General features: G+C 73.0%; 40 protein-coding genes and 2 pseudogenes (1 of these 42 running past the window's edge). 22 read left to right on the top strand and 20 right to left on the bottom strand.

All coding sequences use genetic code 11. The features are described 5' to 3' along the window. From ACFYMP_RS08200 to ACFYMP_RS08175, 6 genes and pseudogenes are all read right to left on the bottom strand, one after another. On the bottom strand, positions 1-455 hold the 5' portion of the coding sequence (locus ACFYMP_RS08200) for a CGNR zinc finger domain-containing protein (RefSeq protein ID WP_388852445.1). 109 nt of this gene lie to the left of the window's left edge; only the first 455 of its 564 coding nucleotides appear in the window; the start codon lies at positions 453-455; its stop codon lies off the left edge, out of view. A gap of 267 nt (positions 456-722) precedes the next feature. Continuing rightward, positions 723-1,122, bottom strand: a pseudogene (locus tag ACFYMP_RS08195) (ATP-binding cassette domain-containing protein); the annotation flags it as partial. A 135-nt stretch (positions 1,123-1,257) separates the two neighbouring features. Further along, entirely contained in the window at positions 1,258-2,892 is a 1,635-nt protein-coding gene (gene abc-f, locus ACFYMP_RS08190; RefSeq protein ID WP_388852442.1) for a ribosomal protection-like ABC-F family protein, read from the bottom strand. 323 nt (positions 2,893-3,215) lie between these two features. Continuing rightward, on the bottom strand, positions 3,216-3,812 hold the full coding sequence (locus tag ACFYMP_RS08185; RefSeq protein WP_388852439.1) for a TetR/AcrR family transcriptional regulator: 597 nt from the start codon (positions 3,810-3,812) through the stop codon (positions 3,216-3,218). A 90-nt stretch (positions 3,813-3,902) separates the two neighbouring features. Beyond that, positions 3,903-4,865: a quinone oxidoreductase family protein gene (locus ACFYMP_RS08180; protein ID WP_388852436.1), complete on the bottom strand. Its 963-nt coding sequence runs from the start codon at positions 4,863-4,865 to the stop codon at positions 3,903-3,905. Positions 4,866-5,604: 739 nt separating this feature from the next. Then, positions 5,605-6,555 (bottom strand): aminoglycoside phosphotransferase family protein, encoded by a 951-nt coding sequence (locus ACFYMP_RS08175; protein ID WP_388852433.1) that lies wholly within the window; start codon positions 6,553-6,555, stop codon positions 5,605-5,607. A 317-nt stretch (positions 6,556-6,872) separates the two neighbouring features. Here ACFYMP_RS08175 and ACFYMP_RS08170 point away from each other — a divergent pair, with 317 nt between their 5' ends. The 6 genes from ACFYMP_RS08170 to ACFYMP_RS08145 all read left to right on the top strand — a co-directional run bounded on the left by ACFYMP_RS08170 (position 6,873) and on the right by ACFYMP_RS08145 (position 12,379). Next, positions 6,873-8,387: a sensor histidine kinase gene (locus ACFYMP_RS08170; protein WP_388852430.1), complete on the top strand. Its 1,515-nt coding sequence runs from the start codon at positions 6,873-6,875 to the stop codon at positions 8,385-8,387. Positions 8,388-8,484: 97 nt separating this feature from the next. Then, entirely contained in the window at positions 8,485-8,889 is a 405-nt protein-coding gene (locus ACFYMP_RS08165) for a roadblock/LC7 domain-containing protein (RefSeq protein ID WP_388852427.1), read from the top strand. Further along, positions 8,886-9,242, top strand: coding sequence for a DUF742 domain-containing protein (locus tag ACFYMP_RS08160; RefSeq protein WP_388852424.1), 357 nt, complete (start codon positions 8,886-8,888; stop codon positions 9,240-9,242). Before ACFYMP_RS08165 ends, ACFYMP_RS08160 begins: the two co-directional genes overlap by 4 nt. Continuing rightward, on the top strand, positions 9,223-9,933 hold the full coding sequence (locus tag ACFYMP_RS08155; protein ID WP_388852421.1) for an ATP/GTP-binding protein: 711 nt from the start codon (positions 9,223-9,225) through the stop codon (positions 9,931-9,933). Before ACFYMP_RS08160 ends, ACFYMP_RS08155 begins: the two co-directional genes overlap by 20 nt. Next, positions 9,930-11,153, top strand: coding sequence for a cytochrome P450 (locus ACFYMP_RS08150; protein ID WP_388852418.1), 1,224 nt, complete (start codon positions 9,930-9,932; stop codon positions 11,151-11,153). Before ACFYMP_RS08155 ends, ACFYMP_RS08150 begins: the two co-directional genes overlap by 4 nt. Then, positions 11,150-12,379 carry a cytochrome P450 gene (locus ACFYMP_RS08145; protein WP_388852415.1) on the top strand — a complete coding sequence of 410 codons (1,230 nt, stop codon included), beginning with the start codon at positions 11,150-11,152 and terminating at the stop codon, positions 12,377-12,379. Before ACFYMP_RS08150 ends, ACFYMP_RS08145 begins: the two co-directional genes overlap by 4 nt. Before the next feature lie 341 nt (positions 12,380-12,720). Here ACFYMP_RS08145 and ACFYMP_RS08140 read toward each other — a convergent pair whose 3' ends face one another. Continuing rightward, positions 12,721-13,101 (bottom strand): hypothetical protein, encoded by a 381-nt coding sequence (locus ACFYMP_RS08140; protein ID WP_388852412.1) that lies wholly within the window; start codon positions 13,099-13,101, stop codon positions 12,721-12,723. A gap of 676 nt (positions 13,102-13,777) precedes the next feature. Here ACFYMP_RS08140 and ACFYMP_RS08135 point away from each other — a divergent pair. The 6 genes from ACFYMP_RS08135 to ACFYMP_RS08110 all read left to right on the top strand — a co-directional run bounded on the left by ACFYMP_RS08135 (position 13,778) and on the right by ACFYMP_RS08110 (position 30,235). Then, positions 13,778-14,764, top strand: a complete 987-nt coding sequence (locus tag ACFYMP_RS08135) for a sterol desaturase family protein (protein WP_388852409.1) — start codon at positions 13,778-13,780, stop codon at positions 14,762-14,764. Positions 14,765-14,839: 75 nt separating this feature from the next. Then, complete coding sequence (locus ACFYMP_RS08130) at positions 14,840-24,241, top strand: amino acid adenylation domain-containing protein (RefSeq protein ID WP_388852406.1); 9,402 nt, start codon at positions 14,840-14,842, stop codon at positions 24,239-24,241. Continuing rightward, positions 24,231-25,913 (top strand): phytoene desaturase family protein, encoded by a 1,683-nt coding sequence (locus ACFYMP_RS08125; RefSeq protein ID WP_388852403.1) that lies wholly within the window; start codon positions 24,231-24,233, stop codon positions 25,911-25,913. Before ACFYMP_RS08130 ends, ACFYMP_RS08125 begins: the two co-directional genes overlap by 11 nt. A gap of 73 nt (positions 25,914-25,986) precedes the next feature. Further along, positions 25,987-27,690 (top strand): phytoene desaturase family protein, encoded by a 1,704-nt coding sequence (locus ACFYMP_RS08120; protein WP_388853276.1) that lies wholly within the window; start codon positions 25,987-25,989, stop codon positions 27,688-27,690. 158 nt (positions 27,691-27,848) lie between these two features. Next, on the top strand, positions 27,849-28,904 hold the full coding sequence (locus tag ACFYMP_RS08115) for an MDR family NADP-dependent oxidoreductase (protein WP_388852400.1): 1,056 nt from the start codon (positions 27,849-27,851) through the stop codon (positions 28,902-28,904). A 128-nt stretch (positions 28,905-29,032) separates the two neighbouring features. Then, the gene (locus tag ACFYMP_RS08110; protein ID WP_388852397.1) at positions 29,033-30,235 is read left to right on the top strand and encodes a cytochrome P450; all 1,203 of its coding nucleotides are present in this window, start codon (positions 29,033-29,035) and stop codon (positions 30,233-30,235) included. Positions 30,236-30,639: 404 nt separating this feature from the next. Here the strand turns inward: ACFYMP_RS08110 and ACFYMP_RS08105 are convergent, their stop codons facing one another. Next, a complete protein-coding gene (locus ACFYMP_RS08105; RefSeq protein ID WP_388852394.1) occupies positions 30,640-30,810 on the bottom strand; it encodes a hypothetical protein in 171 nt (56 codons plus the stop codon). A 98-nt stretch (positions 30,811-30,908) separates the two neighbouring features. Between ACFYMP_RS08105 and ACFYMP_RS08100 the strand changes: the two genes are divergently transcribed. Further along, entirely contained in the window at positions 30,909-31,367 is a 459-nt protein-coding gene (locus ACFYMP_RS08100; protein ID WP_388852391.1) for a ricin-type beta-trefoil lectin domain protein, read from the top strand. Between the two features lie 117 nt (positions 31,368-31,484). Here ACFYMP_RS08100 and ACFYMP_RS08095 read toward each other — a convergent pair whose 3' ends face one another. Beyond that, positions 31,485-33,086, bottom strand: a complete 1,602-nt coding sequence (locus ACFYMP_RS08095; RefSeq protein ID WP_388852388.1) for an LLM class flavin-dependent oxidoreductase — start codon at positions 33,084-33,086, stop codon at positions 31,485-31,487. Then, positions 33,079-34,602 carry an MFS transporter gene (locus ACFYMP_RS08090; protein ID WP_388852385.1) on the bottom strand — a complete coding sequence of 508 codons (1,524 nt, stop codon included), beginning with the start codon at positions 34,600-34,602 and terminating at the stop codon, positions 33,079-33,081. The genes ACFYMP_RS08095 and ACFYMP_RS08090 overlap by 8 nt, the downstream gene beginning before the upstream one ends. Positions 34,603-34,697: 95 nt before the next feature. On the opposite strand from ACFYMP_RS08090, the gene ACFYMP_RS08085 reads away from it, so the two are divergent. The 3 genes from ACFYMP_RS08085 (at position 34,698) to ACFYMP_RS08075 (ending at position 37,445) form a co-directional block, all read left to right on the top strand. Continuing rightward, entirely contained in the window at positions 34,698-35,201 is a 504-nt protein-coding gene (locus ACFYMP_RS08085; RefSeq protein WP_388852382.1) for a MarR family winged helix-turn-helix transcriptional regulator, read from the top strand. 316 nt (positions 35,202-35,517) lie between these two features. Beyond that, positions 35,518-36,096, top strand: coding sequence for a sigma-70 family RNA polymerase sigma factor (locus ACFYMP_RS08080; RefSeq protein WP_388852379.1), 579 nt, complete (start codon positions 35,518-35,520; stop codon positions 36,094-36,096). Positions 36,097-36,950: 854 nt separating this feature from the next. Further along, positions 36,951-37,445, top strand: coding sequence for a cupin domain-containing protein (locus ACFYMP_RS08075; protein ID WP_388852376.1), 495 nt, complete (start codon positions 36,951-36,953; stop codon positions 37,443-37,445). A gap of 101 nt (positions 37,446-37,546) precedes the next feature. On the opposite strand, the pseudogene ACFYMP_RS08070 reads toward ACFYMP_RS08075, so the two are convergent. The 3 genes and pseudogenes from ACFYMP_RS08070 to ACFYMP_RS08060 all read right to left on the bottom strand — a co-directional run. Further along, positions 37,547-37,648, bottom strand: a pseudogene (locus tag ACFYMP_RS08070) (IS5/IS1182 family transposase); the annotation flags it as partial. 117 nt (positions 37,649-37,765) lie between these two features. Then, the gene (locus ACFYMP_RS08065; protein WP_388852373.1) at positions 37,766-38,470 is read right to left on the bottom strand and encodes a hypothetical protein; all 705 of its coding nucleotides are present in this window, start codon (positions 38,468-38,470) and stop codon (positions 37,766-37,768) included. A 73-nt stretch (positions 38,471-38,543) separates the two neighbouring features. Continuing rightward, a complete protein-coding gene (locus tag ACFYMP_RS08060) occupies positions 38,544-40,007 on the bottom strand; it encodes an MDR family MFS transporter (RefSeq protein ID WP_388852370.1) in 1,464 nt (487 codons plus the stop codon). A gap of 73 nt (positions 40,008-40,080) precedes the next feature. Here ACFYMP_RS08060 and ACFYMP_RS08055 point away from each other — a divergent pair, with 73 nt between their 5' ends. Further along, on the top strand, positions 40,081-40,761 hold the full coding sequence (locus tag ACFYMP_RS08055) for a TetR/AcrR family transcriptional regulator (protein ID WP_388852367.1): 681 nt from the start codon (positions 40,081-40,083) through the stop codon (positions 40,759-40,761). Positions 40,762-41,133: 372 nt separating this feature from the next. On the opposite strand, the gene ACFYMP_RS08050 is transcribed toward ACFYMP_RS08055, so the two are convergent. The 3 genes from ACFYMP_RS08050 to ACFYMP_RS08040 form a co-directional block, all read right to left on the bottom strand. Then, positions 41,134-43,428, bottom strand: coding sequence for a BTAD domain-containing putative transcriptional regulator (locus ACFYMP_RS08050; protein ID WP_388852364.1), 2,295 nt, complete (start codon positions 43,426-43,428; stop codon positions 41,134-41,136). Positions 43,429-44,318: 890 nt separating this feature from the next. Continuing rightward, entirely contained in the window at positions 44,319-45,782 is a 1,464-nt protein-coding gene (locus ACFYMP_RS08045; protein ID WP_388852361.1) for an aldehyde dehydrogenase family protein, read from the bottom strand. Positions 45,783-45,813: 31 nt separating this feature from the next. Beyond that, complete coding sequence (locus tag ACFYMP_RS08040; protein ID WP_388852358.1) at positions 45,814-46,755, bottom strand: SAM-dependent methyltransferase; 942 nt, start codon at positions 46,753-46,755, stop codon at positions 45,814-45,816. 390 nt (positions 46,756-47,145) lie between these two features. Between ACFYMP_RS08040 and ACFYMP_RS08035 the strand changes: the two genes are divergently transcribed. The 3 genes from ACFYMP_RS08035 to ACFYMP_RS08025 all read left to right on the top strand — a co-directional run bounded on the left by ACFYMP_RS08035 (position 47,146) and on the right by ACFYMP_RS08025 (position 50,520). Beyond that, a complete protein-coding gene (locus ACFYMP_RS08035) occupies positions 47,146-47,574 on the top strand; it encodes a hypothetical protein (protein WP_388852355.1) in 429 nt (142 codons plus the stop codon). 181 nt (positions 47,575-47,755) lie between these two features. Continuing rightward, positions 47,756-48,952: a lycopene cyclase family protein gene (locus ACFYMP_RS08030; RefSeq protein WP_388853273.1), complete on the top strand. Its 1,197-nt coding sequence runs from the start codon at positions 47,756-47,758 to the stop codon at positions 48,950-48,952. A gap of 8 nt (positions 48,953-48,960) precedes the next feature. Beyond that, positions 48,961-50,520 carry an FAD-dependent oxidoreductase gene (locus tag ACFYMP_RS08025; RefSeq protein WP_388852352.1) on the top strand — a complete coding sequence of 520 codons (1,560 nt, stop codon included), beginning with the start codon at positions 48,961-48,963 and terminating at the stop codon, positions 50,518-50,520. A gap of 48 nt (positions 50,521-50,568) precedes the next feature. Here the strand turns inward: ACFYMP_RS08025 and ACFYMP_RS08020 are convergent, their stop codons facing one another. From ACFYMP_RS08020 to ACFYMP_RS08005, 4 genes are all read right to left on the bottom strand, one after another. Then, positions 50,569-51,579: a DUF5914 domain-containing protein gene (locus ACFYMP_RS08020; RefSeq protein ID WP_388852349.1), complete on the bottom strand. Its 1,011-nt coding sequence runs from the start codon at positions 51,577-51,579 to the stop codon at positions 50,569-50,571. Positions 51,580-51,698: 119 nt separating this feature from the next. Beyond that, the gene (locus tag ACFYMP_RS08015) at positions 51,699-52,724 is read right to left on the bottom strand and encodes a phytoene/squalene synthase family protein (protein WP_388852346.1); all 1,026 of its coding nucleotides are present in this window, start codon (positions 52,722-52,724) and stop codon (positions 51,699-51,701) included. Positions 52,725-52,729: 5 nt separating this feature from the next. Continuing rightward, the gene (gene crtI, locus ACFYMP_RS08010; protein ID WP_388852344.1) at positions 52,730-54,271 is read right to left on the bottom strand and encodes a phytoene desaturase family protein; all 1,542 of its coding nucleotides are present in this window, start codon (positions 54,269-54,271) and stop codon (positions 52,730-52,732) included. After that, entirely contained in the window at positions 54,268-55,557 is a 1,290-nt protein-coding gene (locus ACFYMP_RS08005; protein ID WP_388852341.1) for a polyprenyl synthetase family protein, read from the bottom strand. Before ACFYMP_RS08005 ends, crtI begins: the two co-directional genes overlap by 4 nt. A 490-nt stretch (positions 55,558-56,047) precedes the next feature. Here ACFYMP_RS08005 and ACFYMP_RS08000 point away from each other — a divergent pair, with 490 nt between their 5' ends. Beyond that, positions 56,048-57,118, top strand: coding sequence for a YihY/virulence factor BrkB family protein (locus ACFYMP_RS08000; RefSeq protein ID WP_388852338.1), 1,071 nt, complete (start codon positions 56,048-56,050; stop codon positions 57,116-57,118). A gap of 113 nt (positions 57,119-57,231) precedes the next feature. Next, positions 57,232-57,498, top strand: coding sequence for a DUF4235 domain-containing protein (locus tag ACFYMP_RS07995; RefSeq protein WP_388852335.1), 267 nt, complete (start codon positions 57,232-57,234; stop codon positions 57,496-57,498). The last annotated feature ends 173 nt before the right edge of the window (positions 57,499-57,671 follow it).

Below are 57,671 nucleotides of genomic sequence, written 5' to 3'. Positions count from 1 at the left end.
GAGCGGTCGATGTAGACCCGCGTGCACTCGGGGTTGCCGCACTCCTTGAGGAGGGGCACGTCAGGCCCGCTCAGTACCTCCACGGCCTCCCGGGCCACGGTGGCGAGAGCCTCTTCCTGAGTCGCCGCCGTCCACCGTCCCGCGCGGGTGAGCTGCGGGGCCGCGGCCGGCTTGCGCGCGGCGTCGTTCAGCGCGGCCAGGGCCGCTTCGCCGAACTCCTCGCCGAGGCGGCGCGCGGTGACCAGCTCGTACACGGCCTCCCGCACGGACGTCGCCAGCTCGACATCGCTCTGTCCGGCGGGGGAGACCGAGTCGACCACACCCGACTCCAGGTACCAGGCGTCGAGGCGGTCGGGGCTCGCGAACATCTCGAACCGCGTGGAACGGCGCGCCCTGAGGGTGGCCGCGAAGTCGAGGGCCGGGTTTCCGCAGACGAAGACATGATGCAGGTTCACGATCACCATCCTGACAGGTGACCAAAGGGCACGCAAGAGTCCGTCACCGAACCGAACGGTGACGCGCACGCTCGTGGGGGCCTCGTGTGACCGACGCGCGCACCGAACCGTCGCCGCGCTCAGTATGGCGGACGCCTCGCGGGGGCGACGGTGAAGGAGGGGGCGTGCTGTCGACGTACTCGCCCGGGAGCGACGCGCCACCGCGGGCGGCCGTCACTCCGTGCCTGAGGCGGCTCCTCGGGTCGCCTCCTCCTCTCCTACCGCGTCCTGCCCAGCGCCGCTCCCAGCGCTCCCGCTCCGCACGCTTGTGCGCCAGGTACGCGCTGTAGGCACCGCCGAAGCGCACCGGTCCGTCCACGGCCGGATCGAGATCGACGAGATCGGTGCACGCCGCGTCGAGGAAGGCCCGGTCGTGGCTGGCCACCACCACGACCCCGCGCAGGGCGCGCACCTGTTCCTCCACGAAGGCGGCGGCGCCGTCGTCGAGGTGGTTGGTCGGCTCGTCCAGCAGGAGCGCCGCGGGCCGCCGGACCAGCAGCGCCGCCAGCGCCAGACGGCCGCGCCGGCCGCCTGACAGCGAGCCCAGCGCGCGCCCCGGCTCCAGAGTCCCGAGGCCGAGCCCCTCCAGCGTGATCGCGGCCCGCCGGTCGGCGTCCCAGACCCGGCGGTCCCCGAGCGTGCGGACGAATCGCGGGCGAGCAGGGCAGCGGGCTGGGACATGGTGAACGGTCCGTCCGGCGTGATCGGTTCTGGGCCCGCCGGGCTACGAGCCTCGACGCGGGCCAGGGCACCCGCCGGCGGATCACACCTCGGGCGCCCCCGTCTCCTCCAGCCCTCCGTCGGCCAGCCGCAGCCACCGGTCGACCCCGATCCTGGCGAGGAACCGTTCGTCGTGGCTGACGACGAGGAACGCCCCCCGGTACGACCCCAGGGCGCTCTCCAGCTGACCGGCGCTGATCAGGTCCAGGTTGTTGGTCGGCTCGTCCAGGAGCAGTAGATGGGGGGCCGGTTCGGCGCACAGGACGCAGGCCAGAGTGGCCCGCAGCCGCTCCCCGCCGGACAGGACGCCCACGGGGAGGTGGGCGCGCGCACCCCGGAAGAGGAACCGCGCGAGCAGGTTCAGCCGCTCCGCCTCCGGCCGCTGTGGAGCGAAGGCCGCGAAGTTCTCGGCCACCGTACGGTCCGGATCCAGGAGGTCGAGGCGCTGGGAGAGGTAGGCGAGGCGCCCGTCGGCCCGCTTGATCTCCCCGCTGTCCGCGGGCAGGTCGCCGGTGATCAGGCGCAGCAACGTGGTCTTGCCGGAGCCGTTGGGCCCGGTCAGCGCGATGCGCTCGGGGCCGCGGATCGTCAGGCCGACACCCCCCTCGCGGAACTGCGGGCGCCCGGCGTGCCGGGCCTGGAGACCCTCGCCGAGGAACAGGTTGCGTCCCGCGGGTACGTCGGTCTCCGGGAGGTCGAGGGTGAGGCGCTGTTCGTCACGCACCGCCCGGCCGGCCTCGTCCAGCCGGGCCTTCGCCTCGCCGACCCGGGAGGAGTGCGTCTGGCCCGCGCGGCCCGCGGACTCCTGGGCGCCCCGCTTCATGTTCCCGGCGAAGATACGCGGCAGACCGGCGCTCTTCAGGTTGCGGGCGGCGTTGCTCGCGCGGCGCTCGGCCCGCTCCCGGGCCTGCTGCATCTCCCGCTTCTCCCGCTTCAGCTCCTGCTCCGCGTTGCGGACGTTCTTCTCGGCCACCTCCTGCCCGGCCCGCACCGCCTCCTGGTAGGCGGTGAAATCGCCGCCGTACAGGCGCAGTTCGCCCCGGTCGAGCTCCGCGACACGTTCCACGCGGTCCAGCAGGGCGCGGTCGTGGCTGACCAGGAGCAGAGAGCCCTTCCAGTCGTCCAGCACGGCGTAGAGCCGGTGGCGGGCGTCGGCGTCGAGGTTGTTGGTCGGTTCGTCCAGGAGCAGGATGTCGGGCTGTTTCAGCAACTGGGCGGCGAGGCCGAGCGAGACGACCTGGCCACCGCTGAGCGTCCCCAGGCTCCGGTCGAGCGCGACTTTGGCCAGACCCAGGCGGTCCAGCTGGGCGCGGGTGCGCTCCTCGACGTCCCAGTCGTCACCGATGGTCGCGAAGTGCTCCTCGCCGACGTCCCCGGACTCGACGGCGTCCAGGGCGCGGATCACCTCGGCGACCCCCAGCACCTCGGCGACGGTGAGGTCCGCGGTCAGCGGGAGGCTCTGCGGAAGGTAGCCGAGTGCGCCGGCCACCGACACGGAGCCGGCGGTGGGCCGCAGTTCACCGGCGATCAGCCTGAGCAGGGTGCTCTTGCCGGAGCCGTTGGGCGCGACGAGCCCCGTACGGCCGTCGGCCACGGTGAAGGACAGGTCCTCGAAGACAGGTGTGTCGTCGGGCCAGGAGAAGGAAAGGTTCGAGCAGACGACAGCGGCGTCGGACATGAAGACAACCTCAGGGGTACTGAGGGCACCAGCGATCCACGAGTGCCCTCAACAGACAGGCGGAAAGGGAACGACTACGTGGCCACGGGCGGCGGTGCTGTCACTGCACGCGCGCCGGTGGCCGGTCACATCCGGGTATCACCCGGAGATGTCGTCGTCACCCACCATGTCCGGTCTCCTCAACAGACGATGAAGGTCGCCAAAAGCCTACCAGTTACCAGTCCCGCGCTCCTGGTGGTCGCCCTCCGTGACGGGTGCCCGCGGTGTGCGTCCGGACGCACGGCGGCGGGGCGCCGGCCCGCCGGGCGGCCTGTCCGCGCGCCCTACGCGCGCACCCGCGTCCGGAGGTGCGCGATGCCCTCGTCCAGGGCTGCCTCCAGGTGGGTGAGGCTGCCGGTGGAGAGGAACAGCAGGACCCCGCCCTGGACGCCGGCCAGGAGGGCGGCGGCGCAGCGGTCGGCGTCCAGCGCCCGGTCCACCTCGCCGACGGACTGCATGTGCCGGATGCCGCGAGCGAGCTGGCCCTGCCACTGTCCGGTCAGGGCACCGACGACGGCGCGTACCCCGGGGGTCGCCCTGCTCAGCTGCGCCATCGCGGTGTTGAGCGGACAGTTCAGGCCCTGAGCGCGGTAGCGGGCCACCACCTTGTCCCGCCAGGCCTGCCACGCCGGCCAGGAGGTGAGCGCGCCCAGCTCCGGCTGCTGGTCGCTGAGCACCCGGTCCGCCTCAAGACGCGCGACCTCCAGGAGCAACTGCTCCTTTCCGTCGGGGAAGTAGTGGAAGAGCTGACTCTTACTGGTCGCCGTGCGGTCCATGACGTCCTCCAGTCGCACGGTGAACGTCCCGTTCTCGCGCATCTCCGCCGCGGCCCCCTCGACGATGCGCTGTCTGGTCGCCGTGCCCTTGCGGGTCAACGTCATGTGGTCCTCCTCGGTCGCACGAGCCCTCCAGTGAAGTGTGCCGCGTGCGGAGTGTGTGCCGCGGGACCGCACAAGATCAGCGGCTACGGCTCACGGAACCAGCAGCAGCTTGCCGGTGGTCGCGCGGGACTCGATGTCGGCGTGCGCCCGTGCCGCGTCCGCGAGCGGGTAGCGGCCTCCCACGCGCGGTACGAGCCGTCCCTCGCGCACCAGATCGAAGACCTCCCCGGTCCGCGCGACCAGCGCCTCCCTGGTGGGCACGTGGTGCTGCACCACGGGGTACGACAACAGGATGCTGTTCGGCAGATCGGTCACCGCGAAGGACGGGACGCCCATGAAGGGGCCGTAGTAGGCGTGCACCCCGTGCGGACGCAGGGCGAGCTGCGAGGAACGGAAGGTCGCGGAGCCGCCGCCGTCGTACACGACGTGCGCGCCCTCGCCGCCGGTCAGCTCCCGCACCCGGTCCTCGAAGCCGCCGCCCGAGGAGACCAGGACGTGATCGGCGCCCGCCTCCTCGGCGACCGCCACCTTCTCCTCGCGTGAGACCAGACCGATCACGTGCCCGCCCCGCGCCTTGATCATCTGCGTCAGCGTGAGCCCCACGCCGCCGGCCGCCGCGTGCACCACCGCGGTGTCCCCGGGCCGCACCGCGTAGGTCTCGGTGGTGAAGTGATGCGCCGTCAGGCCCTGCATCATGACGGCGGCCGCGGTCTCGTCCGGAACGTCGTCGGGCACCCGCACCACGGAGCGCGCGGGGAGGGCGAGCAGATCGGCGTAGCTGCCCGGGTGGTAGAACCAGGCCACCCGGTCGCCGACGTCCAGACCGTCCACGTCGGGGCCGAGGGCGGTCACCCGTCCCGTGCCCTCGACGCCGAGAGCGGTCGGCGCGGCCCAGCCGGGGCCGCCCACCTTGCGGGCGCCCACGTCCATGTAGTTCACCCCGGCGACCGCGAGCCGCACGAGGACCTCCCCGGGGCCCGGCGTGGGATCGGGGAACTCGGTCCAGGTCATGACCTCGGGGCCGCCGTGACGGGTGATGTGGATCGCGTGCATGGGAGACGCCTTTCCGGGACTTCGGCTCGCTCGGGCCCGGCTTCGGTCCGCCTGGCGTTGAGCCGTGATGTGCACGGTAGGGAAGAGAAAATGGACCCGCGAGTCCAAGGAAGAGGTGGCGCAGTGGCCCGAAGCGCAGGAGGGGCCTGCCCGGCGCGAGGGGGCGTTACGGAGAGTGGCCGGCGGCCAGGGGAGCGTTGTCGCGGCGACGTCAGGGGCGGTCCGGCCCGGTGGTGGGGGCTTTCGCGTCGGCGGGCCTGACCGGCCGAGCGCTTCCCCGGCCGGTCGGCCCCGGCACTTCGCCGATGGACGGGGGGTGGGGACGGCTCCCTCGTCCAGGCGTCGGACCGGGCACCGTGAGCGACGCCGTTCGTGACGGCGGGGCGGTTGCGGTTGCGGGCCCGGTGCCGGCTGTGCGGCCGGGAGGCCGGGAGCGGGGGAGTGGACGGCGGTGGCCGGAGGCCACGGGCCGTGCGCTGGTGGCGGTCAAGCGAGCACGGCAGCCGTGGTGGTCATGGCGGGCGCGGCGGCTCTCGGCGCGTACGCCTGGGGCGTGACGTGGGGTCCCGCGTCCGGGACCCGAACCGGAGGGGCTACGACGGAGCCGGTGCCCGGCCGGACGCGTCCCGCCGTCCTTCTGAGCCTGCGGCGGTCCGCGTCCTCGCTCCGGAGCCTGCGGCGGTCTGCGTCCTCGCTCCGGCACGGAGCCCCTCCCGGAACGCGGCGCGTCCGGCTCAGGTCACCGCCCCGGGCCGCGTTCGGCGAGCGAGGTGGCCAGGCTGTCGGCGAAGGCGATGATCCGGTCGAGCAGCGGTCCGCCGCGCGCCAGGCGGAACCCGTGCCGACGGGCGTGGAAGGACGCCTGGACGGCGTGCAACTGCGCCCAGCGCCGGGCACGTTCACGATCGACCCCGGCCGACTCGGTGAAGACGTCCAGGGCGCGGCGGACGGCCCGCCCCAGATCGTCCTTCTCCAGGTCCAGGAACGCCAGGGCCCGCGCCTTGAGCAGGGTCCCGCAGTCGTAGGCGGGATCACCCGCGTACCCCTTCGGGTCCACGGCCAGCCACGGCTCACGGTCGGCCCGCAGGATGTTCCGCGCGTGCACATCGCCGTGAACCATCAGGTCCGGTTGCTCGCGGCCGAGTTCGCGGACCGTCGCGAGCGCCGCGCCCACCGCCCGGGAGGACAACGCGTGCGGCAACTCCTCGGCGTCCGCGCGCAGCTCCCGTTCCCACTCCCCGGCGCGCTCCCGGAGCCTGGGCAGCCCCGGCGGGGCCGCGACGGCCAGTCGGCGACTGATGCGCCCCGCGGCCGACATCACCTCGTCGTGGTCCCCGACCTCGGCGAGGGTCGAGGACCGCGCCCACTCCAGGAGCATGGCGAAGCGCGTGTCGTCCCTCTCGTGCAGCAGAACGGCTCCCCGGCCGCTCCACACGGCGAAGGCGTCGGGTTCGTGGACGTTGCCGGGATGGGGGAAGGACACCTTCAGTACGGCGGGCTCCCCGGCCGCTCTCCGCCGGACCGGGACCACGAGTCCCACGCCGCCGTGCGTCACCTCACCGTCCGGCACGCAGCGCCAGCGCTCCAGCAACTCGTCTACCAGGAACGGAAGTTCGGTGAGCCAGGCGGAGCCGGCCGCTCCCTCGCGCCCGACGGTGGCGAGCGCGAACGCCTCCGGTGTCCTGATCATCCCGGCACCCTACGCGCAGTGGGCCCGTGGGGTGGCCGAAGGGCGGGACAGGTCCGCGTCGCCTTCGCCCGCCGTCTGATCGGCCGTCGGTGCCGGGGGCGCGCGTTCGCCGCCGGCAGGAGGACTCCCGCGGCCTTGCTGATCATGTGTAAGGCGCATCGGGCGGACAGCACGGCTGACTACACGTTAGTCTTTCGAAAAGACGCATGATCGAACTTCTTTGTGTACTCAACCCGGACTTGATTGTCGGAACTTGAGAGCAAAGTGCAAGCTTCGCACTGGACCGCCCCTCTTGTCGCGACCGAGGACTTCCCGCCATGACTGCCCCCACGCTCACCTCCTCGCGTGAACGACCCGTCTCCCGCGACATGTTGATCGTCGCGGCGCCCGTGACCCTGGTGGCCGTACTCGCCGTGGTCGCGGCCGCCGCTGCCGCCCCGGCGACCGCACGTCCCGCGGTCCTGTGGTGCTCCGGAGTGGGAGCCGTCCTGCTGATCACCGCCGTCTGCGTGGCGCGCCACGCGCTGCTGCGCGGCCGCGCCTCCCGCCTCCGCGCCGAGGAGTCCCGCGTCGAGAACGAGCGCCTGCGCGCGGAACTGGGCGCTCAGGAGCAGCGGTTGCGGCAGGAGGCGGCGCGCGAGACCGAACGGATCTCGGCAAAGGCCGAGAGCGCCGGGCGCCGTGGCGCCGCCGAACTCGCCCGCCTCACCGGCGAGAACACGCGGCTGGCCGAGACCGCCCGGCAGGCCGTCACCGAGCGGGCCGCCGCCCTCGCCGCCACCGCCAACGCCGCCGCCCGCATGCAGGCCCTGGCCAGCGGCATGCTCGCCGACCTGCGCGGGATGGAGGAGAAACACGGGGACGAGGAAGTCCTCGCCGACCTCCTCCACCTCGACCACCGTACGGCTCAGGCAGGCCGCCTGGCCGACTCCGTCGCCGTCCTCGCGGGCGCGCGCTCGGGCCGCCGCTGGGCCAGGCCCATCGGCATGGAGTCGGTGCTGCGCGGTGCGATGGGGCGCATCAGCGGCTACCAGCGGGTCCGGCTCCACTCCCTCAGCGACTCGGCCGTGGCCGGGCACGCGGCCGAGGGCGTCATGCACGTCCTGGCCGAACTCCTGGACAACGCGGCGAACTTCTCCCCGCCTACCTCCGAGGTGCACGTCTACGTGGAGGAGGTGCCAGCGGGCGTCCTCGTCTCCATCGAGGACAGCGGTCTCGTCATGGGCGAGGTCCAGCTGCGCCGGGCCGAGCGCGCCGTGGCCGGTGACGTCGGCGGGCTCGGCGGTCTCAGCGGCACCCGGCTCGGTCTCGCGGTCGTCGGACGGCTCGCGCTCAAACACGGCCTGAAGGTCTCGTTCCGGCCCTCCGCCCGCGGAGGCACCGGGGTCCTCGTCCTCGTACCGAGAGAGATCCTCGCCACGGCGACACCCGCTCAGCCGCCCGTCGGGGCGCCCGCGGTGCCCGAACGGCACGACGGCGCGGTCCGGACCCCGCAGACGGAGGCCCCGGCACGGGAAGAGGACGCGGACGACAACGCCACCGCCCGCACGGCCGCCGCGGCGGAGCCCGGCGAGCCCGCCGCACCGGCCGCGGGCGCCGCCGGTGGACTGCCGCGCCGCCGCCGGGGCCGCACCTTCGCCGCGGCCGAACGGGCCAGGGCGCAGGAGACCACGGCCGCCCGTCCCGGTCCGGCCACCAAGGACCCGGCCGCCAGAGCCAACCGGTTCAGCAGCTTCCGCGCGGCCGTACGCGGCGACCACCCCACCGCCCCGGCGCCCACCGACACCGCCGGGCGGCCCAGATCCCCCGAGCCCGGCCACGACGCCACCTAGGACCGACGTACCGCACCACCGACCCGCCCGCAGTCCCTCCCCCTGGCCCGCCACTCCCGGCCCCCGATCGCCCACACCCCGGAAGGCACTCCACCAGATGACCGGCACCACCACCGACGACCAGCTGTCCTGGCTCATTGAGGGACTGCTGGAGCGCACCCCCGGCGCCCGCCACGCCCTCGTCCTGTCCCGGGACGGGCTCAAGCTGTGCCGTACCCCGGAACTCTCGGTCGACCAGGCCGACCAGCTCGCCGCGATCGCCGCCGGCATCCAGTCCCTCTCGCACGGCGCCTCCGTCGAATTCGGCGACGGCACCGGCGGCGTCCGCTCGGCGATGGCCGAGTTCTACGGCGGGGTGCTGTTCATCGTGGAGGCCGGTGAGGGCGCGCACCTCGCCGTGGTCGCGACCGAGGAGGCCGACGCGGGGCTCGTGGGACACCACATGAACGAACTCGTGGAGCAACTCGGCGAGCACCTGCGCGCCGATCCTCGTTCGTCATGAGGCGCCCGGGGCGCGACGACGCACCCGACCGGCTCTACACCCTCACCGGAGGACGCAGCCGCAGCGGCCACGGCTCCCCGTTCGACCTCGTGACGCTCGTGGTCGCCGAGTCCGAACCGGTGCCGGGCATGCAGTCGGAGCTGGTCACGATCCTGCGGCTGGCCGAACGCCCGGTCGCCGTCGTCGAACTGGCCGCCGAACTGCGACTGCCGGTGAGCATCACCCGGGTGCTGCTCACCGACCTCCTCGACCAAGGCCGCGTCAGTGCCCGGCACCCGCGCACGGCCACGCCCGCCGGTCTCCTTGACCCGAACCTCCTGGAACAGGTGCTCGTTGGACTCCGCAATCTCTGACGCCCCCACCCCGCCCCGCACCCCCCTGGGTGCCTCCGCCGACAACGGTCTCAAGATCGTCGTCGTGGGCGGTTTCGGCGTCGGCAAGACGACCATGGTCCGTTCGGTGAGCGAGATCCGGCCGCTCAACACCGAGGAGACGATGACAAGGGCCGGAGAGTCGGTCGACGACGTTAGCGGGGTGCGCGACAAGGTCGCGACCACCGTCGCCTTCGACTTCGGCCGCATCACCCTCGACGAACACAACGTCCTCTACCTGTTCGGCGCGCCCGGACAGGAACGCTTCTGGTTCCTGTGGGACCGCCTGTTCTCCGGCACGCTCGGCGCCGTCGTCCTCGTCGACACCCGCCGCATCGACGAGTCCTGGTACGCCATCGACCGCCTGGAACACCACGGCACGCCCTTCGTCGTGGCCTGCAACGACTTCGGCGGGCCCGCCCACACCCCCGCCGAGGTCCGCGCCGCCCTCGACCTCGACCCGCGCGTGCCCCTGCTGAGCTGCGACGCACGCTCCCGCGAATCCAGCAAACAGGTACTGATCGGACTCGTCGAGCACCTCCGGGACCACCTGCGCGAACGGTCCGACCTCTCGTACCCGAGTGAGCCGCCCGGCACCGAAGCCGCCCGGGAGGCCCCCGGACTCTCGCCCCGCACCGGCCGGACCGGCCATCTGGAGGAGCTGCCCCGGTGAACACCGACCCCGTGCCCCTGAGCGGAGCCGGCTTCCAGCGCGAGCCCGCCGAACTGTACCGGCGTATGCGGCAGGACCACGGCTCCGTCGTGCCCGTCCTGCTCGACGGCGACGTCCCGGCCTGGCTGGTCGTCGGCTACCGCGAACTGCATCAGGTCACCGGCGACCCGGTGACCTTCAGCCGCGACTCCGACCTGTGGAACCAGTGGGACACGCTGCCCGACGACTGGCCGCTGCTGCCCATGATCGGCCGCAAGCAGCCGTCGATCCTGTACACCGTGGGCGAGCGCCACCGCGTACGCGCCGCCATGATCAGCGACGCCCTGGAGGCCGTCAGCGCCCACGAACTGCGCGCCCTGGCCGAGCGTTTCGCGGACGAACTCCTCGACGCGGTCTGCGGCAGGGGAGCGGCCGACCTCATCGCCCAGTACGCCATGCTGCTGCCGGTACGGGTACTGGCCCGGCTCTACGGTTTCTCCGAGGAGGAGGGCCCCGCCCTGGTCACCGCGCTCAACGACATGATCGACGGCCAGGAACGCGCGATCGCCGGGCAGCGCCACCTGGGCGTGTCGATGGCCCGGCTGCTCGCCGAACGCGCCGCCGCGCCCGCCGACGACGTGGCCTCCCGGATGCTCGCGGCCGAGGGCGGCTTCACCCACGAGGAGATCGCCCAGGACCTCATGGTCATGCTGGCGGCGGGCCACCAGCCCACCGCCGACTGGATCGGCAACTCCCTGCGGCTCATGCTGACCGACGACCGGTTCGCGGCCTCCCTGTTCGGCGGACGCGACAGCGTGGCCGCCGCCATGAACGAGGTGCTGTGGGAGGACACGCCCACCCAGAACGTCGCCGGCCGCTGGGCCACCCGCGACGTCCGCCTCGGCGGCCGGGCCCTGCGCGCCGGGGACCTCGTCCTGCTCGGGCTCCAGGGGGCCAACGACGACCCGCAGATACGTACCCACGGCTCCGCGCTCACCGGCGGCAACAACGCCCACTTCTCCTTCGGCCACGGTGAGCACCGCTGCCCCTTCCCCGCGCAGGAGATCGCCGAGGTCATCGCCCGTACCGGTATCGAGGTGGTCCTCGACCGGCTGCCCGACATCGACCTCGCGGCCCCCGCCGCCTCGCTGACCCGTCGGCCCTCGCCCTGGCTGCGCGGTCTGACGGAGCTGCCCGTGCAGTTCACCCCGATCCCGCCCCGTGGAGGTACGCCGCAATGACCATCGACCAGGAGCAGGCGAGAATCCCGCTCGACCCCTTCGTCACCGACCTGGACGCCGAGACCGAACGGCTCATCGCGGCGGGCCCCCTCGTCCCGGTCGAGCTGCCCGGCGGCGTACCCGTGTGGGCGGTCACGCACCACGCCGAGGCCCGCCAACTGCTCACCGATCCGCGCGTGGTCAAGGACATCAACGCGTGGGGTGCCTGGCAGCGCGGCGAGATCCCCGCCGACTGGCCGCTCATCGGACTGGCCAACCCGGGCCGCTCCATGCTCACCGTGGACGGTGCCGACCACCGGCGGCTGCGCACCCTGGTCGCCCAGGCGCTGACCCCCCGCCGGGTGGAGCGCATGCGGGAGCGGATCACCGAGCTGACACACGGGCTGCTGGACCGGCTGCCCGAGGGCACCGACGTGGTCGACCTGAAGGCCGCCTTCGCCTACCCGTTGCCGATGTACGTGATCGCCGACCTCATGGGCATCGACGAGGCGCTGCTGCCCCGGCTCAAGGTGCTGTTCGAGAAGTTCTTCTCGACCCAGACCCCGCCGCAGGAGGTTCTCGCCACACTCACCGAACTCGCCGAGATGATGACCCGGACGGTGGCCGAGAAGCGTGTCACTCCCGGCGACGACCTCACCAGCGCGCTCATCGCCGCCAGTGACGGCGAGGACCGGCTCACCGACGCCGAGATCGTCTCGACCCTCCAGCTGATGGTGGCCGCCGGCCACGAGACGACGATCTCCCTCATCGTCAACGCCGTGGTCAACCTCGCCGCCCACCCCGAACAGCGCGCCCAGGTCCTGGCCGGGGAGGCGGACTGGTCCGCTGTCGTCGAGGAGACCCTGCGCTTCTCCACACCCACCTCGCACGTCCTGATCCGCTTCGCCACGCAGGACATACCGGTGGGCGACCGGGTGCTGCCCGCGGGTGACGCGCTCATCGTGTCCTACAGCGCCATCGGACGGGACGAGGGCGCGCACGGCCCCACCGCGGGGGAGTTCGACATCAACCGGTCCTCGAAGACCCGGCACATCTCCTTCGGCCACGGCCCGCACGTCTGCCCCGGTGCGGCGCTCTCGCGACTGGAGGCGGGGGTGGCGCTGCCCGCGCTGTACGAGCGCTTCCCCTCCCTCGACCTGGCGGTCGCACCGTCCGAGCTGCGGCACAAGCCCGTGGTCACACAGAAGGACCTCTACGAGCTGCCGGTGCGCCTGACGAAGGACTGACCGGGCCGGGCGGCGCCCGTCGGCCGTCGATCGCGGCAGGCGCCGGGCGGCGCGGACCACGACCGGCGTCCGGCCGGGCGTCGTCCGTGCCCGCCGGAACCGCCGGCCGTCCTCGGCCCGTTCGGGGGCCCTGCCCCTGCCCCTGCCCCCGCCGCGGCTCACCAGGCGGCCGGTCCGGCCGGCACGTGTGGGCGGCGCCTCGTGTGTCGAGCGGCCTGCGCGGACTCCGGCCCCGGGCCGGAGACGAAGCGACCGGAGGGACCGCGGGCCCCGGACCGCCCCCGTACCGGCGGGGCGGTCCGGGGGAGGGGCTTCCGCCGGCCGCTCAGGCGCTCACGCGCTCAACATCCCTTCATCGAAGAGATCGAATTGTCGTAGGGATAACTGAGGGTGTTCCAGGTGTAGTTGTCCTGGAACACGCCCTGGATTCCCTTGAACCCGTTGTCGGTCCACACGCAGGCGGTCTGGCCGCTGTAGTTCTGCATGGACGAAATCGCGTCCTGGAAGTCGTACGGACCGCCCAGGTCCTTGAGCATGTCCCGGATCGTCGGGACGCCACTGCCGCCGAACCACTGGCAGGGGCCCGACAGGTAGGCGTTCGCACAGAATTGCAGATACCGGTCCTGCGGGGCCGCGGAGGCCGCGGGCGCCAGGGAGAGCGCGAGCGTGCCCGCCACCGTCGCCGCGCCCGTGCCGGCCACGAGCTTTCTGATTGCGTTCATGGGTCTTCGCCAGTCCGTTCGTTTTTCCGAGTCGGTGACGGCGATATGTATGCCGTCGGGAGCCGCAGCGCTGGACTGTGGGGATCATCGCCTCGTGCCGGGCGCGGCACAAGCACTCGCGGCCTCAACGAATTGACCGCGAAAAAGGTTCAGTCCGTGTGCGGCGGACGGTTCGGCCGGCATCGGGTGAGTGGTGTGCCCCACGGCTCGGCCTGTCGCGAGAACATCCCCGGCTCCTCGGCCGTGACGGCCGTGTCCTGTTGCGGGCCGCGGTGACCAGGAGAAGCCCCCCAAGGGTGATAAGAATACTAATTAACTCACATTGGCGACGGTGGTGCCGCTTCGTATTCCTGAGCGGCTCGACTTCCGGTTCACTGGTGTCGAGGAAGTTTGCGATCCTCCCCGAAAGAGTGCAGATCCAGGCCGACGGCGAGGATTGAAGCCGTCGTCACAGGAAAAGAATCAACCGAGTCGGCGCGGCTCCGTGTGAATACGGATTCGGTCGTCGAGGTACGAACACCCATCCCCCCGCGTCTCGGACGGCCGATCCGCCGCCGTTTTCCACGTCTCCCCACATTCCCACCGGCCCGAGCCGGTCAGGTGTCCCCCGCGGGAATTCCGTGTCGATCCACACATTCTCCCCTGCGCCGTTGCCCGCATTTAAGGAGCTGCACGGATGCGCGAAAACAAACGTAAAGGTGAGGGCATCGGCGCATCCGGCGAAGCCGAAGCGGCCGGAAAGACCGGAACGCCCGGGGGTCTCGCCGACCGGCAGGGCCCGGTGCGGAAATCCGGTGCCGCGTTCCTCAGGGAGCTGCTCCGCGTCGCGGCCTACCCCTTGCTCCTCGCCGTCACCGTTGCGGTGGCGGCGGGCGCTCTGGTGCGGCACTGGGAACCCAGCCGGGTCAGTCCGCTGTTCCTGGTGGGCACGCTCCTCTACCTGACCGCCCTCGAACGGCTCATCCCGTACGAGCCGCGATGGCACCCCAGCCGGCGGGAGTGGCGCTGGTACGGCGCCTACTTCCTCATGACCATGGTCGGCAGCGCCTTCGCGCAGTTCCTGGTGACCAGTGGGGTCGGGCTGCTGTCCCCGAAGGAGCCGGTGCTGCCGCTGGGGGCGGAGATCCCGGCGGCACTGCTGAGCGGATCACTCGTCAGCTACGCGGTGCACCGCCTGGGGCACACCAACCCGCTGCTGTGGCGGCTGCACGGCGTGCACCACGTCCCGCAGAAGGTCAACGTCGCCAACAACGGCGTCAACCACGTCCTCGACATCGTCCTCGCGCAGGGACTGGTCCAACTCGTCCTGGTACTCGTGGCGTTCTCCCGCGAGTCGGTGCTCGCCGCGGGGTTGTTCGTGGCGGCCCAGGGCTACTTCGTGCACGCCAACATCGATGTGCGCATCGGCCGCCTCAACCACCTGCTGGCCAGCCCGGAACAGCACCGCCTGCACCACAGCACCGACCTGTCCGAAGCGGGCCACTACGGCTCCGACCTGTCCTGCTGGGACCACCTCTTCGGGAGCTTCACCTGGCGACCGGGGCGGGCACCCGAGGCGGTCGGGCTCAGTGATCCCACGTCGTTCCCCGAGACCGGCGAGTTTCTCGCGAGTCTCCTCCATCCCTGGCGCAGCGCGAAGCGCGGCGGGCACGGGACCACCTGAACCGGCTCCCCGTCCCGCCCCGCGGACCGCAGGGGCTGCCCCGTGGCAGCTCCACCACCTGAGGAGTGTGTGAACTTGGCAGAGGCGATCAACGAAGCGGCGACCGGAAAGATCGCGATCATCGGGATCGGCTGCCGCCTGCCCGGCGGAGCGACGGACCACCGCGGCTTCTGGCAGAATCTGGTGAGCGGCAAGGACTGCGTGACGCCCACCCCGCCGGACCGCTACGACGTCACCACTCTCGGCAGCCGCCACCGCGACAAGCCCGGCCGGCTGGTGGGTGGCCGGGGCGGGTACATCGACGGCTTCGACGAGTTCGAGCCCGCCTTCTTCGGCATCAGCCCGCGCGAGGCCGACCACATGGACCCCCAGCAGCGCAAACTCCTGGAGGTCGCGTGGGAGGCGCTGGAGGACGGCGGCCAGCGGCCCGCCGACCTCGCGGGCAGCAACACGGGTGTGTACGTGGGCGCGTTCACCCTCGACTACAAGATCCTGCAGTTCGCCGACCTCGGCTTCGAGACGCTCGCCGCCCACACCGCGACCGGCACCATGATGACGATGGTGTCCAACCGGATCTCGCACTGCTTCGACTTCCGCGGCCCCAGCCTCACCGTCGACACGGCCTGCTCCTCCTCGCTCGTGACGGTCCACCTCGCCTGCCAGAGCCTGAGGAGGGGCGAGAGCGACCTCGCCCTCGCCGGGGGCGTCCTGCTGCACATGACGCCCCAGTACACGATCGCCGAGACCAAGGGCGGCTTCCTCTCGCCCGGCGGCCGCTCGCGCACCTTCGACGCGGCCGCCGACGGGTACGTACGCGCCGAAGGGGTCGGCCTGGTCGCGCTCAAGCGCCTGGAGGACGCGCTGGCCGACGGGGACCCGGTCCACGCCGTGATCCTCGCGAGCGGAGTGAACCAGGACGGCCGGACCAACGGCATCACCGTGCCCAGCGCCGAGGCGCAGATCTCCCTCGTGGGACAGGTGTGCGCCGAGGCCGGGATCACGCCGGGCGACCTCCAGTACATGGAGGCGCACGGCACCTCGACCCCGGTCGGCGACCCGATCGAGGCCAACGCCCTGGCCAGAGTGCTCGCCGTCGGGCGGGCCCCCGGCGCCCCCTGCTACGTCGGTTCGGTGAAGACCAACATCGGGCACACGGAGTCGGCGGCCGGGATCGCCGGACTCATCAAGACCAGCCTGGCCCTCGAACACCGCCAGATCCCACCGCACATCAACCTCGAACAGCTCAACCCGGCGATCGACCGCACCGGCGCCCCGTACGAGATCCCCACGCGCCTCACCGACTGGCCCGCGCACGAGGGGCCCGCGCGGGCTGGGGTGAACTCCTTCGGCTTCGGCGGCACCAACGCCCACGTCCTCCTGGAGGAGGCCCCCGCACGCGCGGCGAGCCCCGCGCCCGGGAGCACCGAGGAGGCGGGGCGGCGCGCGTGGAGCATCCTTCCGCTGACCGCGCGCCACCCGGACGCGCTGACCGAGACGGCGGAGAACATCCGCGCCGAACTCACCGCGCGGCACGGGCCCGCCCCGGCGCTCGCCGACCTCGGACACACCCTCGCCCGACGGCGTCAGCACCTGGAGAACCGTCTCTCCGTCGTCTACTCCACACGGGAGTCCCTGGAGGAAGGGCTGTCCGCCTACCTGAGCGGCGAGCCGCACCCCCGCGTCGTGCGGGGACACGTGCTCGACGCCGCGCAGCGACGCCTGGTCTGGGTCTTCACCGGCATGGGCCCCCAGTGGTGGGGCATGGGCCGCGGACTGCTGGAGAGCGAACCGGTGTTCCGCGAGACGATCCTCGCGTGCGACCGCGAGATCCGCCGGATCGCCGGCTGGTCGCTCCTGGAGGAGATGACCGCCGACGCCGACAGCTCCCGGATGGCGCAGACCTGGCTCGCCCAGCCCGCCAACTTCGCCGTCCAGGCGGGGCTCGCCGCCCTCTGGCGCTCCTACGGAGTGCGCCCGGACGCCGTCGTCGGGCACAGCACGGGGGAGATCGCGGCCTTCTACGAGGCGGGCGTCTACTCGCTGGAGGACGCGGTGCGCGTCGTCGTGCACCGCAGCCGCCTCCAGCACACCCTGGCCGGGACCGGCACCATGCTCGCCGTCAGCCTGTCCGAGGAGGAGGCGGAGCGCCGCGTACGGCCGTACGGCGAGCGGGTCTCCGTCGCGGCCGTCAACAGCCCCACCGCCGTCACGCTGGCCGGTGACGCGGACGCCCTGGCCGAACTGGCCGGGGAACTGCGTGCCGAGCAGGTCTTCGCCAAATTCCTCACGGTCGAAGTCCCCTACCACAGCGCCCGGATGGACCCCGTCAAGGACGAACTGCTGAGCGCCCTGTCCGGGCTCGCGCCGCGTCCCGCGCGGGTACCGCTGTACCTGACGGCCCAGCGCGGCCGCGCCGAGGGCGTCGTGCTGGACGCCGCCTACTGGTGGAAGAACGTCCGCGACCGGGTGTCCTTCAGCGCCGCCGTGGAGGCCCTCGCCGAGGACGGGCACCGCCTGTTCCTGGAGATCGGGCCGCACCCCGTCCTCGCCCACGCGATCCGGGAATGCCTGGAGAGCGGCGGCCACACCGCCGTCACGGTGCCCTCCGTACGCCGCGAGGAGAACGAGCCCGAGCGCTTCGCGGCCTCCCTCGCCACGCTGCACAACCTCGGCGTCGACATCGACTGGAACGTGCTCCAGCCCCCCGGACGCACGGTGCCCCTGCCCCGCTACCCGTGGCGGCGCGAGCGGCACTGGACCGAGCCACGGGCCGTCGCGAAGGTCCGTCTCGGCCTGCTCGACCACCCCCTCCTGGGCCGCCGCACCGACGAGGCCGAACCGACCTGGCACTCCACGCTCGACACCGAGCGGCTCCCGTACCTCGCCGACCACCGCATCCAGGACACCGTGGTCTTCCCCGCCGCCGGCTACCTGGAGATGGTGACGCAGGCGGTGCGCGAGCTGACCGGGGGCACCCGGGCCGTGCTGTCCGACATCGACCTGCGCAAGGCGCTCTTCCTCCCCGAGGACGAGGCCCGCACCGTGCACCTGTCCGTGTCCCTGGAGGACGCGGCCTTCACCGTCGCCTCCGCGCCCGCCGGGACCGACACCGAAGCGGTGGTGCACGCGAGCGGAGTGGTGCGCAGCGTCCAGCGCCGCACGAACACGCCCCCGCTGGAGGCCGCCGCGATCAAGAAGCGCAGCGGGCGCCGGCTCGGCGCCCAGGAGTGCTACGCCGGGCTGGCCGCCCTCGGCTACCACTACGGGCCCGCGTTCCAGGCCCTCGAAGAGGTCTGGATCGGGACCGGCGAAGTCCTCGCCCGCATCCGCCCCCCGGCCGTGATCGGCGAGGACGCGGCCCACCACCACCTCCACCCCGTACTCCTCGACGCGTGCTTCCAGTCCCTGCTGACGCCGCGGATTCCCGGACCGGAGGCACCACCGGAGGCGGGCGGCATCAGGCTCCCGCTCTCCATCGAGGAACTGGACCTCGCCCCGGTCGGCGACCGGGCGCTGTGGGCGCACGCCACCGTCACCCGCGACGACGGCGACGAACTGGTCGGCGACCTCGCCCTGTACACCGAGGACGGCGCCGCGCTCGGCCGGATCGGCGGCTTCCGCGCGGCCGACATCGAGAAAGCCTCGACCGCCGTCTCCCGCGCCACCGTCGACGGCTGGCTCGCGGAGCCCGTCTGGACCGACCTGCCCCGGCCCGCGGCTGACGAGGACCCGTCCGCCGGCGGCGCCCAGGACCCGCGGGACTGGCTCGTCCTCGCGGACGACGGCGGGGTCGGCGACGCCTTCGCCGCCCTGGTGACCGCCCGGGGGGACCGCGTCCGCACCGTCCGGCACGGCACCTCCTTCAAGCGCTCCGCGGGCGGCGGCGACTTCACCCTCGCACCCGACTCCGCCGGGCAACTGGACCGTTTGTTCGCCGAACTCGACAGCGCGGGAACGCCCTTCCGCGGCACGGTCGTCCACCTGTGGAACCTCGACCTGCCGTCCGTCGCCCACGCCGCGCGCACCGATCTCGCGCTGTCCACCGCCACCGGTGCCTACTCGCTCGTCGCCCTCGCCCGCGCCCTGGCGGCCCGCGACGGTAACTGCGGGCTGCACGTCGTCACCCGGGGAGCGCAGCCGGTGACCCCGGGGGAGGTGGTCGAACCCCTCGCGGCCTGTGCGTGGGGCGTCACCCGCGTACTGCGTCATCAGGAACTCCCCGGCCACCCGGGCAAGATCGTCGACCTCGATCCCACGCGCGAGCCCGGCCCGCCCGGAGCCCGAACCGAGGCCGAGGCCCTCCTGCGGGAGTTCCTGAGCGAGGACGAGGAGGAGATCGCCCTGCGCGGCGAGCGCCGCGCGACCAGCCGCCTGCGCCCCGCCGAAGGGCTGACCCGCCCCCTGCCGCTGCGACTGCGGGCCGACGGCAGCTACCTCGTGACCGGCGCCTTCGGCGCGCTGGGCCGCCTGCTGTGCCGCACCCTGGCCAAACGGGGCGCCCGCCACCTCGTCCTCTTGGGCCGCACGCCCCTTCCGCCGCGCGCGCGGTGGCGCGACACCGACCCGGGCACCCCCGAGGGCCGCGCGATCGCCCTCGTCAAAGAACTGGAGGCGCTCGGCGCGCAGCCGGTCCTCGCGCCCGTCGATCTCACCGACGAGGACGCGCTGACCGCGTGGCTCGACACGCACCGCCGCGGCGACCCCCCGCCCTTCCGCGGGGTCTTCCACCTCGCGGGCCAGGTTCGGGACACGCTGGTGGCCGACATGGACCGCCCCACCTTCGACGCGGTGCACGACCCCAAGGTGGTGGGCGCCCACCTGCTGGACAAGCACCTGCGCGAGGAACCCCTCGACCACTTCGTCCTGTTCGCCTCCATCGCCTCGCTCCTGACGACCGCCGGCCAGACCAACTACGCCTCCGGCAACGCCTTCCTCGACGCGCTCGCCCACCGCCGCCGCGCGCAGGGCCTGCCCGCGCTGAGCCTGGACTGGGGGCCGTGGGCGACCGGCATGATCGAGGAACTGGGCCTGGTCGGCCACTACCTGCACAGCCGCGGCATGAGTTCGCTCTCCCCGGACGTCGGTATGAGCGTCCTGGAACGGGTCATCGGACAGGACCGCGCCCAGCTCCTCGTCGCCACCGTCGTCGACTGGCCGACCTTCCTCGCCTGGTACGACACCCCGCCGCCGCTGGTCACCGAACTCGCGGCCGCCGCACGCCAACCCGCGCCCGACACCGGCGGCGGCTTCCACGACGCCTTCCGCGAGGCGGACGACAGCGGGCGCCGCTCCCTGGTGACGCAGCGGTTCACCGCGATCGTCGCCTCCGTCCTGCGCACCCGCGCCGAGGACCTGGACGCCTCGACCGGACTGAGCGCCCTCGGACTCGACTCCCTGCTCGCGATGGAACTGCGCGCCCGGATCCAGGCCGACCTCGGCATCGCCCTGCCCGTCGTGGCCCTCCTCAGCGGCACCTCCGTGGGAGAACTCGCCGACCGGCTCCACGACGGGCTGCTCGACCGGGTGAGCGCCGCCGCCGAGAGCGGCGAGGAGGGAGCGGCCGTCGAGGTGTACACCGACGAGAGCAGCTACCCCCTGACCCAGAACCAGAAGGCGCTCTGGTTCCTCAAGCAGCTCAACCCGGACGGATACGCGTACAACATCGGTGGCGCCGTCGAGGTCCGCGCCGACATCGATCCCGACCTCATGTTCGAGGCGGTGCGCAGGCTCGTCGCCCGGCACCCCGCGCTGCGCACCAACTTCCACTTGGTGGACGGCCGGCCCGAGCAGCGCGTCACCCCGGAGACCGAACCCGACCTCGCGCTGTTCGACGTCAGCGGCCAGGAGTGGGAGGAGATCCGCCGGACGATCATCCACGAGTACCGCAAGCCCTACGACCTCGCCGCCGACCCCCTGGTCCGCTTCCGCCTGTTCCGGCGGGAGCCCGGCCGCTGGATCATCATGAAGGCCGTCCACCACATCGTCTCGGACGCGATCTCCACCTTCACCTTCATCGAAGAGCTGCTCGCGGTGTACGAGACGCTCAAGCAGGGCTGCGAGCCCGCGCTGCCCCCCGTCGGCGCCCGCTACCTGGACTTCCTCAACCAGCAGAACCGCTTCCTGGCCGGGCCGGAGGCGGGCGGGATGCTCGACTACTGGCGCTCCCACCTGCCCGCCGAGGTCCCGCTCCTCGACCTGCCGGTCGACAAGCCGCGCCCCGCCGTCCAGACGCACAACGGCGCCTCCGAGTTCTTCGTCCTCGACGAGGAACTGAGCGCGCGGGTCCACGCCCTGGCCCAGCGCCACGGCATGACCCCGTTCATGGTCCTGCTGAGCGCCTACTACGTCCTGCTGCACCGCTACTCGGGGCAGGACCACGTCGTCGTCGGCAGCCCGGTGACCGGCCGTACCCAGCAGGAGTTCAGCTCGGTCTACGGCTACTTCGTCAACCCGCTTCCCCTGCACGCGGACCTGTCCGGCGAACCCACCGTCGAGGCGCTGCTCGCACAGGTTCGCCGCACCGTCCTCAACGGCCTGGACAACCAGGAGTACCCGTTCGTCCTGCTCGTGGAGAAGCTCGGGCTCCAGCACGACCCCAGCCGTTCGGCCGTCTTCCAGGCCATGTTCATCCTGCTCACCCACAAGGTGGCCACCGAACAGTACGGGTACGCCCTGGAGTACATCGAACTGCCGGAGGAAGAGGGCCAGTTCGACATCACGCTCTCGGTCTACGAGGACGAGTCGGAGGGGCGCTTCCACTGCGTCTTCAAGTACAACACCGACCTGTTCCTGGACCGGACCGTGCGCCGCATGGCAGGCCACTACGTCAACCTCCTCGACAGCATGACCCGCGCCGAACCCCAACTCCCCACGCCTCAGTTGGAGATGCTCGCGGATCAGGAGCACGAACAGCTGATCACCGAATGGAGCGGCGCGAGCCGCCTGCCCGAGCACACCGGACCGGCCCCCCTCACGCACCGGCCCGTCCACCACCTCGTCACCGAGGCCGCCGCCACCCGTCCGCAAGCCGTCGCCGTCCGCACACCCTCCGCGAACGGCGACACGACATCGCTGACCTACGGGGAACTCGACCGACGCGCCGGCGCCCGAGCCCGGCGCCTGCGCGAACTGGGCGTCACCGAGGGGACCGTGGTCGGGCTCTGCCTCGACAAGTCGCCCGAGCTGATCGTCACCCTGCTCGCCGTCCTCAGGGCCGGCGGAGCCTACCTCCCGCTCCACACCGAACAGCCCGCCGAACGCGTCGCCCGCGCCCTGCGCGCCGCCGGGGCCACCCTGCTCGTCGTCGACGGCACCCGCGCACCGTGGGGCCGGAGCCTGCCGGCCGAGGTCGTGACACTCGAAGCGCTGCGCGCGACCGAGAGCGAGGGTCCGGCCCCCGTCGTGACCACCACCCCCGACTCCACCGCGTACGTCATCAACACCTCCGGCTCCACCGGCGTCCCCAAGGCGGTCCGGGTCAGCCACCGCAACCTCGCCTCCACCTACGCGGCCTGGCTCCAGGAGTACCGGCTCGACCACGACGTGCGGGTCCACCTCCAGATGGCCCAGCCCTCCTTCGACGTCTTCACCGGCGACCTCGTACGCGCCCTGTGCTCGGGCGGCACCCTCGTACTGGCCGACCGGGACCTCGTCTTCGACACCGCGCGACTGCTGCGCACGATGCGCGAGGAACACGTCGACTGCGCCGAGTTCGTCCCCGCCGTGGTGCGCGCCCTCATGGACCAGTGCGCACGCGAAGGGCAACGGCTCGACTTCATGCGGCTGCTGGTGGTCGGCTCGGACACCTGGAAGGTCGCGGAGTACCAGCGGCTGCGCGCGCTGTGCGGCCCCGCCACCCGCGTCCTCAACTCCTACGGCCTCACCGAGGCGACCATCGACAGCGCCTACTTCGAAGGCCCCGCCGACGACCTGGAGCCGGGCCTGACGGTCCCCATCGGCCGGCCACTGCCCCACGCCACCCTGCACATCCTGGACGCGTACGGGCAGCCGGTCCCGCCCGGCGTCCCGGGAGAGCTGTGGATCGGCGGCGAGGGCGTAGCGACGGGCTACGCCGGGGACGAGGAACAGACCGCGCGCCGCTTCGCCTTGCGCGCCCTCAGCCGCACACCCGACGCCCGCCCGGTGCGCCTCTACCGCACCGGCGACCTCGCCCGCTGGGACACGCACGGCCGCGCCCACCTGCTCGGACGCAGCGACAATCAGGTCAAACTGCGCGGTCACCGCATCGAGATCGGCGAGATCGAGTCCCACCTCGCCGGACTGCCGGGACTGGCCCGCGCGGTCGTCGCCGTCCGCACCGACTCCGCCGGCGAGGACACGCTGTGCGCCTATCTGGTGAGCGAACCGGGAGCGACTCCGGACCGGCGCGCGTTGCGCCGCCGGCTCGCCGCCGCCCTCCCGTCCTACATGCTGCCCTCCCACCTCGTGGAGGTCGCCGAACTCCCGCTCACCGCCCACGGAAAGGTCGATGTGGCCGCCCTGCCCGCGCCGCGCGGAGCGGACCGGCAGGCGGCGTACGAGGCCCCCGCGACGCTCTACGAGACGAGCATGGCCCGGCACTGGGAGGCGCTGCTCGGTGTGGAGCGGGCCGGGCTCGCGGACGACTTCTTCGAGTGCGGCGGAAGCTCGATCAAGCTCATCGAACTGCTCCACCACCTGCGCACCGAGTTCGGCGTCAGTGTCCCGGTGAGCCGGCTGTATCAGGTCACGACCCTGCACGGCATGGCCGCCACGGTAGAGGACCTCGTCAACACCACCACCGCCGAGGAACTGCCCTACCTCACCTTCAACCCCGAGGCAGCCCAGCCCCTGTTCTGCTTCCCGCCCGCCGGCGGCCACGGACTCGTCTACCGGGGGCTGGCCGCGCAGCTCCCGTGGTACCGGACGGTCGCCTTCAACTACGTGCCCGGCGACGACAAGATCGCGCGCTACGCGGACCTCGTGGAAGCCACCGCACCCGAAGGCCCCTGCCTCCTGCTGGGCTACTCCCTCGGCGGCAACCTCGCCTTCGAGGTGGCCCGCGAACTCGAGGCCCGCGGGCGCCGGGTCGCGCACGTGGTGGTCCTCGACTCCCGTCGCGTCATGGAGGCGTACGAACCGGACGAGGAGGGCGTCCGCGCCTTCGAGGAGGAACTGGGCCGGCACCTCTTCCAGCACACCGGCTCCCGGATCGTCACCCGCACCGCCCTCGAACACGCCGCCGAGTACCTGGGCTTCTGCGGCAGGCACCCCAACACCGGCACGGTGTCGGCACAAGTCAGTGTCGTGACCGACGAGTTGAAGGCGGAGCTGTACGCCCCCGGGATGCCGGGAGCCTGGCACGGCAGCTCGGTCCGCAGGACGCGGGTCCTGCGCGGATCGGGCACCCACGCCGACCTGCTCGACCCCAAGCACCTGCCACGCAACGCCGAGCTGGTGCAGTCCCTGCTCACCGGGGAGGCCGACCATGCGTCCTGAGGACGAGAGCGACTGGTCCACGCCGGAGCGGCGGCCCGGCAGCAGGCCCCGCGTCATCGTCGTCGGCGCGGGCGTGGCGGGGCTGTCCACCGGCTGCTACGCGCAGATGAGCGGCCTGCGGACCCGGATCTTCGAGAAGCACGTGCTGCCGGGCGGCTGCTGCACGGCCTGGTCCCGCGAGGGCTACCTCTTCGACTACTGCATCGAGTGGCTCATCGGCACCGCCCCGGGCAACGACGCGAACCGTGTCTGGCGCGAACTCGGCGCGCTCGACGGCAAGACGATCACCAACTTCGACCTGTTCAACAAGGTCGTCGACGAGACCGGCCGTTCGGTCACCTTCTACAACGACCCCGCACGGCTGGAGGCCCACCTCAGCGCACTCTCACCCGCCGACGCGAAGCTCATCCACTCCTTCTGCCGGGACCTGCGACGGTTCACACAGATCGAGCTGTACCCCTTCCTCACCGCCCCCGCCCTGCGCACCGCACGCGAACGGGCCGCCACCCTGCGTACGGTGCTCCCGGCCTTCCGCCTCTTCTGGCGCACCGCCGCGACACCGATGCACCGCTTCGCCGACCGCTTCCAGGACCCACTGCTGCGCCGGGCCTTCCGGAACATCTTCTTCCAGGACCCCGAGGGCTTCCCGCTCCTGCCGTACCTGTTCAACATGGCAGCCGCCCACCACGGCAACGCGGGTTTCCCGCAAGGGGGTTCGCTGGGACTGGCCCGGTCGGTCGAGGAGCGGTACACCGGGCTCGGGGGCACCGTGACCTACCGCGCCCGCACCGAGAAGGTACTGGTCGACAACGACCGCGCGGTCGGCGTCCAGCTCCGCGACGGCAGCAGGTACTACGCCGACCACGTCGTATCGGCCTGCGACGGGCACACCACCGTGTACGGCCTGCTCGGCGGCCGCTACACCGGGCCCAGGATCGACAAGCTGTACACCGAACTCCTGGACCGCCCCGGCACCCTCTTCCCCGCTGTCGTCTCCGCCTTCGTCGGCATCCAGGGCGACCTGCCGGCCGGCGAGGCCCACAGCACCACCTACCTGCTGCCCGCCGGCGATGCCGGCGCCCTGCCCGGCGCGCTGCAGAACAGCCTGGTCGTCCAGTTGCGCTCGCGCTACGCCGAGGGATTCGCCCCACCGGGCAAGTCCGTCGTGCACTGCACCTACTTCAGCGACTACGCCTACTGGACGACCCTGCGCCGCGGCGACCGTAAGGCGTACTGGGCGCAGAAACGGAAGGTGGCCGACTTCGTGCGGAGCTTCCTCGACCGGCTGTGGCCGGGTACCGGTGAGCGCGTCGATCTGGTCGACGTCGCCTCCCCCGCGACCAACCGGCGCTACACCGGCAACCACGAGGGCTCCATCCTGGCCTGGAAGGCGTTCTCGGACGCCGACGACGTGGCCGCCGACCTCGTCGGCAAGGACCGGATGCGGCTGCCCGGACTCAGCGGCTTCTCCATGGCCGGCCAGTGGGTCGGCATGGGCGGGCTGATCCGCGCCGCCTCCACCGGCCGCTTCGCCACCCAGTACCTGTGCCAGGAACTCGGCGTCCCCTTCCGGGCGCACGAGAGCCTGGCGACGGAGCCCTGGCACGCCGGGAAGCTGGGCCACCTGCCGCAACTGGACCGCTGGTCCTCGCGGGACGGCAGGGGCGCGTGACCCCACGAGAGGAGGGCGCATGAGCCCACGGAGGAACCCGCGCGCCACCCCGGCCGGACGCGGCAGGGAGACCATGATCATCATCGGTGCCGGGCTCGGCGGGCTCTCGACCGGCTGCTACGCCCGCATGAACGGCTACCGCACCCACATCCTGGAGATGCACGAGATCCCCGGCGGTTGCTGCACCGCCTGGGAGCGCGGCGACTTCACCCTCGACGCGTGCGTCAGCTGGCTGCTCGGCAGCGGGCCGGGCAACGAGATGCACCAGATCTGGCTCGAACTCGGCGCTCTCCAGGGCAAGGAGGTCCGCCACTTCGACGTGTTCAACATCGTGCGCGCGCGGGACGGGCGGGCCGTCTACTTCTACTCCGACCCCGACCGGCTGGAGGCCCACCTCAGGGAACTCTCACCCCCCGACGCCCGCCGGATCAAGGAGTTCTGCGACCACCTGCGCGCCTTCCGCAAGGCCCTGGCCGTCTACCCCTTCCTCAAACCCGTGGGGCTGATGGGCCGCGTCGAGCGATGGCGCATGCTCGCCTCCTTCCTCCCGTACTTCAACGCCGTACGCAAGACGATCTCGGTGCTGATGTCCGACTACTCCGCGCGGTTCCAGGACCCCCTGCTGCGCGAGGCGTTCAACTTCGTCCTCTACGAGAAACACCCCAACTTCCCCGTCCTGCCTACCCAGTTCCAGCTCGCCTCGCACGCCAACCTCTCCGCCGGAGTGCCCGAGGGCGGTTCGCTCGGCCTCGCCCGGTCCATGGAGGGCCGCTATCTGAGGCTCGGCGGCCGCGTCTCGTACAACACGAAGGTCGAGGAGATCCTGGTCGAGGAGGACCGGGCCGTCGGCGTACGCCTCAGCGACGGAAGCACGCTGCGCGCCGACATCGTCGTATCGGCCTGCGACGGCAAGACCACCATGTCCAAGTTCCTGGGCGACCGCTACCTCAACGACGCCTACCGCCGTCTCTACACCCGCACCATCCACGAGCCGGGTATGGTCTTCCCCGGCTACTTCACCCTGTTCCTCGGGCTCGACCGCGCCTTCCCCGAGGCCGATCCGTGCACCACCTACCTGCTCGACGAGGCGCAGGCCGCCGAACTCACCGGCATCCGCCACGCGAGCGTCAACGTCCAGTTCCGCAACCGCCACTACCCGGAGCTGGCACCGGACGGCGCCTCCGTCGTCTACGCCACCTACTTCTGCGACATCGCACCCTGGCGGGCGCTGGACGAAGGACCGGAACAGCGCACCCGCAGCCGCGGCGGCCAGGAGCTGCACACCCTTCCCGTCCGACACGGCCGCGGGTACTACGCGGCCAAACGCAAGGCCCGCACCGCCCTCGTACGCTTCCTCGACGACCGTTTCCCCGGTCTGGCGGAGGCCATCGTGGTGCGCGACGTGTCGAGCCCGCTCACCCAGGTCAGGTACACGGGCAACCACGACGGGACCGTCCTCGGCTGGCAGCCCTTCGTGGAGAGCGGCGAGACGCTGGAGGAACTCGTCAAGAAGCACGGGCCCGGCCTGCCCGGACTGGAGAACTTCTACCAGTCCGGGGTGTGGGCGACGACCGGCGGACTCATCCGTGCCGCCGCCGCGGGCCGGCACGTCATGCAGTTCGTGTGCCGCGACGACGGCAGGGCCTTCACCGCCTCCGTGGACGACCACGCGCCACCCCCCACCCACCTCGTCATCCCGGTCGGACGACGCCCCACCGGCGGCCCCGGCGCAGCGGACCGCGGTCGCGCCGGTGCCGCTTGGGGCCGGCCGCGGTGAGGGCCGAGGCCCCACGGGCCGGGCAACCTGCGGAACCCCAGCCCCCGTAGACACGACAGACACGACAGACACGACGGACGCGACAGACACGACGGACGCGACAGACACGACGGACACGACGGACACCGCCGTGACCCCGGGCCCAGAAGGAGCAGAAGTTGAAGATCAGCAAGTGGGTCGTCCGCGAGCACGTCGAGGGGGTCCCCGACGTCGACCGGATCTACGAGAAGGTCGTCGAGGACGTCGCCATCGACCTCGCCCCCGACGAGATGCTGCTCAAGACCCGCTACGTCTCCGTCGATCCCTACCTTCAGGGCATCGCCCTGGACACCCCGCTCGGCGCGCACATGGGCGCGGACTCCGTCATGGAGGTCCTGGAGGCCGGCCCCCGGGCCGCCCACCGTCCGGGCGATCTGGTGCAGGGCTTCGGCGGCTGGCAGTCCCACGTGATCAGCGACGGCACCGCGAAGCTGTGGCAGACGGGGACCTTCCCGATGGTCTTCCCCGACTACCGCCGCCTCGACCCGCGCTGGTACGACGACGCGCTGCCGCTGGCCACCGCCCTCAGCTCGATGGGCGGTCCCGGTATGACCGCCTGGGGGACCCTGTCCACCTTCCTGGAGGTGGGCCCCGGGCACACGCTCGTGATCAGCGGCGCCTCGGGGGCCGTCGGCACCCTGGTCGGACAGCTCGCCCGGCTCGCCGGGGCCCGCGTCGTCGGTACGACGTCGAGCCCCCGCAAGGCGCGGTACCTGGAGCGGCTCGGCTTCGACGAGGTCGTCGTCTACGGTCAGGGCGACAGCGCGGAGAGCGTCCGCGAGGCCCTCGCCCGCGCGGCCCCCGACGGCGTCGACCGCTACTTCGACAACCTGGGGGGCGCCGTCACCGACGCCGTGTTCTCGATGCTCAACATCGGCAGCCGCGTCGCCGTGTGCTGGCAGTGGGCGACCCAGGTGGGGCAGGACGCCGTGGGCCCCCGTCTCCTGCCGTACCTCATGTTCCCGCGCGCGACCGTCCGCGGCATCTTCTCACTGGAGTGGTTCACCGAGGAGAACTGGCAGGCCCTGCACACCGAACTCGGGGGCCGGATCAGGCGCGAGGAGATCGTGTGCGACCACACCCTCCACAACGGTTTCGACGCCATCCCCGCCGCCTACCGCAGCCTGTACCACGACCACGACGCCCACCTCGGCAAGGTGCTGGTGGAGCTGTGACCGCGGCCGCGCCCGACGGCCCCGGCACCCTGCTCCCCGCCTGCCCGGCCCGTACCCGACAGCAGCAGCCGGAGCACGACGAACCCGGAGCGCCCCCAAGCTCCCCTCAGGTACCGCCAGGAGGCACCGTGTCCGCCGCGGCCGGCACCCTCAGCGGTTCCCCGGGTCCGCTGCCCCCGCTCCACCGCCTGGAGTCCGCCGTCCACGGCCCGCCTCGCCCCACGACGATGCCCGACGGGTCCCCGGCCTGGCTCGCGACCCGCTACGCCGACGCGCGCCAGGTTCTCAGCGACCACAGGTTCGGCCGGGCCCTGCTCTACGCCCCGGACGGGCCACCCCTGCCCGAGGCGCCCGGACTCGTCGACAGCCCCGACCTGATGTTCAACCAGGACGGAGCGGAGCACCTGCGGCTGCGCCGCACGCTGCGCCGCGCCTTCACCCCGAGAGCCGTCGCACGGTGGCGCCCGTGGATCGCCTCGATCGTGGACGACCTGCTGGCCGTCCTGCCCGCGCGGGGCCGCCCCGTGGACGTCGTCGCCGAGTTCGCGCTGCCGCTGCCGGTCGCGGTGATCAGCCGGCTCATGGGACTGGACGCCTCGGCGCACGAGCGGCTGCGCCACTGGAGCGAGTACGCCTTCTCGGACGGCTCCCGTCCGGGCGAGGAGGTCCGCACGGCCCTGGCCGAGTTCACCGCCTTCGGCGCCGCCCTGCTGGCCGAGCGCCGCCGCGAACCGGGGGACGACCTCGTCAGCAGCCTCGTGCGCGCCGCCGACGAGGAGGGCGGCATCCCGGAGGCGCAGTTGGCGCACCTCGTCTGCGGACTGGTCGCCGGCGGACACGACAGCACGATGACCATGCTCAGCAACTCGCTGCTCTACCTGCTGGGTGAGCGGCCCGAGTGCTGGCCCCGCCTCGCGGCCGACGAGGAGGCGGCCGGGACAGCGGCGGGCCGGCTGCTGCACCTCATCCCCCTGGGGGACGACCGGGGCAGCGCCCGCCGTGCCGCCGAGGAGGTCGAGGTGGGCGGCGTACTGATCCCGGCGGGTGCGGTGGTCCTCGCCGACTGCGGTACGGCCAACCGGGACCCCGAGGTCTTCTCCGTCCACCGCACCGAGGACCTGTTCGCCCCCCTGGAAGCGCCCACGCTGTCGTTCGGCGCCGGACCGCACTACTGCCTGGGCGCGTGGCTGGCCCGGCTCGAACTCCAGCTCGCCCTGCACCGCCTGGCCGCGGAGTTTCCCGGTCTGCGCCTGGCACAGCCACCGGAGTCCGTCGAATGGCGCCTGGGAAGCACCTCGCGCAGCCCCGTACGCCTTCTCGTGTCCTGGTGAGCGCCCGGCGCACGGGCCGGTGACCTCTCGCGCGGCACCGGCCCGCACGGCGCGACGCCCCCCGGCCGACAGCCGGCGGACACGGCCGGCGCGACGGACCCGGGCCTACGACTGCCGTGTCTGGAACGGGAGTTGTAGGCGAGCGCTCCAGTCTTGCCGTGTGCCGGAACCATTGACCCGAGGCTGGGGGCCGGCCGGCTTCCCGAGTGCGCTTCGGGTGATGACGCGTCATGTCACGACTCGTCTTCGCTTCGTAGAGGCTCAGGAGCCGCAGGTGCCCGAACCCCTCCCCGCTCTCACGCCGCGCCGTGCGGCAACAACGATGTCACGCGCGGGAGAACCGGCAGAGTGAGAAGGCCGTGGGCGGGCCCGCTGGAGATCGGCACCAACGACCTGAACGGGAACTACGAGGTGCCCACCGCCGCCGACCGGATGAGCGCCCTCATCGACCAGATCCTCAGGGACGCGCCCGATGCCACGGTGCTGGTCGGCACGGTGATCATCTCCACCAGCGGAACCGAGGAGGCGTACCGGCCGGCCTTCAACCGGAAGGTCGCCGACCTCGTGCGGGCCAAGCGGGCCGCGGGCCGGCACGTACGGCTCGTCGACATGGGCGCCCTGACCGCGGCCGACCTCTCCGACGCTCCACCCCAACGACAACGGGTTCGGCAAGATGGCCGACGCCTTCCACGCGGGGGTGCGGGCGGCCGACGCGGGCGGCTGGATCAAGGCGCCCGTCCAGCAGGGCGCCGCGGTGCGCTCGGGGATCGCGGGCAAGTGCCTGGACGTCAAGGCGGCCGGCGCCGCGAGCGGGACCGCCGCGCAGATCTGGTCCTGCAACGGGTCCGACGCGCAGGCGTGGTCGGCGCGGACGGACGAAACCCTCAGGTCGCTCGGCAAGTGCCTGGACGCCACGGGCCGGGGCACGGCCAACGGGACCAAGATCCAGATGTGGGACTGCGACGGCGGCGGCAATCAGGTCGGGCAGCCCTACGAGGGCGGCGATCGCAACCCTGCCTCCGGCCGCTGCCTGGACGACCCCGCCGGCTCCACCACCGACGCCGCCCAGTTGGTCCTGCGGGGCTGCAACGGGGCCGCCAACCAGAAGTGGACGACTCCGGCCGCCAGCTGACCTCCGGCAGACGGACCAGGCGTGGCCGGGGCGGCGTTGGGCCGCCCCGGTCACGCTGTCGGCCACGCTTCCCCGCGCGAGGATCGCGCTACCGGAGACCGGCCGGCCCGCGTGCGCTCACCAGCCGGTGCCGAACCGAGCCATCGGCTCGATCAGCTCGCGCTCCTCGTAGGCGAGATGGGACAGAAGGGCGTCCGCGAGCAGATCGAGGGTGGCCACCGGCGCGTCCCGGTCCGGCGCGCCGCCGACGAAGCCGACGAGTTCCCGGTCCAGCCGGTCGATGACCCCCTGTATGGCGTGGTGCTCCTCGGTGAGCCGGTCGAGTACCGGCCCCAGCCGCCCGTCGCGGCGGCGCAGATACGGGAAGAGCTTCCGGTCCTCCCGGGTGTGATGCACCGTGGTCACCCGGCAGTAGGAGACGCAGTAGGCGCCGAGCGCCCAGTCGTTCTGCCGCAGACTCAGCTCGTGCAGCCGGGAACGGGCCTCGTCGGGCCCGATGTGGTCCTCCCGCACCTCCCGGACGAGCCGACGGAGCCGGTCGAGGTCCGCACGCAACTGATCGTGTGCCGCGACGAGGTTGCGGGCGGGCTCCTGTTCCTCGTGCCCATAGCGGCGACCGGGCTCGGCGGGCGGGCCGGCGGGGCGCGTCGACTCGTCCCACAGACGCGTCGCGGACCGCCGTTGACCGCTGTCCGGGGTGGCCCGGACGGAGAGCTCCTCCCCACCGGAGGCCGCCCCGGCCGCACGGCTGCGGGCACTGAGCCCCGCATTTCCTGCCCGGCCCCCGAGAGCCGCGGCCGGGGCGGCCCCGGTGGTCGCCGCGCCCCCGGACGGGACGGCGGCCTCTCCGCGTCGGGCGCCCGCCACCAGCTCCCGGGTGGCGGGCGCCACCTCGGCGGCGAACAGCGCCACCTCCTCAGGCCGCCGTGCGGGCAGCAGGAAGGCGCTCGTCCCGTGCTCCAGGGTCAGCGCGGCCAGCTGTTCGGGCCAGGAGCCCGGGGGACCCTGCGGAAAACCCTCCGGACCCGGCGAGAGGTTGTAGAGGCGGCGCACCGCCGCCGGTTCCCGGCCCGCCCGGAGCGCCGCCTCGTCGATCAGGCGGTGCCCGGCCGCGAGCCGCCCCGGTGGCACGTGCGGAACGCTGGGCAGCCAGCCGTCCGCCACCGAGCCGGCCAGGCCCAGCATCCTGGGGCCCAGCGCCCCGAGCCAGATACCGATGGGGTGGGCGGGGGCCGGTCCCGGGGTCGCACCGTGGAGCCCGTAGTGCTCGCCGTCGACATGGACCTGGGGGCCCGGCGTCCACAGCGCCCGGATGACCTCGACGGCCTCGCGGGTGGCCCGTACCGCCGCACCGGGACCGCGGCGCGGCCCGCCGTCGGCGGCGACCGAGTCCCAGTAGGCTCCCGCGCCCAGTCCCAGCTCGACCCTCCCGCCACTCAGGAGATCCAGGCCGGCCGCGGAGCGGGCCAGCACCGCGGGTGGACGCAGGGGCAGGTTCGCCACGTTGGGGAAGACCCGCACCCGGGAGGTGGACGCGGCGATCACCGCGAGCGCCGTCCAGGCGTCCAGCAGGCCCGGCTGGTAGGGGTGGTCCGGGACGCTCACCAGATCGAGTCCCTCCCGGTCGCCGGCGCGGGCCTGCGCCAGCATGTCCGCGCCGTCGCCGGGCGAGGGCGTCAGCACCGCGCCGAACAGCAGGTCGTGTCCGTAATCAGGCATGGTGCCCGGCCTCCTGGTCGAGGGACTGGTCAGGGTGCGGGCCGGGGGAGGCGGACGCCGCCGGTCGCCACAGCGCTCCGGGACCGGCGAGCGCCGCCAGGGCGGCGAGGGCCAGCGCGATCGCCGACATCACGAACGCCGCGGTGAAACCGGACTCGGCGGGGAACCGCGTGCCGGGAACGGTCCCCGACGCCACGACGGAAGCGGCGATCTGCGCGCCGAGCGATCCGCCGACGGTACGCATGATCGTGTTGATGCCGGTGGCCTCCCCGGTCCGGCTCGCGTCCACCGCGCTCACCACGACGTTGGCCAGCGCGGCGAAGGCGAAGCCCACACCGACGCCGAGCACCGCGGAACCGGCGTACATCGCCCACTCGGTGTCGTGCGCCGTCGCGTAGACGAGGAAGCCGAGGACACCTGTCAGGCAGGCCAGCACCAGGGGAAGCTTCCAGCCGACCGCCGCGCCCATCCGGCCCGCCAGCGGACCGGCGACGAGCATGGTGGCGGCCATCGGGACCATGAGCAGGCCGGACGCGGTGACGGAGGCGTCGAAGCCGTAGCCCGCCCTCGACGGGGTCTGGGCGAGCAGCGGCACGAGCGTGAAGGCGCCGTACATGCCGAAACCGACGATGAGCGCGGTGAGATGACTGCTCAGCATCGCGGGCCGGCGCAACAGCCCGATGTCGACGAGCGGGGCACGCACCTTCGTCTCGGCGTACGTGAAGACCACGAGCAGCCCGGCGGCGGCGAGGAACAGGCCGATGGTCCGGCCGGAGGACCAGCCCCACGACCGGCCCTGGCTGATCGCGACGAGCAGCGCCGTGACGCCCGCGCTCAGCAGCACGGCGCCCGCCCAGTCGACGCGGCCGGGGGAGCGTACCGGGGACTCCCGCACGAAGGCGGCGACAGCGGCGATCCCGGCCAGAACGACGATCAGCCCGGTCCAGAAGATCCAGTGCCAGCCCAGCGCGTCGACGATCGGGCCCGGGAGGACGAGTCCGACGCCGAAGCCGATCCCGAACGTGGAGGAGATCAGGCCGATCGCCACCGGCACCCGCTCGCGCGGGAACTGTTCGCGCACGATTCCGAAGGCCAGCGGGAAGGCGGCCGCGCCGACGCCCTGGACGGCCCGCGCGGTGATCAGCAGGGCGAGGGAGCCGGACAGCGCGGCCAGCAGTGTGCCGCCCGCGAACACGGCGAGGCTCACGATCAGGACCCGGCGCTTGCCGAACATGTCGCCGACCCGGCCCAGCAGCGCCGTGGCCACCGAGGAGGTGAGGAGGAAGGAGCTGAGCAACCAGGACACACCGGTGGGGGAGGCGTGGAACTCGCGCCGGAGGTCGGGCAGCGCGGGCACCACCATCGTCTGCATCAGGGAGAAGGACAGCACGGCGAGAAGCAGGGCCGCGAAGGGGGCGGCGACACCACGTTCCCCGTCGGCCGCCCCCTTCGCGGCTCCGCGCGCGGAGGCGTCGGTCATCGATCGGTCCTCCGGAGTGCGGGTGGGGCCGTCCACCGCGTGCGGGTCGAGAAACGGAATAATGTCATGACGTAATCATTACATGACGTCATCCTTCCGTCCAGGTACTACTTCCCGGGTAGCATGTCCGCATGAGCGAAACCCCTGAGCGCGCGCCGGACCGAACCGCTTCCGGGACGGACGGGGAAGCGGCGCCGAGGCCGCCGGGCCTGCTGGCGCTGCCCTCGTACCTCGCCAGCCACGTGGCACGCATCGGGCACGAGGCCCTGGTGGCGGCGGTGGGTCAGCACGGTCTGCGCCTGCCGCACTTCGCCACACTGACCGCGCTCGCGGACTTCGGGCCGCTGCCGCAGCACGTACTGGCGGAGCGCCTGGGGTTCCAGCGCAGCCACCTCGGCGGCTACCTCGACGTCATCGAGGAGCGCGGACTCGTCTACCGCGCCCGGGACCGCGAGGACCGGCGGCGTCAGGTGGTCGGGCTCACCGACGAGGGCGCGGGGCTCCAGCGCCGCCTGCAGGCCGTGGCGCAGGAGTCGCAGGAGGTCTTTCTCGCCTCGCTCACGCCGGCGGAACGGGAGACCCTCACGGCGCTCCTGCGGCGCCTGCTGGACGCGGACGACCGGGCTCGCGGCTGACCTGACCGCACCTCAGGTCCGCGAGGCTGGGGGCCAAGGCGGCCGGCCGCCCGTCCACGCCCCCTGCCGGGCCTGCGTGTGTGCTCCCGGTGAGGGCCCGTGCGTGCTCACCGTGCGTGTGCCGGCGGGGCTCCGTCCTGGCGCACCTCAGGAGAGCGGGCGGCGCGCTCCCTTCCCGGGGGAGGACACCGCGGACAGACGTGCGTCACAAACGCGGCAGTCTTCCGTCATACCCCGCTGTCTAGGGTTCCGGTCGCGGAGGCGCTTCGGGCCTCCGCCCGAACGCTGACGGAGAAACAGGATGGCGCTGAGGACCATGACCACGTCTTCCACACCCGTACGCCGCCGCCCGGACCTCCTGGGTGTGATGGTCGACGCACATCGCGAGGGCCTCGTCGCCTACGCCGAGAAGATGCTGGGCGACCACCAACTCGCCGAGGACGTCGTACAGGAGGCGTTCATCCGGGCCTGGCACAACCTCGACCGCCTGGTCGGCACGGACGGCTCGGTACGGGGGTGGCTCTTCACCGTGACCCGGCACCTCGTCATCGACTGGGTGCGCAAACCGCAGGCACGCAGAGAGGTGGTGGGCGGCTCCTACAGTGAACCACCGGCCCGCGCCAACGGGTTCGACACCGTCGAGGACGCGCTCGTGGCCGCCCCGCTGCTGCGTCCGCTCTCACCCGAACACCGCGCCGTACTGGTCCACATCTACCTGTGCGACCGGACGATCAAGGAGACGGCCAGTCGGCTCGGGGTGCCGGCCGGCACCGTGAAGTCCCGGCACCACCACGCCCTGCGCAAACTGCGCGCGACGGTCGCCGGGGGCTCGACGGGGTGTGACACGGCGGAGACCACCACCACGAGCGGCCCCGCCTACGTCGTGGCGCTGTGACCCACACTGAGATCCCCCGGGTCGTGGAGAAGACCGCCAGTCAGTTGTCGTACGAGGCCGGAAGAAAGCGTCAGTACAGGTGTGCGGGCACGCGGCGCCCCCGATCGCGGAGCCGATCACCCTCCGGTCGGCCGGGGACGGCCGATCTCAGGGTGAACACACGACGGACACGTGACGAACACACCCCAGGAGGGCCACACAAGAAGGACGGCGACAAGGGCCCCGGCCGGGCGGCGGGCGAGGCTTTGGGCGCTCACCGCGGGCGCCGTGTCCCCGGGGAGGCCGGGAGAGGTTCCTCCGGGCAGCGGGAGCCACCCCGAGTGGATCGAGGAGTCGCGTGCGGAGCGAGGGAGGCGGACGACTGAGGACTGGTCAGCCCGGCCCCCCGGCGCCACCCCTCGGCTTCCGCCGACGCCGTTCAGCTCGGCGGGCAGGGCGCGGAACGCGACAGCTTCGCCAGGTGACGGCGCCCGCCGCCGGCGTCCTCGTCGTCGAGGCCACCGGGTCCGGAAGCCCGTCCAGCTCCTTTCGTGACGCTACGGGCTTCTCTGGTCGTTCAGGTGTGAGCGGATGTGACGGGAGGACGGCAGGGCCATGTGGGTGTGATCGAAAGCCGCTCTCGTGTGTTCCGGTCGTGACATGGTTACGTGCCACCGGAAGCGAGCACTGTTCCTCACATGTGTGGCCTACGGGTGTGTGGCCTACGGGCGCCCCGGAGACCATGTCTCCTCTGTACGACGGACCGGGTGGCACCGGGCGCGGCCGGTGCCCTGTCCGGCGGCACGCCGCCACCGCACACGCGGCCACCAGCCAAATACCACCCCGCACAACCCTTTTGACGGAAAGAGGACGAGATGAACCGCCGTACCCTCCTCCGCTCCAGCGGCCTCGCCGCGGCCCTCCTCGGCGGCGGCGCTCAGAGCCCCGCCTTCGCCGGGGCAACGGAACTCCGCCCTGTCCGGACCGGGACGGAACGCCCGCCGGTGACGGCGGAAGACCCGACGGGCCCGGTGGACCCCGGCGACCCCACCGCCGGGGTCATCCGCACCGAACTGCAAAGACATCCCTCTCCCGCGAAGGGCTGGCTGACCGTACAGACGCTTGTGCAGATCCCCCGGCACAAGCAGTCGGGACGGCACAGCCACCCCGGAGTCGAGATCGGGTACATCGTCCGCGGCGAGGTCCTGATGGAGTTCGACGAGGGCCCCTCTCTTCGGTTGCACACCGGTGATCCCTTCTTCATCCCGACCGCCGCGATCCACAACGCGCTCAACGTCGGCCGGGAGACGACGATGATGCTCTCCAGCTACGTGATCGACGAGAACGAGCCGCTGGTGACCACGTACTAGGTCGACTGAACGCGGCGGCTGTCCCGGGCACGCCGCGATCGTGTCCCCACCGGCCAGGAACGGACGCAACAGCAGGAGCAGGGCGTGCGGTCGGTGCGGTCACCCTCGCGGGCGATGCGGTGGGTGATGCCGCGCCGCCGTGGCCAACCGCGCAGACGGGGGTGGGCACAGCCCTTGTCGCCGTGGAGCTTGACCGGCTCGCGTCCGCGAAGGGGCCTCCGGCGCCGTTCGCGCCAACGGCTTCCGTAGCTCGTCCGGCAGCAGCCGCTCGACATTCCCCGCCACGGGCCGACAGCCCGCCGAGCCAACGGGGACGACGACTAAAGCCCGGTCTTTCCCGTTGCCCAATAGGGCCTGGTGGTGATCGCGTGTTTGTCGAGGACGTCCGCGCCGAGGAGCGCTTGTCGTTGGTGTTGGATGGACTGGGCGTGTCCGAGGAGGAGCGCACCATCGATACCGGCCAGTTCTGCGCGACGGAGCGTCTCTTCGAGCCAGGTGCGGGTCGTCGCCCCGGGCTCACCCGCGAGCGCGGCCAAGAAGAAGTAGTGGGGCCATCGACCGCGTAGCTGGGCGACCGACGCCGGTGGGGCCTCGACTACCACGGTCGGCGGATGCGTGGTGGTGGCGGCGTAGGCGTCGAAGGTGCCGAGTGCGGAGCCGTCTCCGATGAACAGGTGACGAGTGCCGGCCGGCTTCAGGGGCACGTGGCGTCCAGCGAGAAGCGTGGTCTGCGCACCCGGGTGAAGGCTCTGGAGCCATCGTGTACCGGGGGCGTCTCCGTGGAGGGTGGCGAGGATGGTGATGCGCTCGGGGCCGCCGACTTCGCGGACGGTGTAACGGCGTCCTTCGTTGCGCGTGGCGCGGACCTGTACTTCGTGGCCGGGGCGCCATCCTCCGGGAGGTGGGTCGGCGTGGAAGTCGAGTTGGAGGAAGTCGGGTCCGATCCGTTCGGTGGTGAGCAGGCGCGCTCGACGGCCCATGAGGGTCTCGGCGAGCTTGCCGACCAGTGCGGGGGCTTTGGGCATGAGGGGTTCTCCTAGCGGCGGCTGAGGGGGTCCGCTGCCGGACTGGGCCGGGACGCGCGGATGAGTACTGGTGTCATTCGGTGACAGGGGCGGGCTTGTCCGCGTCGACCGCGGTGTCCTCCTCGCCTACCTCTTCGCTCCTCTGGGGGATGAGGAAGGCGAGGGCGAGCGGGATGACGCTCAGGCCGAACGCCCACCAGAAGGTGTTGACGAACCCGGAAAGCGCTTGGTCGGGGGTGTGGGCGGTGTTCAGGTGGTTCTGCAGGATGACGGCGATGACGGCGACGCCGAAGGGCGCTCCCACGCGCTGTACGACGCTGAAGGCCGCGCTGCCACTTGGAGCCTCGTCGTGGCTGAGGCTGCCGAAGGCGAGGGTCATGACCGGGAACATGGCGGCGCCGAACCCGATGCCTTGCAGGAGCTGGCCGCCCAGCATCAGGGCCCCGCCGCCGTGGATGTCCGCGAAGGTGAAGGGCAGGACGCCGATCATGGTCAGCGCGACGCCGCCGGCGACGACGAAGCGTCCGTCGAACTGTGCGGCGACGGGGCGGGCGAGGAGGAAGAAGATCATCGTGCCGGCGCCCTGGGGGATCAGCAGGAGGCCGGTGGCAAGCACGCTCTCGCCGCGTAGCTGCTGGTAGAACAGGGGCAGCAGCAGGGTCAGGGCGTAGGTGGAGAACCCGGCCATGAAGGTGATGACGCTGCTGAGACCGAAGCCGCGTCGCGCGAACAGGCGCACGTCGATGAGCGGTTTGCCTCGCGAGGCCAGCGAATGCCGGACGAACGCGGCGACGAGCACGGCACCGATCAGCAGGGGCAGCCAAGCGGACACGGCGGCGAAGCCGTTGCTGCCGGTGGCCCCGGAGACGCCGTAAGCCAACGCGATGACGCCGGGGGTCAGCAAAGCGAAGCCGGGCACGTCCAGCCGGTTGCCGGGCCGGCCGGGCACCGTGGGAAGGAACCGGACAAGGGCGAGGGCCGCGACGCAGACCGGGACGTTGATGAGAAACATCCAGCGCCAGGACCAGTACTGGAGGACGAGTCCGCCGAGCACCGAACCCAGCACCGGCGCGAGCTGAGCCGGGAGCGCGATCGCGACCATGGCCTTGCCGATCCGCTCGGGGCCGGCGGCGCGGGTGAGGATCGAGAAGGAGAGCGGGATCACCATGCCCCCTCCGATGCCCTGGAGCGCACGGAAGGCGATCAGCGTCGGCAGCGAGGACGCGAGGCCGCACAAAGCCGAGCCGACGAGGAAGACCGCGACCGAGAAGGCCCAGACGGTACGGGCCCCGAATCGCTCCGAGGCCCATCCGCTGACAGGGATCACCGCCACATAGAGCAACAGATAGGCGGTGGCCACCCACTGGGTCCGGGCGACCGAGGCGTCGAAGGTGGTGTGCAGGTGGTCGACGGCGATGTTCACGATCGTGGTGTCCAGCAGAGTCGTGAAGACCCCGAGGACCAGGACCGCGCTGATGAGGTTCAGCCGCCGTCGCGGCACGAGTGCGTCCATAGGCGTCTGTGGTGGTGTCGTCATGGAATCAAACTAAACCGTCTAGTTCAATTCGACAAGACTGAACGGTTCAGTCTGGCGCGTGTATGGTGGGGGGATGAACGAGCCCAAGCCGGTTCACCTTCTGAGCGAGGGATCCGCCGCGAAGCGCCGGGCCGTCATCGAGGCGGCGCGAGACCTGTTCGTCAGCCATGGCGTGGACCGTGTGAGCATGGACGCGGTCGCCTCGAGGGCCCAGGTCTCCAAGGCCACCGTCTACAGCTACTTCGGTGACAAACAGCGGTTGTTCCGCGCGATCCTCGCCGATGCGACTGAGTCGCTGGAGGCCTTCGCCCGTGAGGTGATCGGCGCGCGTCTCGGCGATGACGCGGGCATCGCCACCCCGGCGCAGCTGGAGAAGGCGCTGACGTCGACGGCCGTCGACTTCGGTATCGGACTTGTCGGTTCCGTCGAATACGCCGCCGTCTGGGCCCTGGTCGCGCAGCGACGCTGGCAGGACCCCACCACGGACGACGACGTGGAGACCGCGACGGTCGAGAACGCCGTCGCCGAACGGATCGAGTACTTCACCGCACTCGGACTCCTCGACACCGAGGACCCGCGACGTGCGACGGACCATTTCTTCGCCCTCACGGTGCTCCTGGCTTTCAACGAGCAGCCGAACCCGCTCGCCGTGGACCAAGAACGACTCCGCGCCACGATGATCGACGGCGCACGTGCCTTCGTCCGCGCCTACGGTGCCCGCTCCCTGCGTGAACCGAGTCCGAGAACTTCCTGAAGCGGCTCCACCGCTGGTGGGTACCGTGACGGGCGCCGACCGGTCCTGCCCGGCACCGCGTGACGGGCGCGGGCCCGTGGCGACGACGAAGTGACCGGCGCCCGGAGGCCCGGCCCGCGACGCGCGGGAGGACTCGGTCCCGGGAAACATGTCGTGCCGTGCCGCGTACACCTCTTGACACGTGTGTCCCAAATTGACACGTGTGCCCCGAACGACCGAGGTGCGTGCGCTTACCCGTCCCCGGCGTCGCGCGGGCCGGGTGAACCTGTCCCCCTCCCGTCTCGTTTCCCCCGTGGGGCCGGTGGCGAGCCGTGCCCGCGACGAAGGGACGAGGTGGACGGGCGTGCCGGAGGGGTCCACGAAGCGGGTTCGTCATCCGGGGCTCATCCGCAGCGCGGACGTCAGCCGTTGCCGGAACGGCTCCGCGTGGGGCGAGCGGGGCATGTCCTCGGCGAGCGCGGGCAGGATGTGCTGCTCGGCGAGGATCCACTCGGCCGCCTGCGCCGGGCCGGTGAACCGCAGCGGACGGACATCGGCCTGGTGCGGTGGCAGCGTCGTACCGCTGTGGCGCGGCGCGATGAGCGCGGTCGCGGCGTCGGCTGTGTAGAGATAGTGCTCGAACATGCGGCGGCGCGCCTCGGCCCGCGCCCTCGGTTCGTCCAGGATCTCCGACAGTTCTCCCGCATAGGTGCGCAGCAGTGGGTGGGCGGAGAACCGGCCGGGGGAGTGCTCGACCAGGAGGTGGTGCTCGACGAGTTCGGCGATGTGCTCACGGGTCGCTCCGGGCCCGGTGCCGGCCAGGCTCGCGGCCGCGGCGGCGCTGATGTCGTGCGCGGGGTGAACGCTGAGCAGCCGGAACAGGGCCGCCGCGCCCGTGCTCAACAGCCGGTAGGAGCAGGAGAAGACGGTGCGGACGTCGGTAGGGGCGTCGTGGCCGGAGAACGGGGTGAGGCTGTCCCGGCTGTCGCGCAGTCGTGCCGCGAGCGAGGCGAGGGGGAAGTCCGGGTGCGTCAGTGCCCATGTCGCGGCGACGGCCAGGGCCAACGGCAGGCGTCCGCACAGGTCGACGACCTCCCGCGCGGCCGGCGGCTCGGCCCCGACCCGGCGCGCGCCCAGCCTGCGTTCGAGCAGTTCCAGGCCCTCCTGGCGCGACATGGGGTGCAGTGGGAGGACGCGGGCGTTGTCCGTGACGGCCAGCCCGTCGAGCCGCCGGCGGCTCGTGACGACGGTGAGGCAGCCCGGGACGCCCGGCAGCAGCGGGCGCACCTGCTCGCAGTCGCGGGCGTTGTCGAGAACGAGCAGCAGCCTGCGTCCGGCCAGCGCGTCTCGGTAACGGGAGCCGAGCCCGGCTGCTCGCGTCCGCGTTTCCCGCTCGCCCGCGCCGAGAGCGTCCAGGATCTCGTGCGTCACCTCGCCGGGGTCGCGAGGCGGGTGCGAGGAGTGATGTCCCCGCAGGTCCACGTAGAGTCGGCCGTCGGGAAAGTGGTCGGCGACCCGGTGGGCCCAGTGCACGGCCAGGGTCGTCTTGCCCACGCCCGCCATCCCGCAGATGACGGCCGTGACCGCCGAACCGCCGCTGTCCACGTCCTGCGCCAGCAACTGCGAACACCGCTCGACCATCTCGCGGCGTCCGGCGAACGCCGCCGGATCAGAAGGGAGTTGCGACGGCGCGGGCCTGAAGGGCCGGTCCTCCGGGTGTGGCGGCACGGGCTGGTCCCGCAAGTCCACGTGAACCGTCCGCTCTGTACGGCGCGTTCGCTCCGTGTGCTCCGCCGGCTCTCTCCGCTCTGCGCGGTCCGTTCGTTCCGTGTGCTCCGCCGGCTCCTTCCCTTCGACCGGCCCCCTCCGCTCCGTGTGGTCCGCCCGTGCCGCATGCCCCGTGCCGCTCCCGGGGCTGGACTCGCCCCGTCGTGACGGGCGCGGCCGCGCTGCGAGCAGTTCCGGGCCGGGCTCGACGCCGAGTTCTTCGGCGAGAGCGCGACGGATGCCCTCGAACCGCCGCAACGCCTCCGCCTGTCTGCCGGTCCCGGCGAGAACGGCGATGATCCGCGCGTGGAGCGCCTCGTCAAAAGGGTTGGTCTCGACCGCGGCGCGCAGAGCCGTGAGCGTTTCCTCCGCCCACAGGGGAGCCGGGCCCAGAACGAGGTCCGCGGCCTCCTTGGCCGTCGTGACGTACTCGTGCCCGACCGCGGTGAACGCCGGGTGCCCCGCCACCCGGGTCCCGGCGGCGACCACCGGTGCGCGCCACAGCCGTAGCGCCTCTGCCAAGTCCCGTGCTCCCCGGGCCGGATCGCCCGCCTCGACCAACCCCCGCGCTCGGTCCCGCAGCTCGCGGAAGCGCAGCAGATCCGAGGTGGAGGCGTCGGCCAGGAGCCGGTAGCCGCCCGTGGACCGCACGAGGCGCCGCGCGCCGGTCCTGCCCCGCAGCTCCGGTTCGAGCATCCTGCGCAGGGCGCCGATGTGCCGGTGCACGACGTTGACGGCGCTGGGCGGCGGACCGGCCTCCCACAGGACGTCGACCGCCTCGTCCAGGGTGAGGGGACCGGGCGCGCGGAGCAGAAGCAGGGAGAGCAGGGCGAGCCGTTTGGGCGGACCGGGCTCCAGCTCGGTGTCGCCGCGCAGGACGCGCACCGTACCGAGGATCGAGAAACGCACTGGCGCGTCCATCACACGCTGACCTCTCGTCATCCTTCCGCACCGCCCGGTGCCGGCCGGACGGCGCGGAATGTGTCACCGTTCTAACCGGTGATTCGGAGAGTCTCACGCGTCCGGGCGGGACGTCAATCCCGGCGCGTCGTAAGCGGCGATCCCCGCGGTGTGGTGTGTGAGCCGACGCGGCACGCGACCTGGATCGTCGAGGTGAACCGCAAGTGGCCCGTGGAACCAGCGCGTGCCGGCAGACGACGCGGTCCGCTGACGACGTGACCGCTCACGTCAGGAGGCCGACGTCTTCCTCGAACGCGCCACCGGGGAGGGGCGTCCGCGACGACCTGCCCGCGGGGTGGGCGAACACCTGCCCGCCGGGTGGGCGAACGTCGTGCTGCCGCAACCGGTGAACCCGCCCGCGCGGGAGTGGGCCCTGGCCCGGCGCCGCTCAGGGAGCCGGCACCGTCGTGGACACCCTGCTGCGCGGCATGGGCAGGCCGTAGGCCGTAGACCACCGGCCGCGCCGACCGGCAGGCCGGCGCGGCGACCGGTGTCGCTTCGGGGGTAAGGCGCCACCGCACCGCGAACGGAGGGCGGCAGAAGACCTGAGGGCGGCGACCACGCGGTGTGGTCAGCGGCGCTGGAGCCCGCACACATCCGTGACCGCCGCGCACCGGCGGCGGCGTCGTCCGTTCGACGCGTCAGCCCTCACACGACGAATCCGCCGTCGGGCCGGGGCGCACCGGGAGCGCGGGCGGCGCCCCGGTGCTACGGCGCACCGTCGAACGAGCAGGACGTGACACGCCCCGGAAGGACCTGAACGCGCCCCGCACGCCGCCTGGTCGCCTTCTGTGCCGCAAAGCCGGACCACGGGCCCCGGGCGCGGCGCCTCGTGTGCCGGGACGCGGGCCTCAGCTCCCCGGCATGAAGACGGCCTTGGTCTCCAGGAAGCCCTCCAGTCCCTCGGGACCGCCCTCGCGGCCGTGGCCGGACAGCTTGCGGCCGCCGAACGGGACGTTGGGCGAGATCTCGAAGCCGTTCACCGCGAGATGCCCGGTGCGTACGCGCGCGGCCACCTCGAAGGCCCGTTCGGCGTCCGCCCCGAAGACGCTCCCGCTCAGGCCGAAGTCCGTGCTGTCGGCCAGACGTACCGCGTCGTCGATGTCGGTGTACGCCTGGATCGTGACCACCGGCCCGAAGATCTCCTCGCGCGCGACGGTCATGCCCGGTGTGACCCCGGTGAAGACGGTCGGGTCGATGTAGTGCCCCCGCTCGAAGCCCGCGCTCCGGCCGCCTCCGGTGAGAAGCCTCGCCCCTTCCGCGCGCCCCGTCTCCACGTAGTCCAGGACGCGGCGGTACTGCCGCTCGTTGAGCACCGGTCCCACGTCGGTCGTCCGCTCCCAGGGGTCGCCCACCGTCAGGGACCGCACAGCGGCGAGGAGCGCCTCCTCCACCTCGGCCAGGCGGTGGCGCGGCGCGAGGACACGGGTCTGCGAGAAGCAGATCTGACCGGAGAACGGCATGACGAACGGCATCAGGGCCGGTACCGCCGTGGACAGGTCGACGTCGTCGAGGAGGATCGCGGCCGACTTGCCGCCCAGTTCGAGCGTGGTCCTGACCATCCGCCGCGCGGCCGCCTCGGCGATCCTGCGTCCGGTCGGCACACTGCCGGTGAAACTGATCTTGTCCACCGCCGGGGAGCCGACGAGCCGGGCGGACTCCAGGGCATCGGCGGTGATCACGTTGACGACGCCGGGCGGCAGTCCCGCGGCCTCGGCGCACTCGGCGATCACCAAGGCGTCGAGAGGGCTCTCGACCGGCGACTTGAGCACCACGGCGCAGCCCGCTCCCAGCGCCGCCGCGACCTTGTGGGCGAAGATGTTGAACGTGGCGTTCCAGGGTGCGACGAGCGCCGCCACCCCCACCGGCTCCCGCAGTACCCGCGCGTGTCCGCGCCGGGTGGGCCGCCGTTCGGTGAACGCGTAATCCTCGACGAGGCCGGCGTAGTAGTCGAAACGGCTCTCCCCGGCGTGGACGAGTCCCTCGGCGAAACCGATGGGCGCACCGACTTGCGCGGTCCACAGCTTCGCGAGCAACGGCAGCCGGCCGCGCACCTCCTCGGCGAGACGCTTGAGATGAGCGGCGCGGTCGGACGCGGGCATGCGGGGCCAGGGGCCGGTGTCGAAGGCGGCCCTCGCCGCCGCCACGGCCCGCTCCACTTCGGTGCTGTCGGCGAGCGGCAGCGTCAGCACGTCCCGCTCGGTCGAGGGGGAGACGAGGGTGACGCGGCGACCGGCACCCGCGCGTACCCACCGGCCCCCGACGTAGAAGCACTCGCGGAACTCGTCCGCGACATCCACCGGAAAATCGGGCAAGGGAAACTCCTGACGGGTCGTGACCAGCGGCTTACGGCTGTCCGGGCGGGTCGAGCAGGGGGTCCGGGGCGGAGGGCCGGCCGGGTGCCAGGGCGCCGAAGATCCAGCGGTTCGCCGCCACCGCGTCCTCCTCGGCCGGCCGCGGGCCACGGCCGTACAGCCGTGTGAAGTCGAACGGGCCCCGGACGGCCGTGGACCAGCCCAGCTCCGTCAGCTCCGCGACCGAGTCCGGCCGCCGCTCCGTGCTGAACAGGGCGAGCAGATCGACGCCGATCCGCTCACGTGCCGCCGCGTAGATCGGGTAGTCGCGGGCCTCGACCGGATCGACACCCTGCTTGACCTCGTACGCCAGGGCACTTCCCGGGGCGCTGTGCGCGTGGACGGTCGCGAGGAGCTCGCGCTCCGCGCCGGGCGGCAGATAGGGCACCAGCCCCTCGGCGAGCCAGGCCGTGGGCCGCGCCGGATCGAAACCGGCCGCGACAAGCGCCGCCGCCCAGTCCTGCCGCAGATCCGCCGCGACGGCCACGCGCTCCGCACGTGGTACGGCGTCCAGTGCGTCCAGGACGGAACGCTTGAAGGCGAGCACGTCCTGCCGGTCGATCTCGAAGACCGTGGTGCCCGGGGGCCAGGGCAGCCGGTGGGCGCGCGTGTCCAGTCCCGCGCCGAGCAGGACCACCTGCCGGCCGCCCTCGGTGGCCCGCCGCAGCAGGAAGTCGTCGAAGACCCGGGTGCGCAGCCCGAAGAAGCGGCCCAGCCGCCCCCACAGCGGGTCGGCGTCGCCGTCCGGCACCTGATCGGCCGTCAGCGGCCAGTCGGCGCACGCGGGGGCGGCGCGGACGAAGTGCTCCGCGTACGCGTCCCGGGCCAGTGCGTCGGGCCGGGACGCCTCGATGGCTCGGGCGGCGGCGACGAGAAGGGCGGTCACCCCCACCCCGGCGACCGGGTGGGCGTCCGCTCGGGCGTTGTCGGCCATGCTCTCTCCTCATCGGGGGGTCCATGCACTGAAACGTCGTCGGCGGCTGAGAAGTTCAACCCTGCCGGCAGACGGCGAGAGCGGACCGGGGCCCGGGGCAGGTGTCGCACGCCGGGGTGCGGCACGTTCACCGCCGGGCCGCGAGCCGGCCGCCGCCGACGCTCAATCCCGGGGGCGCGCCGCACACATGTTACGCGTACACGTGCGTCCACGAGTTGGACGTTTCCCGGGTGCGGGGCCGCCGATCCTGCTCGCGGACCCCGTGGCCGACGCTGCCGCGCGGGACCGCCTCCCGCACCCGATCCCCTCGTAACCGGCTTGACGGGTGACTTGTGGCATGGCAAGGTCGTCACCAGTCAGAATGGTTACGCATCAAGTGAGGGAAACCCCATGGCCGTTGTCCGCTTCCACCTCGACTTCCCGCTCAGTCCTTCCGAGGCCATGGCGGTCCTGACCGACTTCAGCCCCGCGCGCGCCGAGGACTGGCCCACGATCGACGCGGAACACTTCACCGTCCACGAACTCGGCGACACCTGGGCCGAGGTGACCGAAGGGACCGGCTCCGCCTGGGAGCGCGCCCGCTACCGGTGGGACGAGGCGGCGGGCCGGGTCAGCGTCGAGACCCTGGACTCCAAGGTCTTCGGCCCCGGCGGCGGCTGGGAGTTCCGCGTGGTCCCCGAGGGGCGGGGCACCCGCGTCGACGTCGAACTGACCAGGGAGCCCGCCTCCTTCAGGCGCCGGATGCTCGCCTTCCTGCTTCCGCTCGTGGGGCCCTCCTCGCTCCGGAAGTCCTTCAGCGGCCCCCTCAAGGCCGCGTGACCCCCTGGCTGCGCGCAGCGGAAGAGGCGGAAAGCACCCCCCGCGACGGCCCCCGGCCCGCCCCCGCGGCCCGGCCCCTCTCCGCCCGACCGGCGACACACCTTCTGTACGGCCCTCGCACGGCGCCCCGTACGGAATGCTGGGTTCCGGGTCAGGGGCCGGTCAGGAGAGGGGCGTCGTGCTGGACGCGGATGTCGTCATCGTCGGAGCGGGAGCGGCCGGGCTCTCGCTCGCCCACCGGCTGTGCCGCCCCCGCCCGGGGCCCCGCCGCCCGGCCGAGGTCGTCCTGGTCGACGCGCCCCCGGGCCCGCTGCGCCCGTCCGAGCGCACCTGGTGTTTCTGGGAGCCACCGGGCGGCGAGTTCGACGGCGCCCTGGCCGCCGCGTGGGACCACCTGCGGGTCAGGGCCCACGACGGCCGCACCCTCACCCGCTCCCCGGCGGGACTGCGCTACAAGATGCTGCGCTCCGGCGCCTTCGAGGAGCACGTCGATCCGGCGCTGGCGGGAGCGCCCGGCTTCCGCCGTCATGACGCCACCGTCGAGGACATCCGGGGCGGCCCGCACGGCGCGCGGGTGCACGGGCTCGACGCGTCGGGCCGGCCCTGGTCGCTGCGAGCCCGCTGGGTGTTCGACTCGCGGCCGCTGCCCGCCCTGCCCGCCTCGCGCGCCACCCTCTTCCAGCACTTCCGCGGCTGGTTCGTGCGCACCGCGGAACCCGCCTTCGACGCCACGGCCGCCGACCTGATGGACTTCCGCACCCCCCAGCCTCCGCACGGCCTGTCCTTCGGCTACGTCCTCCCGCTCAACGACCGCGAAGCCCTCGTCGAGTACACCGAGTTCTCCCGCGCGCCCCTGGGGGTGGCCGCCTACGAGGCGGCGTTGCGGCACTACACCCAGGACGTCCTGCGGCTCGGCGCGTTCGAGGTCACCGCCGCCGAGCAGGGCCTCCTCCCGATGACCGCCGCCCGCTTCGCCCGCGCGGCGGGCCCGTCCGTCTTCCGGATCGGCGCCGCCGGGGGTGCGACGCGGCCCTCCACGGGCTACACCTTCGCCGCCGTCCAGCGCCAGACCAGAGCCGTCGCCGACCGCTACCACCGGGGCGCCGTCCCCGCTCCGCCCGCCCCGCACGCGCCCCGGGCCCGCGCCATGGACGCGGTCCTGCTGCGCGCCCTGGACCAAGGGCGCGTCAGGGGCGCGGATTTCTTCTGCGACCTGTTCGCCGGGGTGCCCGCCGAACGGGTCCTGCGTTTCCTCGACGGCCGTACGACGGTATGGGAGGACCTCGGCGTCGGTCTGCGCGTGCCGAGGGCGCCGATGCTGCGCACCGCGCTCGAACTGCCCTTCGTGCGCCCCGTGCGCACCCCTCTTCCCCGATGAGGAGCACCATGACCAGGCACAGAGGCGCACCCCGGGCCCCACGACGCGGCCGGGACCGGCGGGCCGAGATCCTGCCCGCGCCACCCGGCCGGGACCGCTTCACCGACGAGGCCCCGCACGTCACCGTCGTAGGCGGCGGCATCGCCGGACTCGCGGCCGCCACCGGACTCGCCGAACGCGGCGTCCGCGTCACCCTCCTGGAGCGCGAACCGGTGCTCGGCGGGAGGCTCGCGGGCTGGCCCGTCCGGCTCTCGGACGGAACGGAAGCCACCATGAGCCGGGGCTTCCACGCCTTCTTCCGGCAGTACTACAACCTCCGGGGGCTGCTGCGGCGCGCCGACCCCGGACTGCGCACCCTGCGCGGACTGCCCGACTACCCGCTGCGGCACGCCCGCGGCCTCCACGACAGCTTCCGGCACGTCCCGCGCACACCCCCGCTCAGCGCCCTCGGCTTCGTGGCCCTCAGCCCCAGCTTCGGTGTGCGCGACCTCGCGGCGATGGACGCGCGGGCCGCCCTGCCGCTGCTCGACGTGCGCGTCCCCGAGGTCTACGCGCGGCTCGACGACGTGAGCGCCGCCGACTTCCTGAACCGCATCCACTTCCCCGAGGCCGCCCAGCACCTCGCCTTCGAGGTGTTCTCCCGCAGCTTCTTCGCGGACCCGCGCGAACTGTCCGCCGCCGAACTCGTCCTCATGTTCCACATCTACTTCCTGGGCTCCTCCGAGGGCCTGCTGTTCGACGTACCCGACGAGCCGTACCCGCGGGCGCTGTGGGAACCGCTCGCCGGCTACCTCCGCTCCCTCGGTGTGAGCCTGCGCACCGCGACCGCCGTCGAAGGCGTCGAACCGGCCACCGGCGGCGGCCTCTACGTCCTGGCGGAGGGCGAGTCCTACCTCAGTGACGCGGTGGTCCTGGCACTCGACACACCCGGACTGCGCCGGCTCGTCGCCGACTCACCCCGGCTCGGGGACGGCCCCTGGCGCGAACGGATCGACGCGCTTCCCGCGGCCCCGCCCTTCCTCGTGAGCCGGCTCTGGCTGGACCGCCCCGTCGCCCCCGACCGCCCCGGCTTCCTCGGCACCAGCGGCTACGGCTCGCTCGACAACGTGAGCGTCCTGGACCGCTGGGAGGGCGAGGCCGCGCGCTGGGCGGCGGCGGGCGGTGGTTCCGTCGTCGAACTGCACGCCTACGCGCTCGACGGCCCGCGCGACCAGAAGGCGGAACAGAACCAGCTCATCGAACGGCTGTGGCAGGTCTACCCCGAGACCCGCGACGCCCTGATCGTCGACCAGCGGCACGAGTGGCGCGCCGACTGCCCGCACTTCCCGGTCGGCGGCCACAGCGCACGGCCCACCGTCCGCACCCCCGACCCGGCTCTCGTCCTGGCCGGCGACCTCGTCCGCACCGGCCTGCCGGTGGCGCTCATGGAACGCGCCGCCACCACCGGCTTCCTCGCCTCCAACGCGCTGCTGGAGCGCTGGGGCATCCGGGGCCAGACCCTGTGGACCGTGCCGAACCGGGGGCGCTGGGGCCCCCTCCGTGCCCTGGCCCGCCTCGGCGGGGCCTGACCGCGCCCTCCCGTCGCCGCCCCGCCGACTCCCCGGGGCGGCGCCCCCTCAGGCCGTACCGGCTTCCGTCGCCCCGGAGTCCTCGGAAACCTGGGGACGTCGCGGCGCGCGCGGCGGGTGCGGGGCGGCGGTGCGCAACTCCCAGCGCCGCTCCGCGTACGCCAGGTCGTCGCGCCACAAGCGGCCCGCCGCCGCCCGCATCAGGGGCCGCAGCACCGGCGCCGCCGCACGGGCCAGCGCGAAGCCCGGCCGCCCCGAGGCCGCGACGACCGCCTCGATCACCGCGGTACGCGGGCGCCCCGAGTCGTCCGGCGCCAGCGGCGTCGCATGCGTCTCCACGACCGAGCCGACCCCGTCGCCCTTCGTGATGTGCATGACCACCGTGCGCGGTTCCGGCGCGGTGAACACGGCCTCCACCGGGACGACGACCCGGCCGGCCACCTTGAAGGAGACCGCCACCACGAACCCGTCCTCCGTGGCGCTGCCGCCCCCGGCCCCCGGGTCCCGCACCACGTGGAGGTCCACGAAGGAGTACGGGTGGAACCACGCGCCGTGCCACGGGTCGAGCCGGTTGGCCACGACGTCCTCCGGCTCACAGCGGCCGACCGTCGTGCACACGGCGTCCACCGCCGAGTCGCGGTCCGGGCGCACCGGCACGACCGGCCGCTCCAGCGGCACCTCACCGCCCACGGCGTCCAGCCGCACCCACGCCAGCACCCCGTCGTCGTACGCCGGAAACGGCTGCCAGCCCGCGAACGGGTTCCCGTCCAGGGCCAGTCCGTGCCAGCGGCACACGAGGGTGCCGCAGCGCACCGGGCTCCGCGCGAGGGGGGCGCCCAGGTGCGGGCACGCCCCCGGGCCCGCCACGAGCCGCCCGCTCGCATCGCGCCAGGCGACGACCTCCACACCCCCGATCGTCCGCCCCAGTGGCTGCCGCCGCCCCTCGGCCACCTCGCGCGAGGCGCCCAGGACGTACCAGTTGCCGGACGGCCGCTCTCGCGCGCGGGCCAGCGCCCCCGCGATCACACCGGGCCTGGCCTCCCGCCACGTGGGCCGCATCCGCTCCCACGCCACCGGGTCGCGCCGCAGGCGCAACGGGATACGTGCCCCGAGCCCCCGCGCAGCGGTGTCTCCCGGCGCCTCTCGCCCGTCCGCACCCGCACCCGCCGCCCGTCCGCTCACACCGGCACCTCCGCTCGCTCCGGGCCGTCCGCGCGGACCCGTCGCGGTACCGGCGGCGCGGTCGCGGCCCGCGGCCGTCGCGGGGAGCGGGCCACGCGCCAGCGGGCGGCGGCGACCCGCACCAGCCCGTCGGCGGCCACGACGGCCCGGCGTCTGCGCGGCACGACGGAACGCCGGTGCACGACCGCGTACCCGTCGTCCGCGACGGCGTCCAGGATGCCCCCGTACAGGACGTACGCGGTGCGGATGCAGGGGCGGGCGACCGGGTCGAGCATCGCGAGGCCGGGGGCCGCGCGCCGGTACTCGGAGCGCGTCAGCTCGGCGGCGGCCCGCAGCGCCCGCACGATCCGCGGGTCCCGGCCGCCGGTGTCCCGGCTCCACCGCAGCAGCTCCCGGTCCACGCCGTGCGCGGCGAGCAGGTCCACCGGCAGGTAGACCCGCCCCCGGTCCAGGTCCTCACCCACGTCCCGCAGGAAGTTGGTGAGCTGGAAGGCAACGCCCAGGGCGGCCGCGTGCGGGGCCGCCTCGGCGCGCGGCACCACGGTGCCGAGCACCGGCAGCATCTGAAGCCCGATGACGGCCGCCGAACCGTGCATGTAACCGCGCAGTTCGTCCAGCGTCGCGTAGTCCGTGACCGTCAGGTCCGCGCGCATCGACGTCATGAAGTCACGGAAGTACTGGTGGTCGATCGCGTACCGGGCGGCGGTGTCGGCGAGGGCCCGCACGACCGGCTCGCCGCAGCGTCCCGAGCGCAGCCCCGTCTCCAGCCGTCCGGCCAGCTCGTCGAGGGCGCGCTGCCGTTCCTCGGTCGTCGCTTGGCTGTCCAGGTCGTCCACGATGTCGTCGGCCCAGCGCGCGAACCCGTACAGCGTGTGCACGGCGGGCCGCCGCGCGGCCGGCAGCAGCCGCGTCGCGAGGAAGTAGGTCCGGCCGTGCCGCGCGTTCAGCGCCCGGCACATCCGGTAGGCGTCGCGCAGGCCGGGATCACTGATCCCCGCCGCGTCCAGTTCCCGGTCGGTCACCGCGGTCAGCCTCTCGCCGGGGCGCCGGGAGCACGGCGCCGGGTTGTCGTGACACGGGGCGCGGGCGGGCCGGTGACACGGGTCGCCGCGAGCTTCCCGGAGATCAGCACGGTCGGCACGCCCACCCCGGGCGTCGTACCGCAGCCGGCGAGCACCGCGTTGACGGTGCCGCGCACCAGATTGCGCGGACGGAACGGCCCCGTCTGCGCGAAGGTGTGCGCCGCCGAGAAGGGGCTGCCCGCCGCGTGCCCCTGCGCCGCCCAGTCCGCCGGGGTCACCAGGCACTCCGTCTCGACGGCCGCGCCGAGACCGTCGAGACCGCGCCGCTCCAGTTCGCGCAGCAGACTGTCGCGGTAGCGCGGGCCGAGCTCGCGCCACTCCCGCACCCCCGGCCCCGTCTCCGTGTTGGGACAGGGCGCGAGGACGTAGTGCAGGTGCCTGCCCGGAGGGGCGAGGTCCGGGTCGGTCGCCGTGGGACGCGTCACCAGCAACGAGGGATCGCTCATCAGGCGTCCGGTGCGCGTGAGTTCGTCGAAGGTGTCGTGCCACGCCTGCCCGAAGGAGATCGTGTGGTGGCCCAGACCCTCCCAGGTCCGGTCGGTTCCCGCGTGCAGGACCACGGCGGACGGCGCGTGCCGCAGCCGCACCGGCCGGCGCGGCCGAGCCCCCAGCAGCCCGTAGCTGACCGGCAGATCGGGGGTGAGGACGACCGCGTCGCACGGAAAACGGGCCCGGTCGGTGCGCACCGCGACGATCCGCTCGCCCCGCCGCTCCAGCGCCTCGACGGTGTGCCCGTGGTGGAACTCGGCGCCCGCGAGCGCGGCCGCCCCCGCCATGGCCCGGGGCAGGGCGTGCATACCTCCGCGCGGGAACCAGACGCCCGCCACGGTGTCCATGTAGGCGATCACGGCGTACGCGGCCAGCGCCCGCGCCGGGGCGACCCCCGCGTACAGCGACTGGAAGGTGAAGACCCGCCGCAGCCGCTCGTCCGACAGGAAACGCCCGATGCGCGCGTCGAGCCGGCCGAAACCGCCCAGCGCGGCGAGCCGGGCCAGGTCGGGGTGCATCAGTTGCAGGGGCGAGTCGAAGTTGGCGTCGATGAACCGGCGCATCTGCACCGCGTACAGCTTCTCCAGCCAGGTCCGCAGCCGCCGGTAACCCGCCGCCTCCCGGGGGCCGGCGAAGCGACGGACCTCCTCCTCCATCGGACCGGGCCGGGTGTGCACGTCCAGCGCCGATCCGTCCGCGAAGCGGGCGCGGTAGGCGGGATGCAGTTCCACGAGATCGAGGTGGTCGGCCATGCGCGCGCCGACCGCCGCGAAGCCCTCCTCCACGAGATCCGGCATGGTCAGCACGGTCGGGCCCGTGTCCATCAGGAAGCCGCCGCGCTCCAGCCGGCCCGCCCGCCCGCCGGGCAGCGGATCGCGCTCCACGACGGTCACCCGCCGCCCGGCACCGAGCAGGTGCAGGGCGGCCGACAGGCCCGCGAGGCCCGCCCCCACCACGACGACATGGTCACTGGGGCCGGGCAGGGTCCGGGTACTCATGAGGGGCGGCCTCTCTCGTCGGGCGCGACCGCCGGGGAGCGGACGGGCCGCGGCGGGGACACGGCGGGCTCCGGCGGGGACACGGCGGACGCCCGCGGGGACACGGCGGGCACCGGGGCGGGCGCCGCACCGCCCGCCCGGTGCACGAGTTCGCACAGCCGGGCGCGAGCCGTCGGATCGGCGTCGAGGCCGTCGAGCCGGCCGGTGGCGCGCGCCACGAGGGCGGCGATGCGCTCCTCCACCAGCCGGCGTGCCCCCGTCTCCTCCAGCACCGACCGCACCCGGTCGAGCCCCTCGGGGGAGAGCCCGGGATCACCGAGGCAGCGCTCCAGCACGGCGAGGGCCGGGCCGTCACCGCTCGCGAGGGCCCGCGCGTGGGCGAGGGCGGCCAGCAGCGTCGGTTTGCCCGAACGGACGTCCTCGCCCACCGGCTTCCCGGTGTGTTCCGGGGTACCGAAGACACCCAGCAGGTCGTCCCGGAGCTGGAAGGCCAGGCCCGCGGCGCGGCCGGCCTCGGCCAGCCGCCGCGTCCTCTCGGCGTCCGCCCCCGCCAGCGCGGCGCCCAGCTCCATGGGCCGCGCGACGGAGTACAGCGCGCTCTTGAGCCGCGCCGTGCGCACCGCGTGCAGCGCGGAGCGGGAAGCGGTGATCTGCCCCTGCAGATCGAGGTACTGCCCCGCCACCATCTCGGTGCGCAGCGCGCGCCACAGCGAGCGCACCCGGGACCCGGCGGCGGCGGGGTACTCGGTCGCGTGCACGGTGTCCTCGGCCCACACGAGCGCGAGATCGCCGACCAGGACCGCGGCGGCCCGGCCGAAGGGCTCGGCCGCCCACGCGCCGCGGCCCGCCCCGTACTGCGCCGTGAAGGAGGTGTGGACCGCGGGCCTGCCGCGGCGCATCGGCGAACCGTCCATCACGTCGTCGTGCACGAGGGCCCCGGTCTGGAGCAGTTCCAGCGCGGCGGCGGTGCGCAGGGCGAGACGCGTCCGCCGCGCACCGGGCGCCCCCTCGACCCGCAGGGCCCACCACAGGAACGAGGAGCGGAGGCGACGCCCTCCGGTGGCGGTGAAGTGGACGACGCGGGCGGCCACCTCCCGTCCGAAGACCGGGTGCAGCGCCGAGGCGGCCCGCAGCCGCTCGGCGAGCAGGTCCGCGAGCACGGCGTTGACGGCTCCCGGCACGTCCGCGTCCACCCCCGCGTGCGCACCGGCCACCGCCGTGGCCGGTGCGCACGCGGGGGCCGGCCGGTGCGCGGGCGGAGCGCACTCGTCGTTGCGCGGGCTCACGGGCTGTTCCTCTCCGCACGGCTCACGGACGGTTCCTGGTCCAGGGGGTCACACGCCGTCCTCTCGTTCGGTCCCGCCGGATCGCCCGGCCGGGTCGCGCGGCCGCCTCGGCGCCCGCCCTCAGGGACCTGCCCGTCACCGGCCCCCTCCCGTCGCACGGGCACTCCAACGAGCTACGAGAGCGGGCGCAGATGGGGGAGTGGCACCGAGGTGCCGCGCGCCTGGGCGGGGAGGGCGACCCGTGGCCGGCGGCACCGGCGCGCAGGGCCTCGACCACTCCGGCACACAGCGCGGACGCCCCGAACGGAGTAGGACGTACGCCCGCGGATCGTCCGTCCACGGCCGCCACCTCGGCGGCCCACGCGCCACCCTCGCCCCGGGATCACCGCCCCGCGAGGCCGCCCGGGGCCGGGCCCGTGGTCACCGGGGCGAGCCGCCGCGCCACCGGTCCCCGTGGCAGAAGGAGGCGGTTCGCGGTTGTCTGGGCACTATGTCGGATCATCAGTACGGTCAGTCCGGTGCCTCCCCGGACGGGAAGAAGCAACGGCACGAGTCCTCGGCGTCCGGCCCCGGCGAGGAGCGTGCGGGCCCCGGGGCCCCGCGGCGGATGGGCCGGAGTTCCTGGAACGCGGTGCTCAGACGCACCCTCAAGGAGTTCCAGCGAGACCAGCTGACGGACCGGGCCGCCGCACTGACGTACTACAGCATCCTGGCGCTGTTCCCCGCCCTGCTGGTGCTGATCTCGCTGCTGGGCATCGCCGGGAAGTCGGCCACCCAGTCCGTGCTCGACAACATCAAGAAGCTCGCGCCCGGCTCGGCCCGCGACGTGCTCACCAACGCGGTCACCCAGTTGCAGGGCAGCGCCGGGCTCGGCTCCGTGCTCGCCGTGGTCGGCGTGCTGGGCGCCCTGTGGTCCGCCTCGGGCTACGTCGCCGCCTTCATCCGCACGTCCAACACCGTCTGGGACCTGCCCGAGGGCAGGCCCGTGTGGAAGGTGCTCCCGGTACGTGTCGGCCTGACCCTCGCCCTGCTGGTCCTGGCGTGCGTCAGCGGCCTGATCGTCGTGTTCACCGGCGGTCTCGCCCGGCAGGCCGGTACGAGTCTGGGGATCGGCGGTACGGCCGTGACCGTGTGGTCGATCGTCAAGTGGCCGGTACTGGTGCTGCTCGTGGCCGCCATGCTGGGGCTTCTGTACTGGGCGGCGCCGAACGCCAAGGGGCGCGGCTTCAGGTTCGTGACCCTCGGCAGCCTGCTCGCGCTGCTCATCTGGCTGGCCGCCTCCGCCGGGTTCGCGGTCTACGTCGCCAACTTCAGCTCGTACAACAAGACCTACGGGACGCTGGCCGGCGTCATCGTCTTCCTCGTCTGGTTGTGGATCACCAACCTCGCCGTTCTGCTGGGGCTGGAGTTCGACGCCGAGACCGAACGCGAACGGGCGATCGCCGCCGGCCACCCCCACCGGAAAGAGCCGTACACCGAGCCGCGCGACACCAGCAAGTGGTCCGACGAGGAGAGGCGTTCCCTGGGGGACACCGGCCCCGACGACCCTCGTGCCCACTGAACCGTCGCTCCCCGACCCGGTGGCAGGCGTTGGCCCCGAAGCCGCTCCGACCGCCACCGCCCTGTACCCGCAGTCCGTGGGCCCGGTCCCGCACCCCGTGAGAGGACGACCTGATGAACGCCTCCAAGCTCGCCTACAAGCCCTTCGGAATCGCCCTCGGAGCGGCCGGCGGCATGCTCGCCGGCCTCGTCGTCAAACAGATCTGGAAGCGCGTCGGACAGGAGGAGACTCCGCCGGGCGCCACGGACGAGGACCGCACCTGGCGGGAGATCGTGCTCGCCGCCACGATCCAGGGCGCGGTCTTCGCCGCGGTCAAGGCCGCGGCCGACCGCGCCGGGGCCTCGGCCTTCAAGCGTCTGACCGGGACCTGGCCGGGCTGAGCCGGATCGGGCCGGGACGTGCCGGCCCCGCCCGCCCTCGTCCCGGCCCGTCCGCAGCCGGGGGGGGGGGGGGGGGGGCCCCCCCCCCCCCCCCCCCCCCCCCCCCCCACCCCCCCCCCCCCCCGGCCCCCCCCCCCCCCCCCCCCAAACAACCCCCCCCCCCCCCCCCCCCC

It is taken from the genome of Streptomyces sp. NPDC007088 (genome assembly GCF_042869355.1).
Lineage (GTDB): Bacteria > Actinomycetota > Actinomycetes > Streptomycetales > Streptomycetaceae > Streptomyces.
This window is presented reverse-complemented; position numbering and strand designations above follow the sequence as displayed.

Bases quoted from the DNA above. Each gene is read 5' to 3' on its own strand.
- abc-f (WP_388852442.1), bottom strand. From the start codon at position 2,892: ATGTCCGACGCCGCTGTCGTCTGCTCGAACCTTTCCTTCTCCTGGCCC.
- ACFYMP_RS08185 (WP_388852439.1), bottom strand. From the start codon at position 3,812: ATGACGTTGACCCGCAAGGGCACGGCGACCAGACAGCGCATCGTCGAG.
- ACFYMP_RS08180 (WP_388852436.1), bottom strand. From the start codon at position 4,865: ATGCACGCGATCCACATCACCCGTCACGGCGGCCCCGAGGTCATGACC.
- ACFYMP_RS08175 (WP_388852433.1), bottom strand. From the start codon at position 6,555: ATGATCAGGACACCGGAGGCGTTCGCGCTCGCCACCGTCGGGCGCGAG.
- ACFYMP_RS08170 (WP_388852430.1), top strand. From the start codon at position 6,873: ATGACTGCCCCCACGCTCACCTCCTCGCGTGAACGACCCGTCTCCCGC.
- ACFYMP_RS08165 (WP_388852427.1), top strand. From the start codon at position 8,485: ATGACCGGCACCACCACCGACGACCAGCTGTCCTGGCTCATTGAGGGA.
- ACFYMP_RS08160 (WP_388852424.1), top strand. From the start codon at position 8,886: ATGAGGCGCCCGGGGCGCGACGACGCACCCGACCGGCTCTACACCCTC.
- ACFYMP_RS08145 (WP_388852415.1), top strand. From the start codon at position 11,150: ATGACCATCGACCAGGAGCAGGCGAGAATCCCGCTCGACCCCTTCGTC.
- ACFYMP_RS08140 (WP_388852412.1), bottom strand. From the start codon at position 13,101: ATGAACGCAATCAGAAAGCTCGTGGCCGGCACGGGCGCGGCGACGGTG.
- ACFYMP_RS08135 (WP_388852409.1), top strand. From the start codon at position 13,778: ATGCGCGAAAACAAACGTAAAGGTGAGGGCATCGGCGCATCCGGCGAA.
- ACFYMP_RS08125 (WP_388852403.1), top strand. From the start codon at position 24,231: ATGCGTCCTGAGGACGAGAGCGACTGGTCCACGCCGGAGCGGCGGCCC.
- ACFYMP_RS08120 (WP_388853276.1), top strand. From the start codon at position 25,987: ATGATCATCATCGGTGCCGGGCTCGGCGGGCTCTCGACCGGCTGCTAC.
- ACFYMP_RS08100 (WP_388852391.1), top strand. From the start codon at position 30,909: ATGGCCGACGCCTTCCACGCGGGGGTGCGGGCGGCCGACGCGGGCGGC.
- ACFYMP_RS08095 (WP_388852388.1), bottom strand. From the start codon at position 33,086: ATGCCTGATTACGGACACGACCTGCTGTTCGGCGCGGTGCTGACGCCC.
- ACFYMP_RS08085 (WP_388852382.1), top strand. From the start codon at position 34,698: ATGAGCGAAACCCCTGAGCGCGCGCCGGACCGAACCGCTTCCGGGACG.
- ACFYMP_RS08080 (WP_388852379.1), top strand. From the start codon at position 35,518: ATGACCACGTCTTCCACACCCGTACGCCGCCGCCCGGACCTCCTGGGT.
- ACFYMP_RS08075 (WP_388852376.1), top strand. From the start codon at position 36,951: ATGAACCGCCGTACCCTCCTCCGCTCCAGCGGCCTCGCCGCGGCCCTC.
- ACFYMP_RS08065 (WP_388852373.1), bottom strand. From the start codon at position 38,470: ATGCCCAAAGCCCCCGCACTGGTCGGCAAGCTCGCCGAGACCCTCATG.
- ACFYMP_RS08060 (WP_388852370.1), bottom strand. From the start codon at position 40,007: ATGACGACACCACCACAGACGCCTATGGACGCACTCGTGCCGCGACGG.
- ACFYMP_RS08055 (WP_388852367.1), top strand. From the start codon at position 40,081: ATGAACGAGCCCAAGCCGGTTCACCTTCTGAGCGAGGGATCCGCCGCG.
- ACFYMP_RS08050 (WP_388852364.1), bottom strand. From the start codon at position 43,428: ATGGACGCGCCAGTGCGTTTCTCGATCCTCGGTACGGTGCGCGTCCTG.
- ACFYMP_RS08040 (WP_388852358.1), bottom strand. From the start codon at position 46,755: ATGGCCGACAACGCCCGAGCGGACGCCCACCCGGTCGCCGGGGTGGGG.
- ACFYMP_RS08035 (WP_388852355.1), top strand. From the start codon at position 47,146: ATGGCCGTTGTCCGCTTCCACCTCGACTTCCCGCTCAGTCCTTCCGAG.
- ACFYMP_RS08025 (WP_388852352.1), top strand. From the start codon at position 48,961: ATGACCAGGCACAGAGGCGCACCCCGGGCCCCACGACGCGGCCGGGAC.
- ACFYMP_RS08020 (WP_388852349.1), bottom strand. From the start codon at position 51,579: ATGCGGCCCACGTGGCGGGAGGCCAGGCCCGGTGTGATCGCGGGGGCG.
- crtI (WP_388852344.1), bottom strand. From the start codon at position 54,271: ATGAGTACCCGGACCCTGCCCGGCCCCAGTGACCATGTCGTCGTGGTG.
- ACFYMP_RS08000 (WP_388852338.1), top strand. From the start codon at position 56,048: ATGTCGGATCATCAGTACGGTCAGTCCGGTGCCTCCCCGGACGGGAAG.
- ACFYMP_RS07995 (WP_388852335.1), top strand. From the start codon at position 57,232: ATGAACGCCTCCAAGCTCGCCTACAAGCCCTTCGGAATCGCCCTCGGA.